Genomic DNA, 57,671 nt, shown 5'->3' on the forward strand with positions numbered 1-57,671 from the left:
GGAACGGCACATCAATGCCCGGCACCATGATGAAGGAGCGACGGCCACCGAACTCTTCGCGACGCTTCTCGACCTCGGCCTCCAACAGCTCCAGGCCACGCACCGTTCCGGCGATGGCGTACTGCGAGCCCCGCAGGTTGAAGTTCACGATCTGAAGAAACTCACCACTGCGTTCTGCGATCCCCGCGACAAACGCCTGAACGTCGGCGTCCTCCAGACCGATCTGCGACGGGCGGATCGCGGCCAGGCGGTAGTTGCTGCGGCCCTGCTCATCGCGCGGCACGATGTCGTGCATCGCCGACCCACGGTGGAACACCACCTCGAGCAGACCATCCTGCGGGATGACGCCACTGACCGTGGCCAGCGCGGTGTACTCGCCAACGGAGTGACCACAGGTGATGGCGTCCTCGACGAACGAACCGGATTCCTTCATCTCGGCGATCTGCGCGGTGGCCAACGTAGCCATGGCCACCTGGGTGAACTGCGTCAGGTACAGCACGCCCTCGGGGTGCTGGTAGTGGACACCACCGGCGATGAGGCTTGTCGGGTTGTCCTTGACCACGTGCAGCACGGAAAAGCCGAGACGCTCACGGGTGAACTTGTCGGCCTTGTCCCAGACCTTGCGAGCGGCCTTGGAGCGTGAACGCACGTCCATGCCCATGCCCTTGTGCTGGATGCCCTGCCCCGGGAAGGCGTACACGGTCTTGGGGGCCGCGAGCCGGGCGGTCGCCGACATCACGAGGTCGGTACCGACCTTGGCCTGAACCTCCACAACCTCTGCGCCGGAATCGATTCCGACACGGTCCACCCGCACGTCGACCTCATCGCCCGGCTGCACCATGCCCAGGAATCGAGAGGTCCAGCCGACCAGTGTGCGCGGCGGAGTGCTGGAAGCGTCGGCGGAGGTCACCACGTGCTGCGCGGCGGCCGAAAGCCACATGCCGTGCACGATGGGCGATCCCAGCCCGGCCAGCAGCGCTGCCGACTTGTCGGTGTGGATCGGGTTGTGATCACCCGAGACCACCGCGAACGCCCGCATGTCGGTCGGCGCGAAGATCTTGGCATCACGGCGGCGACGACGAGTGGTGTCCTCTTCGTGCTCGGAAAGCGCACCACCGGCACGCACCGGGTCGGTGAGTTCGGCTGCCCCGTTTCGGCCCAGAATCGCAAACCGCTCCTGCAGCGTGGCCAGCACCGTGCCGTCGGCCGCCGCCACCGTGACCTCGACCGGAACAACGCGGCCGACCTCGGTATCGGTGGCCGTGGAAGCCGTTGCAGTGACGGTAAGTTCGGCGGCCTCTGCGGGAAGGGCCGAGATCAGGTGCGCAGCGTGATCCAGGTGCACCAGCGAGAGCAGACCCTCAATGACGCCCGTGCCGTCCTCAGTCTTGGCATCACCGATGGCGGCGAACACGGCGGGCCAGCACAGGCCGACCAGCGCGTCCGGCACGATCGACGATCCGGGCGCCAGCGGCGACGGCAGCACGGCGGTGACGCCGGTGTGGTCGGCGACACGTTCCGGATCCCACTGCGCGACAACACGTGCCGCGCCATTCTGGACAGCCGGAAGGCCTGCCTGATCCTCCGCGCCGGCGGCTACCGCGAGCACGGTCCGCATGGCGGCGGCCGCGGCCTCGGTGGTCACCACCGGGGTACCACCGTCGCGAGTCGTGACAGGCAAAGTCAGGTCGATATCGATCCAGATACCCGACAGCGGCACGCTCAGACGCACCGAGTCGTCGCCGGTGACCTCGAGACGTGCACCGGTCGACGGATGCGAGGCGGTGCGGTCCTCGAAGACCTGCCAGGCGCCATCGGGAGCGATCCGGTGTACCGGGTTGACGGCAATGCGTCCGGACCACAGCACATCTGGCGCGTCCAGCACGCTGGCCAACGGACCCTCGACATCCCAGCGGCGGCGCAGACGCGAACGCACCGGCAACGGCTCCGCACCGGTGGCGACAACCTCGTCGATAGCGGTCTGCTCGAACCGGTTGAGCAGGTCGCCCACCGGCTCGTCGACCCGGGTGATCCCGGCGACCGCGGCGGTGCCGGGGATGATGCATACCTGCTCGGCGGTGTAGCGCGCGTCGTGGGCCTGCCACAGCGAGTCGCTGCGCCACCAGCGGCGCACATCTTTGTCGATGACGGGCACGAAATTGACGGGCTTACCCAGCGTCTTGCACAGCGCGACGAAGAAGGGCACGTCGGCCGGGTGCAGCTTGATGGCCTCGGCATCGGGGTAGCGCTGCAGCAGTGCCGCGATGGCATCGGCCGGGCGTTCCACCAGCGTCTCGTCGGCGAACAGCGTCTCGACAGGACCGGACTCCTTGGGATGCAACCGAGCCTCGGCGCGCTTGAGCATCTGCTCGAATCGATCGCGCCAGGTGATATCCAGCCACGGCGAGTGCGCCACTGCGGTATCGGCGGTGCTGTCACCGTCACCGATGGACAGCTCCACGTAGCGATTCAGCCACTGCGCGTATGTCATTTCGGCGACATCACCGAAGTACTGCTTGGCGGTCAGCTCCATCGCGGCGATGATCTCGTCGCGGCGCTTGGACACCGCATCCTCATCACCGGCGACATCATCAAGCAAACGACCGCAGCGGGAGGCCGCGTTGTCGATCTCGTGAATGTCCGCACCCAGCTGGCTACGCCCGGAAGCCATGCCGCCCTGGGCTTTTCCGGCGGGAACCCATTCAGGAGTGCCTTGGGTCTCGACCAGCATCTGCTTGACCGACGGCGAGGTGGTGGCCTCCAGTGTGGCCATGGCCGCAGTGCCGACCAGGATGCCGTCGACCGGCATCAGCGGGAATCCGAACTTCAATGCCCAACGGCCGCTGAGGTATTCGGCAGCCTGCTCGGGCGTGCCAATGCCGCCGCCGACACATACGGTGATGTTGGAGCGCGAACGCAGCTCCGAGTAGGTGGCCAGCAGCAGGTCGTCGAGGTCCTCCCAGGAGTGGTGTCCACCGGCGCGGCCACCCTCGACGTGCATGATGATCGGACGGGTCGGGACCTCGGCGGCGATGCGCACGACGGAGCGGATCTGCTCGACCGTGCCCGGCTTGAACACGATATGGCTGAAGCCGATCTCGGTGAGCTCGTCGATGAGCGCGACGGCCTCTTCCAGCTCGGGAATACCGGCGGTCACGACGACACCGTCAATAGGCGCACCGGCCTGACGGGCCTTCTGTACCAAACGCTTCGAGCCAACCTGCAGCTTCCACAGGTAGGGATCCAGGAACAAAGAGTTGAACTGGATCTGACGCCCCGGCTCCAGGAGACCGGCGAGCTCTTCTATGCGGGCATTGAAGATCTCTTCGGTGACCTGCCCGCCGCCGGCGAGCTCGGACCAGTGGCCCGCGTTGGCCGCGGCCGCAACGATTTTCGAATCGACGGTGGTCGGGGTCATGCCCGCGAGCAGAATCGGTGAACGTCCGGTGAGGCGGGTGAACTTGGTGGACAGCTTCACCGAACCGTCGGGCAGCGACACCACGGTGGGCGCGAAGCTGGTCCAGGCGCGGGCCACCTCGGGAACCGCACCGTGCGTAAACAGGTTTCGCTGTCCCCCGCGGGTGGCGGTGGGCACGATGCCGATCCCCAGGCCACGGATGACCGGGGCGGTCAGGCGAGTCAGGAGATCGCCGGGACCCAGGTCCAGGATCCAGCGCGCGCCGGCGTCAGCGACATGGTTCACCTCGTTCACCCAATCGACCGGGGTGACGAGGATGGACTCGGTCAGGGCCTTGGTCAGTTCGACGTCGAGCCCTGCGGCCGCCGCCCAGCGACCGGCGATCTCCACGCCGTCGGCCAGGCGTGGAGTATGGAAGCCGACCTCCACATTGACCGGGTCGAAGACCGGGCTGAAGACCGCGCCTCCGCGCACCTTGTCCTTGCGCTCGGCGGCCTCGCGGTCGGCGATCTGTTCGCAGTACAACTCGAAACGCGACAGCTGCTCGGGAGTGCCGGTGATGACGACGGAGCGGCGCCCGTTACGAATGGACAGCGCGGGCGGCTGAACGGTACGGACGTCCTGGGCAAACTCGTCAAGAAGCGCCTTGATGCGTTCGGGGTCGACATTGGTCACCGACACCATGGGTGTGCGGTTGCCGCGCACCACGATGCCGCGGCGGCGCGCGACCAGGGTGGCAGCGGCACCTACCAGCTGAGCGATGGCCAGCAGCTCGACATCGCGCGCACCATGGCCCTTGAGCGCCTCGACGGCCAGCACACCCTGCGAGTGCCCGATGACGGCGACCGGTGGCAGCTGCGCCACATCGAGGCCCTGGATCTTCAGCGCACGGACCGCGGCCAGCTGCGCCAGTAGTACACCGGGCATGGACACCGCGGCCGAGGTCAGCTGCGCGGCGGCGGGTACGGGCTCCTCAGCGGTCAGCGCACGCACCCAGGTGAGCGGGGTGAAACCGACCGGACGCACGACCACGAGTTCCTTGGCGACAGGCTCCAGCCGCAGCTCGGCCTCACCGGCGAGGGTGGCCAGCTCCGATTCGATACCGGCCGAAGCCGCCAGTTCTGCGAGTGATTCCAGCCAGTCGCTGCCTTGACCTCCGAAGGCCACTGCGTAGGGCTCACCGGACTCCAGACGGTCGATCAGCGCTGGGCCCGCACTGGGGCCCGGATCGACCGCGCCGTTTGCGTCGGGATCCTCAGCGCTGGTCACCTTGTCGTATTCGTTGATCGTCACGTCGCCGCTACCCGTCTTTCCGTCAGTCGTGAATCCAGCCGCACCCGTGTCGTCGTCCTTGTCGATCGGGGGCGTTGAGGCACGTGCATCCGCACCATCACCGCAGGTCTGGACTTAAGAGTGTCATAAGAGGGGTGACGATTTCTTCTGGCGTAATAGTTACTGCCGAGTTCTACGCGAGAGTAACCACCGCTTACGTAACAGCAGGCCACGCGCTGGCAACTGACCGCCGAATCAAACGTGCTGCATGCAGGTGGTTACGGTCGAGTAGGTATAACATCGCAGATCAGACATCGATTGTTATCGAATCGTTATGTTTGATTTCGATAGCACCGACGATGTTCGCGCGTGTCGCAGCCAGCAGCCGCAACAACGCCATCCAGACCGTGAAATTTCAGAATATGTGCCACATGTTTGCTGATATTGCAGAGCGGTTCCCACTTCTGTGACTTGTGAGGCTGATGAGGTTTGTCCAGCTACGCATCCGAACGTGAGAACCTCGCTGCCATCCGGCCATGCATGAGATCGCCGAACCCGTCGATCTCCGTCTCGCCAACGGACGGCTCAACCCGCTGGCCGTGAGCTGGACCCGCCGTCCGCCGCATCGGGCCAACCTCGGCGGCTGGGGACGATGCAAGCGATGGGAGTACTGGGGCATCCTCGCACCCAGGCACTTCATCGGTCTGGTGGCGTCATCGATCGACTACGTGGGCGTGCACGGCATCTATGTGCTTGGCCGGCGGTCCGGCGCCGAAACATCAAGAAGCGCAGTCATCCCCGGTGCTCGTGGCACAACGTTTCCCGAGTTGAGCGGTCTCGGACGAGCCGACGCACCGGGTCTGGGCGTCTCGATACGTATAGACCAGCAACAGCTGGGTACAACGATCCACGCCCGCGCCCGCGATGCCGAAATCAACGTCGAGATCTCACTACCACCGGAGCACGAATCGCTCGGCATGGTGGTTCCCTGGTCCCCACCCGATTTCAGTACACCGTGACGGACATCGGCCGTCCCGCGGGCGGCACGCTACGGCTGCGCGGTAGCACCTACGAGCTCACCGATGCGTTCGCTGTGCTCGATCGCGGTCGGGGTAAGTGGCCTTATCCGATGACGTGGAATTGGGGCGCGGGTTGCGGCAAGGGCGTTGCCATCCGCATCGGCGGCACATGGACCGCCAGCACCGGCTCGACCGAGAACGCGCTATTTCTGAACGGACGCGCCGAGCAGACGACGTTTCCTGGGTGGATCTGGCGGGTGTTAAACCCACTGCCCGAAGCTTGGCTTGAGAATGTCGTTGAGATCGACGCCGATTCCGCCGACTTGACGCTTGTCGATCTCGAACTGGTGCAGGTGCGCCTCGGGGTGAACGAAGCCCTTGGGACTCCCCCAGTTGTGCTGCCAGAAGTACGAGCACAGCCCGTCCTGTAGCGCCCAGTCGATGGTCTTGGAATTGCCGTACAGCCCGGTGCGAGCATGCCCCACCACTGATTCCCAAGCCCTCAGATAGGGCGCCACCTGATTCTTGTACTGCTCAGGTGTCGGGTTGTCGTCGATCGAGACGTAGATCGGCACGTTGTAGGAGCCGCCGGCCGCGATATGCAGCTGCCAACCACGCTGCGCGTGTTTGATGCCGGCTTCCTGGCCGCCAAGCCAATCGGCGGTGTCCTGCTTGCCGTACTGATAGTTGGAGACGATCTTCAAACCGGCCCGATACAGATCGCGCGCTTCAGCGAGCTTGATGGGTTTACCCGCCGATAACCCCGGGCTGCGCGGATCGGAGACGTACCGAATGGCGCCCAGATGCCCGGCGGCCTTGATCGACTCGGGAGTCGGTACTCCGCCGGCGTAATCGATGAGTGTCCCCAGCGATGCGGCGTTGGCCTGCGGGGGTGCTAGCGCGGAGGAGACGGCACTACCCAGCACCGCCGCGGCGGGCATGGCCACGGCGTATTTAAGGACATCCCGACGGGATACTGACACGACTGCTACCTCACAAGGCCGTTCCGGGCGCTTTGAATAACTCAAGCCTCAGATTACGACAGCTACCTCAATAAGCACGGCAGCCACGCGTGTCACATACGGCACAGCGCTACCTAACTGTCCGCCATCCGAAACACTTCATCGGCGATCAATCGCGGTTCCGTGAGGACGATCTGATGTCCGGATTTGCGAGCAACTACGTGACGCGCACCGAGCCGATGCGCCGTCACCTGGTGGGCAGCGTTCAGCTCTGACCGTGTCTCCTCATTGAGAAACTCTGCACGCGCTCCCGATATGACGGTGATGGGGATTCCGTTGATCACGGGCGGGTTATCGCGCAACCCGGTCACCCCGGCGACAAAGCGGCGGTCCTCCTCGTTGGCGGCACGTCCCGCTCGCCACGTCAGATCTTCGGACGTGATGTCATCGACGACGTCGCGTGGCATCCGGGGCATCATGCGGCGAATGAGATACGGCAGCAGACCGACCCGCCCCATCACGTCGAGCACCGCACGATGGATGACGCCGAGGAGCCGCATGCCGGGCGAAGCCGGACGGTAGTAGGCGTCCAGGTTCTCGTCGGAGTGATCGACGAGAACGATGCCCGCGATACGTGATGGATCGGCCACTGTCGAGGCCAGTGCGATGGTTCCGCCATAGCTGTGGCCCACCAGGATGTAGGGGCCCGAACCGAGCGCCGTCAGTAGGGCATCGAGGTCCTCGGTGATGCGCTCCAGCGTGCGCGGCTGATGATCATCATCGCTGCGCCCCAAGTTCGCACGGTCATAGACCACCGACCGAAAACGCTGGGCGACAAGGGGTTGTACGAGTCCCCACGCTGACCGCGAAAAGCCCATCCCGGACTCGAAGACCACGGTCGGATCACCGGTTCCGGCGACCATGTAATGCAACGCGCGCCCGTCGGAGGTGGTCACATAGTTACTCGACCCCAGGGTGTGGTTCACCCCGCCACCGTACGGAACAACCGCCCGTGAGGTCGGCCTGTTAGGCCCCGGAGTGCAGCAGTGGGCGCAGCCGTTCGGTCTTCTCCGCTGTCCATCCGGGTGGCTGCAGGATGTCTGCCCACGCGTTGGCGACCGCCTGTACATAGACGTGACCATGTCCATCGGGGACGTTGACCGCGACCGCCATGTCGGCAGAGACCTGCAGGAACGTCACGAACGGTATCCACTCCATGCTCGGCAGCACGTCGTAGCCGCGGGGCTCGCGCAGCCAGTCCGGCTTGCTCAGGATGAGGTCGGGATTCCACCAGGCGATCGGATCCGATGCGTGCTGCAGATACACGATGCGCGGGCGCGCCCACGTAGCCGCGGGGCGTTTGAGATCCTCTGGGCGCGAAACGAATCGAACGTTTCCTCCATTGTCATAGATGGGCAGCACCTCCGGCGATCCGTCATCGCGGTTGTGCGTGGCCTCCAGCCACATGGAGTTGTTGAAGGTCGGGCCGGAGAACAGCGCACCGTCCGTGCGCGCCACGATGTTGTTCACCGACAGGAACGGCGCCTCGCCACCGAACGATCCGAGGCTTTCCCCGAACACCACGAGCTTGGGCCGCACACTCTCCGGCATGGCGCGGACCCGTGCCGACACGGCCTCGAACAACGCCTGCCCCGCCTGACGCGCGTTCTCCTTGTCCACCAGGAACGAGAGCCAGCTGGGCAGAAATGAGTACTGCATGGTGACGATGGCGGTGTCGCCGTTGTACATGTATTCGAGGGCGTCCGCCTCGGCTTGGTTGATCCAGCCGGTTCCCGTCGTCGTGGCCACCGCCACCACCTTGCGGTGCAGGCCGCCCTCGCGTTCCAGTTCACGGGCTGCGAGCTCGGCCGTCGCTTTGATTCCCTCGGCGGATTCCAGGCCCGCGTAGGCCCTGATCGGTTCGGTCGCCGGAGCCTTATTGAACGCAGAAAGCTCCTGTGTGGTGGCACCGCCACCGATGAAGGCACGGCCCTGATTGCCCAACGACGCCCAGGAGACCAGTGAACCCGGCCCGCCCGAACGCAACGATGTAGTTGGCGCAGGATTGGCCGGGTTCTCCTCGTTGTTGACCGCCGAGAAGGTGTTGTTCAAGAAATCCATTGCCACCCTGACGACAACGCCGTTGATGAGTGCCATCGCAAGAACCACCACCAGCGTGACGGCGACCACAGCCGAGACCCGTTTGGGGGCCACGCGGTTAAGCCGTTCGATCAGGAACAGAATCAGCCGCCGGATCTGCTGTCCGATCTCGACCAGGATGAATAAAACGATGATCGACAGCACAGCGGTCTGCGGGTGCGCCCAGAAACTCAGCCTCGGCACACCCATGAGGTCACGCACGCGGTCCTGCCAGAAGTGGAACCACACGATCATCGCGGCGGTGCCGGTGATTCCGACCACGATGAGAACCCACCACGCAAAGCGAGGCGCCTTCGGACTCGAATCCTTCGACCGCATGTACCGCACCAGCCATACCGCCAGAACACCAAGTGCGTAACCGATGGCACCCGAGCCCCCGCTCACCAGCGCCTGGAAGAGCGGCCCACGCGGAAGCAACGACGGCGTCATCGACAGCCAGAGAAAGACCAGGCCCACGGCGGCACCCGTGAAGGTGTAGCGCCGTACCCACCAACGCGTCTTCGTTGACGTCAGTACCGCCGCCTCCGGCGCCGGTTCCGTGGCGTCCGGTGCCGGCTCGTTGGCGTCCGGTGCCGGTTCCTTTTCGATATCGCTGTCGATATCCCTGTTGATTGCCATCGCCACACCCTTCTTGATGCCGCCAGCTGCGCGTGTCAATGGTGCCCGCACGTCGCCACACCGCACAGAGGTATTACCAGATCGGCAACGTGGTGCGGTGGGCCACTGCGACGCCACCACCACCTGAGACCGCGCTGCGCAAATCCCCGAGGCGGACCGGATCTCACCGGCTCAGCGAACTGTGCGCGACAGGGAGCCGACCGCTCTCACAGGTCCCTGCGGTATCCTGCGAACTTGCTATCAGGGCTTTTTGTCCGTAGGGCGGGGCAGATCGATGCAACGGGGGCACGACGAGGATTACACATGCGACATGCCGGTGTCGGCCGTGAGGCCAGGACGACCAGCGCACAAAGCCCTAAGCGGGAACGACGGCGCCGCGGGTCCATCACCGCCGAGGACATCATCGCCGGAGCCTTCGAGCTCGCCGAGGAAATAGGGATCTGTGGGCTGAGCATGCCGCTGCTAGCGAAGCGTCTCGATGTCGGTGTGACCAGTATCTACTGGTACTTCCGCAAAAAGGGCGAGCTGCTCGACGCGATGACCGACCGCGCCACCAAGCAGTATCACTTCGCTGCACCCTTCATTGGCGACGAAACCTGGCAGGACGCGCTGCGCAGCCATACCCGCCGGATGCGCGAGGCATTTCGGGAACGCCCGGTGCTGGTTGAGCTCATCCTGATGCGCACCAGCGAGCTCAGCACCGAGGCATTACAGGCGAGCATTCAGAACCTGGAATCGCTTGTCCAAACCCTGATCGGTGTCGGCTTCAGCCCGGACAACGCGCTCGACGTGTATTTCGCCCTGTCCTTGCATATTCGCGGCATCGTGGTGCTTGAGCACATGGACACCGTCATGCCCGCGTCCGGTGAGGCCCGCAGCCTGGTACCGAACGCCACGCTCGCCCCCACCCTGCATGATCTGGCGTCTCGCGGTCATTCGATCGCGTCCATCTCCGACGCCCACTTCGACTTCACCGTCGATGCCATCATCGAACGGGCCGAGCATCTGCTCTCCCGGGACATCGCGGCACGCGAAGCGTCCTGACCTGCGCTTAGACCTTGGAGTTGAGCAGCTCCTCGATTTTCTCGAGTCGATTGTTCGACAGCGCAGTGTTGTCGATCGACCGATCCGCCGAGCAGGTGACCAGCTGCGCGATCACATTCGCCTTGGCGATCACGGTGAACTCGCAAATCCATTGATCACCATTGAGATTCGTCGACCAACGGACCATGTCCGGCGAACCAGGAACCACTGGACCGGGCGTGACCGTATGGCGTTTCTGGTCATCGCCCCAGGCAGCGACCGGAAGCTGACACTTGGATACGGTCGCGCCCAGCGATTCGAGGAACCGAGCCGCCTGAAAATCGCCGGGATAGGTGGCCGATACCTCCAGGAGCTGATGCTGGTTCGGGTACTGGTTATCGGTCTGCGTTCGTGCTTCTCGTCCCGTGTAGTTCGAGGGGAACAGCGGATAACGGCCGTAACCGACGACCCCCTGGCATTCAGCGGGCTCGGCACCGATCCACAGAATCGACTGCATATCGGTTTCGAACAGCGGCTTCCCCGGCGTCACGCTCAACGATTGCGCCGGAGTGAGGAGCTGATCGAGCTGCGCGGGCTGGATCGGGCCGGCAGATACGGATCCCCTATCCGCCGTGGCCTCCCCGTCGACCCCACGTTGGCAGCCCGTCACCGCGAGCAACAACGCGACCAGCACCGGCACCGACCACCTCATGTTGGCAAACATTACCCGCATCCACCGCTCTCCCGGATTTCGGCATTGTCCCGTGGCAGGCATGCGATCTCGGGTAAGAAGGGTCCAGTCGACACGACAAGTCGGTAATGCGATCAGGCACCACGACCCGAAGAGGAGTGCGCGGTATGTCCACCAAGCTGGCAACACCACAGGAGCTACTGTCGCTGGGCAGAGTCGAATTGGGTACCAGCAATTGGGTTCAGATCACCCAGGAACAGGTCAACGAGTTCGCGGACGCGACCGGTGACCGGCAGTGGATCCACACCGATACCGAACGCGCCAAGGCCGGCCCGTTCGGCGGGACCATCGTGCACGGATACCTGACGCTCGCACTTGCCCCGGCATTCCTGGACGAGGTGCTTGAGATCGCGTCATACGATGCGGTGCTCAACTATGGCGTGAACAAGGTGCGGTTCCCGGCGCCGCTGCATGTGGGCGCGCGGGTTCGCGGACACGTCACGCTGCTGTCGGCCAAGTTGCGCGATAAGGGCACCGTCGAGGCTACCTATGGCATCAAGTACGAGATCGAGGGCAAGGACCGGCCGCCATGCGCTGCCGAAAGCGTGTACCTGTACCAGTAGTCATGCCTCGTCAAGCGCCGGGAACAGCGGTTCCTGCCCTATCACGATTCCCCCCCAGCAGCATCTGGACCACACGCTCATCTCCTTGAGCATCAACAGTCTCCGTTGTGCCCGGTTCCGCCTACCGACGTGCCGCCTTCCCGCGAATCTTGCCCACCACAAGCAGCGCGAGCAGTGTCACCAAAGCAATAACGTCGTGGATGCCGCCGCCGAAAGCACATGCATCACCACAACTTCGAGCCCTCGGATAACCCTGCGCCACAATTACATCAGATGGACATCACGTATCGCGACAGATCATTGGCCGTCGACGACCGCCCCCGTCCCGGGACACTACGTGCCGGCGACCAAGCACCCGGTGCGATGCTGAGGAACGGCCATCGGCTATTCGACGTCCTGCGCGGCACACACTTCACCGTGCTCACGATCGGACCATCGACATCGACGACGTGTGCGGCCAGCGGATAACGCCGTCAACCGACTACGACGTCACGGGGCCGACACTCGTCCTAGTGCGCCCAGACGGGTACATCGGAGTCATGACCGAATCCGAGGAGACCCTGCGCGCGTACCTCGCCCGCGTGCGCTAGACGCTGACCGCCAGCGGCTCAATACGCGCAGGAACATGCTTATGCCATGGGGTGCACGCATATTCATCGCGCCAGGCCGACGAGGTCAGCGCGTTCGGCGCCACACCCGGCACGTGCGTTTCGCCGGACTCGTCGGTGTAATCGAGGCCGAACCCGTTCGGGAGCGAGGCGTGGCCGGCCTGCATCATGTCGCTGATCTCGACGGTGGCCTCCGCACTACCCGCCGCGGTAGAGATGCGAACTGGGTCGCCGTCGGCGACGCCGAGCCGATATGCGTCCTCCGGGCTTATCCGCAACGCGCCCTGCTGGTCCCGTTTACGCCAGGACGGATTACGCAGAATGTCGTTGGCGGTGTACGCCCGCCGCTCTCCCGCCGACAGCACGATCGGAAACTCCGGTGTCGTCAGCTGCGCCGGGCGGGATGCCAATCCTTGTATTTCGTCCAGCATTTCGGGGATCGCAAGCGCGATCTTGCGGTCCGCGTGCGTGATGAGTGCGAAATCGTCTTCATACTCATGCACCGTGAAGGTCACTCCGGACGGGCTGTTCAAGATGGCGTCGAAGAGCGCGTTGCCATCCGGGTGACCGGCCCGTGCCACCGCCTGCGGATAAGTCATCATCGCTTTCTGCGCCAGGCCCCACAGGGCGGCGGCACCCTCCAACCCCGTGGGCAAGGTCGGGCCGAGGGTTTCGTACAGGACATACGGCGCCAGCGGACCGAGTGCCGGATTGGCCAACACCGCGAAGAACGCCTGTAGGTAGGCATCCGGCCCCTGTGCGGCGGCTTCGCGCAGCGGCTGCAGCTCCGCGTCGTCGACCACTCCCAGCGCTCGGACCAATCGCGCCCAGATTTCCGGCTCGGGCAAGGTTCCGGGCTCGGGTTCGAACAGTGGGTGCCGAAGCTGAAAAGTGTTGTGCGGAAACTCGAGATTGAAGAAGGTCGCCTCCGCTTTCTCGAACTGGGTGGCGGCCGGCAGCACGTAGTGAGCGAGACGGGCGGTCTCCGTCATCGCGACATCCACGACCACCAGGAGCTCCAAGGCCTGGAACGCCTCCTTGCACCGCGCCGAATCCGCCAGGGAGTGAGCGGGATTACTACTCTCGACAACCATCGCGCGGAACCGGTCGGGATGATCGGTGAGGATCTCGTCGGGGATCACATTGGAGGGCACGAGGCCGCCAATGATCCGGGCTCCGGTCACCGGGGTGTTGCCGAAGAATCCGCCCATGAGCGGCGCCATCCACGAATGCAGATGCTGGCCACCGCGTTTGGCAAAGTTTCCGGTGAGGATCCACAGCATCTTGTTGAGGTACGAACTCAGGGTGCTGTTGGGGGCCTGCTGAATCCCGAGGTCTTCGAAGACCGCCACGCTCTCGGCGGCGGCAATACGGCGGGCTGCCCGGCGGATGAGGTCTTCGGCCACACCGCAGCGCTGCGCGTAGTCGCTGATGGGTACCGCACGCAGCGCATCCCGGACCTCCTCGGTGCCGGTGACATGCTCGGCGAGAAATGCTTCATCACAGAGGCTCTCCTGCACCAGCACCGCGGCGAGCGCCGCAAGACACCAGGCGTCGGCACCGGGGCGCACCCGCAGGTGAAAGTCGGCCATCTTGGCCGTATCGGTGACCACCGGGTCGATGACGATCATCGAACGTTGCGGATCCTTGGCGATCTCGTTGAGCACCACTCTCGCCCGCGGAAAGCTCTGCGACATCCATGGGTTCTTCCCGACGAAGACCGACACCTCGGCGTGCTCGAACTCGCCACGGGTGTGCCCGCCATAGAGATTCTTGTCGATCCAGGCCTCGCCCGTCTTCTCCTGCGCCAGTGCGTTGGAGCGGTACTTGGACCCGATGGCCTTGAGAAAGGCGCCACTGTAGGCACCGCCCAGGTGATTGCCCTGACCACCGCCACCGTAGTAGAAGATCTTGTCGCCGCCATAGCTGTCACGGATGTGCTTGAAGCCCTCGGCGATCTCCACGATCGCCGTATCCCAGTCGACTTCCTCATAGGTGCCGTCGGAGCGGCGCCGCATGGGCGAGGTCAGCCGGTTGGCATTGTTCTGGTAGTGATCCAGGCGCAATGCCTTGTTACACGTGTATCCCTGGGATGCCGGGTGGTCTTTGTCGCCGCGGATCTTGGCGAGTGTTCGCCCCTCGGTCTGGACCACGATGCCGCAGTTGCACTCGCACAGGATGCAGGCGGTGGGCAGCCAGTTGGTGGTGGTCATGACAAAGCCTCCTCGATCAGCGTGCGTAATTGCTTATGCACCACATCGATTGGTGTGATGTCATGGATCGATCGCGCGACGATGATGGCCCCCTCCAAGGAGGTTGTCATCAGCATCGCCAGCTCGTCGGCGCGCACGCGGGCTACGCCGGCACTGGCCAGCTTGTCCGCGATGATGCCGATCCAACGCTGGAAGACGGCCGCCGAGTGCTCGATGAGCTTCTGATTGCTGGCCGGGCTCTCCGGATCCCCTGCCTCGACAGCGACCGCCACCACGGGGCATCCCGCACGGAAGTCGCTGCGCACCAATTGCTTCCGATAAGACGTGACAAGTGTGTCCAGAGCCTCCACCCCCGAGGGTGCGGAGTCGATCATCCCGGCGATGTAGTCCCCGGCCAGATCCACTGCCTCGCCGAGTAACTGCGTGCGCCCACCGGGAAAGTAGTGATATGCCGAGCCGCGCGGCGCACCGCTGTGTTCGAGCACATCAGAGATGGCCGTCGCGTGTGCACCACGCTCGCGAATCAGCAGGGCCGCCGAGGCCACCATTCGTTCACGCGGGGTGCTCAATCGTCGTCCTTCCCGAGGTGCACATGGCTATGTATGCTGCTCTACATAATCCGCGAACGACACGGAGAAGTCAATGTCTGAGTACGAAACCCTGAGCATCCGGCGCGACGGATATGTCCTGGTGATCGGCCTAAACCGACCCGCCAAGCGCAACGCGTTCGACAAGGCGATGCTTCAGGAGCTGTCACGGGCATTCGGCGAATTCGATGCGGATGCCGAGTTGCGGGCCGCCGTCCTGTACGGGGAGGGGACGATGTTCACGGCCGGCCTCGATCTGGCCAGCGTGGCGGCCGAGATTCAGAACGGCGCGTCATTGACCGCCGAGAACGGAATCAACCCGTGGCAGGTCGACGGTACGCATTTGTCCAAGCCACTTGTCGTCGCCGTGCATGGCAAGGTACTCACGCTGGGCATCGAGCTCGCGCTCGCCGCCGATATCGTGATCGCGGACGAGACCGCGACGTTCGCACAACTTGAGATCAACCGTGGCATCTATCCGTTCGGTGGCGCCACCATTCGCTTCCCGCGTACAGCGGGTTGGGGCAACGCGATGCGGTGGATGCTGACGGCGGAGCCCTTCGACGCCGCCGAGGCTCATCGCATAGGGATCGTGCAGGAGGTCGTGCCTGCCGGCGCGCATGTCGACAAGGCGATTGCGACCGCCCACACCATCGCGCGCCAAGCGCCGCTGGGTGTGCAAGCTACCCTGCGAAACGCCCGGTTGGCTCTCGCCGCGGGCGAGGCCGCTGCCGAGGCACAGCTTGTACCCACCGTCCGCGAGCTGTTCACCACCGAGGACGCCGCACTGGGCGTGCAGGCCTTCTTGACCCGCACCGCCGCCGAGTTCGTGGGTCGCTAGCGCGCGGTCACTGCCCTGCGCACGTCGCCGAGCTCGCCGATGGGCACGGTGCGTGTCGAGGCCACTGGCCGCACACCCGGGCCGTCGGGCTTGGACACCATGACCACGCTGTCGATGTAGGGCTGAATGGTCGTGGTGTTCTGCACGGTGGCAACGATCACCAGCTGGAACCCGAACTTGCGGAATGCCGACAGCGCCTGCTGCGCGAACTGCGGGTCGGACTTCGAGAACGCCTCGTCGAGCATCAGCTGCGCGAACACCGGCCGGTTGTCCCCCGTCTCGGGATTGGCCAGGTTGAAGCTCAACGCACCGGCGAGGCAGAACGCCATCAGCTTCTCTTGTTCCCCACCGGAATTCGCGCCCGCATTGCTGTAGGTGCGGATCGCTTCGCCGCTCGTGGCATCGCGCTCCTCGCAGTACAGCACGAAGCGGTTGCGTACATCCAACGCATCGCGCGTCCACTGCCGGGCCTCGGGAGTCTCGGCCGCCAGCAGGTTCCGCAGTTGCAGAATGTCCTGGTACTGGTCGTGGATGGCCTTCTCGTCTCCCATCGAGACTGCCACCGCTCGCCCCGAGATGCGCCGGGCCCGCTCGTTCAGCTCGCCCACCGCCTCGAGCGCCTTGGGCTCGGCACGCAGGGTCAACCGCGTCCCGCGGTTGAACTCCACCGAGCCCAAACCGCTGTTTACCCGGTCGATCTGGTCGGTGATGCGGTGCGCCTCCTCCTCCGCGAGCTGGTGCAGCCGCAGGACCGCGGTGGGTGCCTGCTCGGTGATCAGCCGCAGCATCCGCTCGTAGGCGGCGGGCAGATCACGCTCGTCGATCCGGCGGCACAAGGCCACGTAGTCGTGGATCTTCTCGTCGAAGTTCTCACTGTCATTGGGAATCGAGTCCGGGAAGTCCCGGTCGTAGGCGTTGAGAATTCGGTTGAGCTCGTTGCGTGAGCGGGTGACGCTCTCGCGCAGCACCGACTGGTCCTTCTCGATCTGGCGCCACAACTCCAGCCGGTAGGAGTCCGGCTCCAGCACGTCCAGACTTGACGAGAGCTGTGGAACATACGTTTCGATGCCGGATCTGGTGTGCCCGCCCACCTCACGCGGATTCAGGTTGTCCATCAGATCCAAAAGGCGGGTACGACGCGAATCATGTTCAGATTCTTGTCTTCTCAACGCACCAATGCGCTCCGAGAGCTTCTTGATCTCGTCGAGATATGAATCGGCCTGTTGCTGCAGACCGGTGAGGTCGGGGTTGGCCTCCAGCATCGTCTCGTATTGGTCTTGTAGCCGTGCCACGGCGGCTTCCGCCGAATCCGTGTCGATCTGGCTCCAATACTCGTACTGGCTGTGCAGTTTGGACCACCGCACGACTTCCGAGCGCAGTTCCTCGCGCTTGGTATCCATCTCGCCGATGAACTTCTCGGCGTCACCGACGGCCTGCTGAGCCTCGACGACGTCATCGGAGAGCGCCGCCCGCTTGTCACCGGCATTGCCCTGGTAGATGTACTGCGAGGCGCGCAGTTCGCGCCGGTCATCCTTGACCGCACGCCGGTCGCCGTCCTTGCGCAGGCCCTGATCGGTGACGGCGCGGCGGTGCTTACTGAACTCGTCGGGGGTGTCCACGAGCACGTAATCGCCCACGCCGGCGACCAGATTCATGGCGGCACTGGCGCATTCGTGATTGGGGTTGGTGAGTCGCAGGCAGTCGGCGAGGGTGCCGGGTTCGGCGCGTCGAGGCGACCCCGACGGGATCACCCGTTCCATCTGGAGGTAGCCGCGCATCGGGTGCTCGTTGACGTATCGCAGCACCTGCCGGTGGTGCTGGTCGGGTACCAGCAGGCACAGGCCGGTGGACCGCAGCACCTTCTCCACAGACTTGCGCCACCGCTCCTGGCCCGGACGCAGATCCATCAGTTCACAGACGTAGGGCAGGTCCTTGGCGGTAAGGCCCAGCGCTGTTGCGATTTCGCCACGCATGCGGTCCTCGTCGGGAGGCACCGGAGTGCCCAGATGCTCGACGCGCTTGAGTTCGGTGGAAGCCGCCCGCAATTGATCCCGCGCCGTCGACAGGGCACCGGCGGCCATGACGTAGGCGTCATGGCCGGCTTCGAGCTCCGCGTTGATCCGGGTGACCGCGCGCAGGCTCTCCACCCGCATGGCTTCGAATTCCTCGGCGGATTCGACATCCTCGTCGTGCCCGAGATCCCCCAGAGCGCTGTCGTAGGCAGTCCGCCGGCGCGATACCTCCTCGGCACGAGCACGGGCATGAGCCAACTCGCTCTTGAGCGGTGCCAAGTTACTGTCGGCGGCGGCGATCCGGCCGAGCAGCTTGTCCCGTTCACCGGTGAGAATGTCTTGACGCGACTGGATTTCGTCGCATTCACCGCCGAGCCGGGTGATCTCGGTGTCCAACAGGTCGATCTCGGGTCCCGCCAGGGCAAGCCGCTGTTGGTCTACGTAGTCACGCACGGTGTGGTGGTCCACCACGTCGACGGTCGCCAGCTGTGCGGCATCGCTGGCGTATGTCTGCTGGATCTGTTCGATGTCGCCCAGGGTCTGCCGCTGGCGCTGTGCGACCGCGAGCGCGGCACGCGCGTCGACCAACGGGGTGATCTGCCCCAGCGCCTCGGAGATCGCGGCCATGGACTCCGGCTCATCGAGCATGTATTCGCGCACGAACTGTTCCAGGCCGCCGACGCTCTTGAGTGACTTGGCCTTGCCCAGCAGCTGCTGCGCTGCCGACGAGCCCTGAATACCCACTGCGGCGTAAAGCTGCTCCAGGTACCAGCGTTCACTCTTGTGTCCGCGCCAGCCCGCGCCCTCGAAGACCGCGGCGGAATATCCCCTGCTCGCCCAGGCATTGCACAGGTCTCGGATATCGGCGTCGGCGTCAATCAGGTAGTAACGACTGGAGGAGTCCGAATCTGAACCCGGGGCAAGCCATTTGAGTACCAGGCCGGTGATTACCCGGCCGTCGGTGCCCGCATACGTGACCGCGATCGCCGACCACGCCCCGCCCTTACCGCGCAGGAACATCTGTTTGGGCCGCTCCCCCGGGTTCTTCAGCTCACCCCACAGACCACGCACGTACTTGTCGACGGTGCGCTTGCCCATATTGGAGCCCGCGGCGGTGGTATCACTAGATGCGTTGAAGTTACGGCGGTTTGACGAGAGAAACGCCAGCGAGATCGCGTCCAGCAGCGAGGATTTACCGCTGCCGGAGGAGCCGGTGATCAGCGTGCCGCGGCGGCTGAACTCAATGCTGTGATACCCGTCGAAGACACCCCAGTTGATGACCTGCAGTCGGGACAGCCAGAACTGCTGGGTGGCTGCGCCACTCGGCCTGCCATTCGGGTCGTCATTCATCGTCATCGGTATCGCCATCTTCTTCGTCGGTGGAGTCTTCTGGAGCGGTACCGCCGCGCTGTAGCTGCTCGTACTGGCGTTGCAACGCCTCGATCATCTGCGCGGACATCAGCGCATTGATGACCGGGCTGATGGTGTAGCTGTGCTCGTCATCGCGGGTGCGTTGCAGGATCTCGGCCTTGGACAGTCGTTTAATGGCCTCGTCGACACGGTCGCGCAGCATCGCTTCATCGCGGTCGATGTCGTGACTGACGTTGGCGAAGAGCTCGTGGATATCGTCGCGGCTCACCAGTACGTGTTCGTCGTGTGCGGTCCGTGCGATCTTGGCCAGGTGCAGGGCAACGATCGATGCGTAGGTGCCCAGGGGTTCGCGGCGCAACACCCGGGCGCCGTACGCGCTGGGATTCTCCAGCGGAGCCGGCTCGGCGTACGCGACCTCGAGATCGTCGAAAACCCTTAACCGCAGGTCCAATTCGGACAGGCGGGAGGCCAGCACCTTGCGGTGCTCAATCATCGACGCCCACAGCTCGGGCTGGCCATCTTTGCTCAGATAACGCCGGGCCACCAGGTTCTGCAGCGCCCAGCACGCCTTGTCCGGCAGCTCGCTGGTGTCGCCGTCGAACCGCGGCCCCTTGACGATTCTTGGCGCCGAAGCATCGGGTTCGACACCAGGAAGATCATCGAAGTTGATGTTTCCCAAGGGGGAACCTGTGGTCACAGCGCTCATATTTCTTCCTCGACACTCGCCAGCACTGGTTCACGGAACATCAACTGCGGCACCTCCATCACCCGGTCCTGCCCGTCGAGGGACCGGAATTTCACTCTTACCGACTCGTGGTCGACAGTGCTGTCCTGCTTGAGGGCAAGCGACCACAACACGATGACATCACCCAGGTACGGCGCTTCGACGTGAGAAATCATGTCGGGCAACGACACTGGCCCCTTGGCGACGGCGCTGTTCACGGTTGCGGCCAGTGAGGCCATATCCACCTGGGTGGCCAGCGCCGAGAACCCACTCAAATCGAGCGGCCCCGACGGCGCATCCTGCGCCAGCACCGGCAGCGCGGTGTCCTTGATCGTGAACGAGAGAGCACCAATGGCGGCCGCGGCCGAGCGGCCGATCGGTAGCTCGGCGTCAATCAGCGAGTCCGCGGTGGACACCTTGAGCAGAGCGTGCCCAGCGGCCAGTGCGTCGTTGAGCTGTCGGGCGCGCCCACGCGCCTGCTCCGTGGTGCCGGCGGCGAAGAATCGCCGGATGCGCTGCGCGCAGCGCTGTTCGATGCGGGAGACCTCCGCGACCTGTTGCGACACCAGCTTGAAGAAATTCTTCATGACATCACGCAGCCCCGGATCGAGCTCGGGCAATCCCTCAGCCACACAAGCGATATCACCGCGCAGGGCGGCGCGCTGATCGGGGTCTTGGATGGTTCGCGTGAAGGCGGCGTAGGAGGCCCGTTCCCGGGAGTCGAAAAGGGTGTCATAGTCGGCGAACATCCGTCGCGCACGGTCCCGGAACCCGGTGTCGGAGTCCTCCGCGGCATCGATGAGTCCGGCGGTGATCTCGTTCTGCATGCTGCCGTAACGCACGATGTCGGTGATCACCTGTTCCATCTGATAGGCGATGGCTCGGGTCTCGTCCTCAAGATCGACGATGTCCGGTTCGGGCCGATATCCGTCGTCGATGGCGTGCAACTGGGTCTGCAGCTCGGCGATCTGGGCTTCGATATCGGCACGCAGGCGGGCCGGGTCGCCATCCAGTTGGGTCGCGACCCGCTTGAGGCCCGCGGCGATACCCGCGATGGATCCGCCGGTGGCCACACTGTCGGCGCGGCGCAAGCGGCGGACGAAGGCCAGCGCGCTGCGGGCATCCTCGGTCAGCGAGCAGACGTTCTCGGCGTCGGGACCAGTGCCGTCCGACGCGCGGTGCAACCAGCCGTCACTGGCCCAGCTCTTGATGAGGGCAAGCCCTGACTGCTCCCCCAGTCCGACCGCGCCCACGTCCCGGTCCAGCTTGGCCACCAGCTGCGGCTCGGAAACCTTGGCGCTGCGGTCCAGGTGACGCTCCATGAGCGTGATGTACGGCGCCAGATTCTTGGCGGCCAGCAGCCTGACCGCACGGGATTTCTGCACGTCGTCGTTGTGCGCGAATAGCTCGTCGATCGTCAGGTCATTCATCGCACACCTCCATCACATCGCTAGCGTTTGTTCCCCGGCCGGCGCGGCCGTCATAGCCGCTGGCCCGGAAAACCTACCGGGCCGACGGGGGCGTGGCGAATGGGCTCGCTGACGTGGGACAAATGAGGCAAATGAGTTAGCTGGGATCTCCGTGGACACCCAGGGTGCCGTCAATGTACTGGCGGCGACAGGCCCATCGCGCCAGCTTTCCGCTGGTGGTCCGCGGGATGGCACCCGCAGGGAGCAATCGCACGTCGGAGAGCTCCAGGCCGTGTTGGGCGCGGGCCGCCGCACGGATCGCGTCGATGGCCTCCTGCGGGTCGGCCTTGGCGGTACGCGAGGCCCGCTCGGCGACGATGACCAGCCCGTCATCGACGGTGAACGCGGTGACGTATCCGCGGCGGACGATCGGCGAGGCATCAGCGACGGTGGCCTCGATGTCCTGCGGGTAGTGGCCGCGCCCATCCACGGTCAGGTAGTCGGCGATGCGGCCGGTGACGTACAGCTCACCGTCGAGGTAGAAGCCCAAATCGCCGGTGCGCAGCCAGTCGCCGCCCGCATTGGCCTTATCGGCATGGCTTGTCGCGAGCGTCTCGCCGAGCCGGGCGTGAAATATCCTCGCCGTATCTTCGGGGCGGCCCCAATACCCACGCCCAACATTGTTGCCCCGCAACCAGATTTCGCCAATGCGACCGTCTGCGAGCTCATTGCTCGTCTCTGGGTCCACGATGACACCCGCGAGACTGCGGGCAAGTTGGCCACAGGACACGTGGATGGTGGCAGTGGGCGCATCGGGGGTGGTGGGCACCGCCCGGCCTTCGGCGAGCTGGTCGCGGTCGAGGTAGATGACGGAGGGTTCGGCATCCGGGGCGATATTCGAGATGAACAGGACCGCCTCGGCGATACCGTAGGACGGTTTGAATGCAGTCGCCGGTAACCCAAAGGGCGCGAAGGCTTTTTCGAACGTACGGATGGCGTCAATGCGCACCGGCTCGGACCCGATGATCATCACGACGTTCCCCAGGTCGATGTCCGCTCCGGCCTTCGGTACACCACGTTGCGCGGTGTACTCATAGGCAAAGTTCGGCGCGGCGGTAATCACGCGGCCTTCCTTACAGCCATCGGAAAGCGCCTTGATCCAGCGCTGCGGGCGGCGGATGAAGGCTGTCGGAGACATCAGGGTGGAGTGGCCGCCATAGACCGCCGGAAAGCCGATCATGGACAGACCCATGTCGTGGTACAGCGGTAACCAGCTGCAGCCGTGTGCGTTTCGGTCCAGCAGATCGATCGACAGGATCATCTGGGTCAGGTTGACGCCGACGGCGCGATGAGTGATCTCCACTCCGACCGGCGGACGCGTGGCGCCTGAGGTGTACTGCAGATGTGAGATGTCGTCATCGACGAGATGCACATACTCAAAGGTCTCCCCCGCGTCGTCAGGGACCTCGTCGATGACCAGGATTGTCGGCGCGGGGATCTCGGCGAGGCCGTCGAGAAACTCCCGAACGGCTCCGCATACCGCGGCCGTGGTCAGGACAACCGTGGGCGTGCAGTCCCGCAACGCGGTATCCAGACGCTCGGCGTGGCCGGGCAGCTCGGGGGCGAAGAGCGGCACCGCGATGGCGCCAGCCTTGATCGCCGAGAAGAATCCGACGACATAGTCCAGACCCTGCGGAGCCAGGATGGCGACCCGATCGCCGCGTTCGATGTGGCGTTGCAGCGTGGCGGCCACCGCGTTCAGACGCACCCCGAGCTGGGACCAGGTGAGCTCGATGCGAGCGCCCTCTTCGGAGGTGGTGAAGTCCAGATAGCGGTAGGCGACGGTGTCCCCGACGTTCCTGATGTTGCGCTCGATGAGGGATATCAGTGTGGTGCCGGGCGGTAATGCCACGTTTCCGTCGGCATCCAGGCAATCGTCGATATCAAGCAAACCGTCAGCGCGAACCACGATTTCAAGTCTACGGACGTGTGGAGAGCGCACCGGGCAGCCCACAAGGCCCTTGGTGCGGGCGGAGGGACTCGAACCCACACGCTCTTTCGAGCACTGGCACCTAAAGCCAGCATGTCTGCCAATTTCATCACGCCCGCATGGCAGCGCAATCCTACAGGTCAGATCGTTCCCGACGTTGTCGGTGGTGGCCCATAAGTTGGAACGCAGTTGGGGAGGCGCAGTGACGCGATCGCATCAGCAGTATGAATCAGTCCGGCACCTGATTGACGCCGGCCTCAACGACTGTGCGATATCGCGGCAGACCGGAGTTCCGCGCCGCACTGTGTGTCAGTGGCGCCACACGCCGCAGCAGGTGCCGCGCTCAGACGAATGCACCAGTCATGACTTCAGCGCACTTTTCGCCCGCCCGTACGCGTACCTCTTGGGCATGTATCTCGGCGATGGATACATCTCACGTTCCCCCCGAACATGGCGCCTCAGAGTCACGTGCGACACAAAATACCCCGACATCATCACTAAGTGCCGGAAAGCAATCGACGCGCTCATGCCAGGCCAACGCGCATCGATCGTTGACCGCATCGGCAATTGCGTCGACGTTTCGCTCTCTTCCAAACATTGGCCCTGCCTGTTCCCTCAACACGGCCCTGGCCGCAAGCACAGTCGAAAAATCGCCCTCGAACCGTGGCAGCAAGATCTCGTCGATCAGGCCACCGAAGACTTTCTTCGCGGCCTGATACACAGCGACGGCTGCCGAGTGGTCGCCAGCATCCGATACCACTTCACCAACCGGTCCGAAGACATCCTCGGGCTCTTCACGGCCGCACTCGACAGTCTCGACATCCCGTGGACCCGATCGACCAAGTACATCGTCTCCATCTACCGCAAGGCGGCCACCGCACGTCTCGACGAGTTCATCGGACCGAAGCGCTGACCAGGGGCATTGGCATCTGCATCCACCTCACGCGGTACCGTCAGAAGGTGTCCACTACACGGCGTCGGAGACCGGCACTGATCGTGCTGGTCGGCGTCAGTGCGCTCGCGTTCCTGGGCCTGGCCTACTGGCAGTTCCAGCGCTTCGAGTCGGTGACCGGTGACGGCCAGAACCTTGGCTACGCGCTGCAGTGGCCACTGTTCGCGGCGTTTGTGATCTGGGCCTACCGGCGCTTCGTCCAGTACGAGGACGAGGGTCCGCCCCCGCCGCCCATCGATCGCGTGACCGAGATTCCTGAGGGGCTGCTGCCCGAACGCCCCGCCGCCGCGAAGCCGGACCCCGCCGACCGCACACTCACCGAATACAACGCTTACCTCGCCGCCCTGGCCGAAGAAGATAGGAAGCCCGCCCCGTGACCGAGCATGAAGCCACGCCCGACGCGCCCGTAGTCACCACTCCGGTCGCGAAGATCCGCGGCGCGCTGTGGCGCTATCGCATCCTGGCGTGGACCACCGGTGTCTGGCTGATCGCCCTGTGCTGGGAGATGTGGCTCAAATACATTGAGCACGTTCCGCATCCGCCGAGCTGGATCGGGATCGTGCACGGCTGGATCTACTTCGTGTACCTGATCTTCACCACCGATCTGGCCATCAAGGTGCGCTGGCCGTGGCCGCGCACTGCTGGCACGCTGCTCGCGGGCACGATCCCGCTGCTCGGCTTCATCGTCGAGCATTACCGCACCAAGCAGGTCAAGGAACAGTTCGGCGTTTAGCCGAAAAAATCTCCAATGTCAGGAATACTGACATGACGATGCGGCTTGGATAGCGGTATGACCACCACACACGCAGTTGTCGCCACCGCATATGGCGCATCCGATGTCCTCGAACTCCGCGAAGTGCCGATCGACGGTCCCGGCGAGGGCCAAGTTCTTGTCGACGTCAAGGCCGCCGGCGTTAATCCGATCGACTGGAAGTTGTACTCGGGAGCCTTCGGTACCGACCCCGCGAATCTCCCGATGCGCCTCGGTCTCGAGGTGTCCGGAACAGTGGCAGCTGTCGGTTCAGGTGTCGACGGGCTTCAACCCGGCGACGACGTCATCGCCGCCGGGCAGATCGGCGGCTATGCCGGTCAGATCATCGCCTCGGCGGATGAGGTGTTCAAGAAGCCGGCGAATCTGTCCTTTCCCGAAGCCGCCGGGTTCCTCCTCACCGGGCAGACCGCGGTCCACCTCCTGGAGGCCACCAACGTGACCGAGGGCGACACCGTCCTGATTCACGGTGCCGCGGGCGGTGTGGGGCTGCTTGCCACTCAGCTCGCAAAGGCCCGCGGCGCGACAGTAATCGCCACCGCAAGCGCTGCCCGCCACGACCAGCTGCGCGGTTATGGCGCGATTCCCGTTGAGTACGGCCCCGGTTTACAAGACCGTGTCAGCGCCATCGGATCCGTCGACGCTGCACTCGACCTCGTAGGCACCGACGAGGCCGCCGACGTCTCACTGGCACTCGTTGCCGACAAAGACCGCATCGCCACGATTGCCGGATTTGGCCGTGCCGCAAGCGATGGCTTCAAGGCGCTGGGCGGCGCCCCCGGTGCCGACGCGGGCACCGAGATACGGCTCGCCTCCCGTCCCGAGCTGATCCGACTGGCAGGCAACGGCGAACTGAAAGTCACCGTCGACCGCACCTATCCGTTGGCCGAAGCGCGCCAGGCCCACGAGTACGTGCAGACCGGCCACGCCCGCGGAAAGATCATCCTGCAGCCATAACCCTGCGCGAGCAGTCCCCCGCGTGCGGGGACTGCTCGCGGGGGACTGCTCTCCAGGAGGCTAGGGCGCGGTGCGGCCGAGGTTCACCAGGTTGCGCAGCATCGGGAGCAGCGCCGCCAGCGCCCGCCCGCGATGCGATACCGCATCCTTCTCTTCGGGTGTCATTTCCGCCGCGGTCCGCAGACCCCCGCGCGGTACGAAGATGGGGTCGTAGCCGAAGCCGTTCTGTCCCGCAGGTTCCCGTGCGACGGAGCCCTTCCAGCGTCCTTCCACGACGACCTCTTCGCCCTCCGGTGTCACCAGCGCGCACGCTGAAACGAACGCCGCACCGCGGCGCTCATCGGGCACCTCGGAAAGCTGGGCGAGCAGCAGCGCGGTGTTGGCGGCGTCATCTCCATGACGTCCGCTCCAACGCGCGGACAGCACGCCCGGCATCCAGTTCAGCGCGTCCACCGCGATACCGGAATCATCGGCGACGCAGGCCAATCCGGTGTGTCGCGCGCCCTCACGCGCCTTGATCAGCGCGTTGTCCTCGAAGCCGGCACCCGTTTCGGGCACTTCCTCGTATTCAGGGACGTCGGCAAGCGAAACCAGTTCGACACCGGTAACCCCCGAAGACTCGAGAACCCGATGTAGTTCCGCCAGCTTTTTTGGGTTACGGCTTGCGACAAGTATTTTCATGCCCCCGCCTACTTCGAACCGAACGCCTTCTTCTGTGGCGCGTCAGGCAGTACACCCGGGTAGGGCAACGCGAGAGCTTCCTTCTGCAGAACGAACAGCTGCTCGGCAGCTCCCACCGCAGCGTCAAGCAGCTTGTCCAGCGTTGTGCGCGGGAAGGTGGCACCCTCGCCGGTGCCCTGCACCTCCACCAACGTACCGGTGTCGGTGGCCACCACATTCATGTCAACCTCGGCGCGCGAATCCTCTTCGTACGGAAGGTCTACACGCACCCGGCCGTCCACGACGCCGACGCTCACGGCGGCGATCGCGCAGGACAAGGGCTCTTCATCGGCCAGCTTGCCATGCGCAGCCAGGTAGGTCACCGCGTCGGCCAGTGCCACGTAGGCGCCGGTGATGGCCGCGGTACGGGTTCCGCCGTCGGCCTGCAATACATCGCAGTCGATGGCAATGGTGTTCTCCCCCAATGCCGACAAATCGATACACGCGCGCAGCGACCGCCCGATCAGGCGGCTGATCTCCTGGGTACGACCACCCACGCGCCCTTTGACCGATTCGCGATCGCTGCGGGTATGGGTAGAGGCCGGCAGCATCGCGTATTCGGCTGTGAGCCAACCAAGTCCAGAACCCTTGCGCCAGCGCGGCACACCCTCGGTGGCACTGGCGGTGCACATCACCCGCGTCTGGCCGAACTCGATGAGTACCGAACCCGCCGGGTGGGAAGTGAATCCCCGCGTGATGGTTACCGGACGCAACTCGTCGTCTTGTCTGCCGTCTTCTCGTCTGGACACGCCCTCGACCTTATCGTCTCCGCCGGAGTGCCGAGTGTGAGTGGCAGAGCTACAGGTCGATACTCTCCCCGGCAACCACTGCCCGCACCGGCCCGTCGAACGCCGACTTGGCCTCCGCGATGACATCCTCGCGCGAGGTCCACGGCGGGATGTGGGTCAGCAGCAGTTCCTTCACACCCGCTCGAGTCGCGATCTGACCGGCTTCGGTCCCCGACAGGTGAAGGTCCGGCGGACGGTGCCCCGGCATGTGCGTCCACGATGCCTCGCACAGAAACACGTCGGCATCGCGAGCCAGCTCGACCACGGCATCGCAGATGCCGGTGTCTCCGCTGTAGGCCAGAACGGCACCCGACCTGTCCTCGATCCGCAGCCCATAGGACTCTGGCGGGTGCGCCACCCGGGTTGGTGTCACGGTGAGCGCCCCGAATTCGACGGGCACACCCTCGCTCCATGCATACAAGTCGAAGATGTCGGTGAAATCGTCGACCTCGCCCCCGATCTCAGCGGAGGCCGCGCCCACACGCACCAGGGTGTCGGCGGGGCCGTACATAATCGCCTTGCCCTTCGGCGGATTCGGGTGATAGCGGCGCCACACGAACAGACCCGGCAGGTCGAGGCAGTGGTCGGCATGCAGGTGCGACAGCAGAACGGACACTGATCCGGGATCGGCGAAACGTTGCAGAGAGCCCAAGACACCGCCACCGAAGTCGATGACCAACGGTGGCGCATCCGGTGCCGTCAGGAGATAACCAGACGCCGGTGAATCCGGTCCGGTGACACTGCCTGAGCAGCCGAGCACGGTGACTCGCACAGCCCCTAGTTTGCCACGCCTGGCAAGCGTCTCGGCAGAGGGTTAGAGAGGTGTTGCAATTTCGGTGTAACCCGGAACACCGCTAGCTCGAGTTTGCACTGCCGTCACAGCCGGGCCGAGGAATCGGGCCGCCAGAGCGCGGAACGCGTCGGGATCACCGGTTGCCTCGAAAATACGGTTCGGACTCGAGGCACTCGGGTTATCCGGATGCGGCCGCAGCAGATCCCTCTCCGACAGCACCCGCAGCAGGTCCTTGGCAGTTTCCTCGGCGCTGGACACCAACGTGACGTCCTCGCCCATGGCGAGCTGGATCAGCCCGGACAACAACGGATAGTGAGTGCAGCCCAGCACCACGGTGTCGACCTGAGCCCGCTGCAGCGGCTCCAGATAGCCCTCCGCCAGCTGCAGCACCTGCCGCCCACTGGTGATGCCGCGCTCCACGAAATCGACGAACCGTGGACACGCCACGGCCGTGATTTCGGTGTCGCGCGCGGCCGCGAACGCGTCCTGGTACGCACCCGACGCGATGGTCGCCGCGGTGCCGATGACGCCGATCTTGTTGTTGTGCGTGGTGTGCACGGCTCGCCGCACGGCGGGCAGTACCACCTCGATGACCGGCACCGGAGCGTAGCGCTCGCGGGCGTCGCGCAGGCATGCCGCCGAGGCCGTATTACAGGCGATCACCAGGGCTTTCACCCCGCGCCCGACAAGATCGTCCCCGATGGCCAGCGCATGTCCGCGGATCTCCGGAATCGTCAGCGGACCGTACGGCCCATTACCGGTGTCGCCGACGTAGACGATGTCCTCGTCGGGCAGCTGATCGATGATGGCCCGCGCGACGGTCAATCCTCCGACGCCGGAATCGAATATCCCGATGGGTGCGCTCGGGCTCGTCACGTCGTCAGCCTCGGTGACGACGTGGCCTTCGCCTTGCGTTCCCTACCGGAGAGCCAATAGGCCGCGAGCACGCCGGCGATGGCCCCACTCAGGTGCCCTTGCCAGGACACGCCGAACTGTCCGGGCAGCGCACCCCACAGCACACCGCCGTAGAGAACCATGACGACGACACCAATGAGGATCTGACCCACACTCCGGTTGAAGAACCCTCTGACGATCACGTAGGTGAGCCAGCCGAAGATCAGGCCCGACGCCCCGATGTGGTTGGTCTCGTACTGCGAGCCGAGGTTGCCGATGAGCCACGTGCCGACTCCGCCGAGAACCCAGATGATCGCGGTTGCCAGGAGGAAGCGTCCGAGCCCGGCGGCCGCCGCCAGGAAACCCAGGACGAGCGCGGGCACCGTGTTGGCAACCAGATGCCCCCAGTTGGCGTGCAGCAGTGGGGCGAACAGGATGCCGTCGAGTCCGTCCGCCGCCAGGGGGCGAATGCCGTTCTCATCGAGACGGTGTCCGCTGACCGAATCGATACCCTCGACGACATAGAGCAGCGCGACGAACGCGACCACCAGGATTCCGCCGGTGACCCACTGCGGACGTCCGGACCGCTCGGGACGGGCTGGATAGAACCCCTCCGGGCCACCCTGATATCCCGTCATGCCCACAACTGCCCTTCCAGCGCGTCCTCTGCGTCATCCACGGTACCGGCGTACGCACCGGTCGACAGATACTTCCAACCCGCATCGGCCACCACGAAGGCGATATCCGCCCGCTCACCGGCCTTGACCGCCTTCGTGGCCATGCCGAGTGCCGCGTGCAGAATCGCACCGGTCGAGATGCCCGCGAAGATGCCTTCGACTTGCACCAACTCTCGAGTTCGGCGCACCGCGTCGAACGACCCGACCGAAAAGCGAGTGGTGAGCACCTCGGGGTCGTACAACTCGGGCACGAACCCCTCGTCGATGTTGCGCAACGCATAAACACCCTCGCCATACCGCGGCTCGGCCGCGACGATCTGCACCCCCGGCACCTTTTCGCGCAAGAACCGTCCCGTACCCATCAGGGTGCCGGTGGTACCCAGCCCGGCGACGAAGTGCGTGATCTCGGGCAGATCGGCCAGAATCTCCGGGCCGGTGCCGTGATAGTGCGCGGCAGCATTTGCCGGGTTGCCGTACTGGTACAGCATCACCCACGAAGGGTTCTGCGCGGCAAGTTCTTTGGCGGTGGCGACGGCGGTATTGGAGCCGCCTTCGGCCGGGGAAAAGATGATGCGAGCGCCATAGAGCTCAAGCAGCTGACGCCGCTCGATGGAGGTGTTCTCCGGCATCACGCAAATCATCTTGTAGCCCTTGAGCTGCGCGGCCATCGCCATCGAGATACCGGTGTTACCGCTGGTGGGCTCGAGAATCGTGGCTCCCGGTTCCAGCAGCCCGTCCTGCTCGGCTTGTTCGATCATGCGCAACGCGGGCCGATCCTTGATGGATCCGGTCGGATTGCGGTCTTCCAGCTTGGCCCACAACCGCACGTGCGGATCGCCGTTCCAGGCCGGGGACAGCCTCTGCAACCCGACCAACGGCGTATTCCCGAGGGCCTGCAGCAGCGAGTCGTAGCGGGTCATGCGCCGCTAGCCACCGGCCACGGCGGGCAGGATGGTGACCGAATCGCCATCGGCGATCACGGTGTCCAGCCCACCCGAGAACCGCACGTCCTCGTCGTTGACATAGATGTTGACGAAACGGTGCAACTTACCCGGGGAGGCTGGGTCTACGAGTCGGTCGGAGATCCCGGAATAGTTGGACTCCAGATCCGTGATCACCGCCTGCAAGGTAGAACCCGTTGCGGTGACGCGCTTCTCGCCACCGGTGTGAGTACGCAGGATCGTGGGAATCGATACTTCAATCGACACTGTGGACATTCCCTTTCTCTAGTACTGCTCGACGATGGTGATGTCCTCTTCGGTGACCACCCCGTCGATAATCCGGTAACTGCGCAGCTCATGCTGCTCCGGATCGCGAGTGGACACCAAGACATAGTGGGCATCGGGCTCCGCGGCCAAGTTGATATCGGTACGGCTGGGGTAGGCCTCGGTCGCGGTGTGGGAGTGATAGACAACCACCGGTACCTCGTCGGCGCCATCCATCTCGCGCCAAACGCGAAGCTGCTCACCGGAATCAAAGCGATAGAAAGTCGGAGACCGCTCGGCGTTGATCATGGCCACGTGCCGCTCGGGACGATCGGACCCCTCCGGACCCGCCAGCACGCCGCAGGCCTCATCGGGGTGGTCGGCACGGGCATGCTTGACCATGGCGTCGACCAGGTCAGCACGAATACGAAGCACCAACAGCCCTTCCCTTCCCTCTGGTGCCGTGGCGGAGCACTACGAAAACGCTCCTGGCAACACGTCACGATATGCGGGTATTCCGGCGACGCTCCCGGCGCCCACCACCGCGCGCACGACGGCCCGCTCGACACAGTCGGCAGCGGCGATCCCCACCGAGACGGTCAGAGCTACGGCATCGCCCCCGCCAGTCCCGGTCGCAAGCACGTACAACGTGTCCCCGTCCATCGGGGTGTGCGCGGGCCTGATCGCCCGCGCCAACCCGTCATGGGCAGCGATCGCTACTCGGCGACATTGCGCCTTGGTCAGCGGGGCGTTGGTCGCCACCACGCCGATCGTCGTGTTCAACGCCACCGACTTGTCGGGCAACGCGGCCAGCGCTGCGATCTGGCTGGCCGGGGGCGCGCCCAGTTCCGGTGCACACGCAGGGTCCCAGGGCAGCCCTGTCGACGGATTAATCACCAGCCCAACAGGGTTGGCGACAATCACGGCTCCCACCACAATCCCGTTGCCCAGATCCGCACTCGCCGACCCGACGCCCCCCTTGAGGGTTCCGGCCCGGGCTCCGACACCGGCACCCACCGCACCCCAACCCGGCGCATCATGGGCATCTTCCGCGGCGCGATATCCGAATTCAGCGTCGGGCCGATTTTTCCAGGCGCCCACAGGCAGGTCGAAGATGACCGCACCGGGGACAATGGGAACGGTGCCGCCCGGCAGCGCCACTCCCCTGCCTCGTTCCTCCAGCCAGCGCATCACTCCGTCGGCGGCGGCTAACCCGTAGGCGCTTCCCCCGGTGAGCACAATGGCGTCGACCGTTGAGACCGTATTGGCCGGATCGAGCAGATCGGACTCACGCGTTCCCGGAGCCCCGCCACGTACATCGACCGCGCCGGTGGTCCCCGGTGGCGCCAGCACCACGGTGGTGCCGGTGGCCCAGCCCGATCCAAGGCCGGCATCGGCGTCCAATCGCTGGTGATGCCCCACGAGTATTCCCGGGACGTCGGTGATCGCCCCAGAGAACTGACTCATACCGCCGATTTCCCCATCAACGCGAGCACCAGCAACTCCTGCATCACCGTCAGCCAGTGATAGATGTCCATATGCCCGGCCATGGGATCGTCGGCGGGCAGCTCCTGCGGGCCGTCGCTGTCGATCCCAAGCATCGCCCCCAGAGCCAATCGCACGTCATTCAGCGCGGTAAGCCATGCGCGCGCGTCGTCCTCGGACAGCTCAAACCGTCCGCCCTCAGGAGGAAGGGTGCGCAACAACCGTTGTCCCGCCTCGCGTTTAGCATCGATGATCTCCGGCTCATACAGGCTGCGTAGCGCACTGTTCAGTCCACTGACCGCCTCGATGCTGCTGGTACCGTCCTGGTCCGGACGGTGAAAGTCCGGGAGCAGCCGCCCCAAGGTGACATCGGTGGGGGCCCCGGAGTTTCCCGTCCGAATACCGGTCAGCTGCGCCAATTCGTCACTGGGCGCCGACGATTCGCGCTCGTCCAGCATCGCCAACATCGACGTGACCATCGACTGCACGAGCGCTGCCTCGTGCGGCTCCATTTCCGAACGCAGCCGAGTCCCATCGGACGCGTTGACGCGCTTCCACTTTCGCACGGATCAGCGGCTCAGCGATCCTGCTGCAGAGTGGCCCACAGACCGGCTGCATGCAGCTTGCTGACATCGATCTCCATCGACTCGCGAGCGCCGCACGACACCACAGCCTTACCCTCATGGTGAACCTGAAGCATCAGGTTGGTGGCCTCGCTCTCGCTGTAGCCGAACAGCTGCTGGAACACATAGGCGACATAGTTCATCAGGTTCACCGGGTCATCCCAGACGATGGTGACCCACGGCGACTGGGTCTGGTCGACATGTTCGACAGACCTCTCCGCAGTAGTCCCTGGCAAGGCTCGCGCCGGCGCACCCATGACCCCAGAATACCGGGACCGCCAACTCTGTCAGCATGAAGTTCGGAGTTCCGCCGTCGGCTCGAAGCCTGTCGGAGCCGGTTATGCACCCCGGTATCCCGCTAACGTGGCGCACATGACGCACCCGCGCACGTCATTGCTCACCGACAAGTACGAGCTCACCATGCTCGCCGCGGCACTGCGCGACGGCACCGCGGGACGTCAAGCCACGTTCGAAGTGTTCGCCAGACGGTTGCCGGACGGCCGCCGGTACGGCGTGGTCGCCGGTACCGCTCGATTGCTCGAAGCGCTTGCCGAGTTCCGGTTCGGATCCGAAGAACTGAAATCACTATCCGATTTTTTGGACAATGACGCACTCCAGTACCTCGCCGGGTATCGATTTGGTGGCGACATCGACGGCTATCCGGAGGGTGAGCTCTACTTCCCGGGATCCCCGGTGCTGACCGTGCGGGGAACCTTCGCTGAATGCGTCATCCTCGAAACCCTGGCGCTGTCGATCCTGAACCACGACAGTGCCGTCGCCTCTGCCGCCGCCCGAATGGTGTCGGCGGCCGGAGGCCGTCCGCTCATCGAGATGGGATCGCGGCGCACTCATGAGCTGGCGGCGGTGGCCTGCGCCCGGGCGGCCTATCTCGCCGGGTTCGAATCCACGTCCAATCTGGAGGCGCAACGCCGTTACGGCGTGCCCGCTCGCGGCACCGCCGCGCATGCATTCACCTTGCTTCATGCCAAGGACGGCATGAGCCCCGGCGAGGCCGAACGGGAGGCATTTCGCGCACAGGTGGAGGCGCTGGGTGTATCCACCACCTTGCTGGTGGATACCTACGACATCACCCGCGGGGTCGAGAACGCGATCGCCGTCGCGGGCCCCGAGCTCGGAGCGGTGCGCATCGACTCCGGCGATCTGGGCATGCTGGCCCGGCAGGTTCGAGCACAACTCGACGCCCTCGGTGCGCACCGAACCCGCATTGTGGTCTCCGGAGACCTCGACGAGTACTCCATCGCGGCACTGCGCGCCGAGCCCGTCGACATCTACGGGGTGGGTACCTCGGTGGTGACCGGCTCGGGATTCCCCACGGCCGGCATGGTCTACAAACTCGTCGAGATCGACGGCATCCCTGTGGCAAAACGCAGCAGTCATAAGGAATCCCATGGCGGTCACAAATGCGCCCTGCGCACCGCCAAGCCGACCGGCACCATTACCGAGGAAGTGGTGTACCGCGCGGCCAGCGGCCAGCCGACGCTGACGGAGCCGCACCGGACGCTGACCACCCCACTGGCGCGTGGCGGCACGCCCATCACCACCGACTCACTGGACGACGCCAGGGGCCGCGTACACGCGGGATTGCTGAGCCTGCCGTGGGAAGGACTGGGCCTTTCCCACGGGGATCCTGCGATTACCACCCGACTGGTGGGATAATTCTCGCCCGGAGGACACATGGCAGCCAGAAGGCAATGGGCGGGAACCACTCCCGAGGAGCGTCGGGCGACACGTCGACGCGCGCTACTCGACGCGGGCATCGCGGCGCTCGGCGCCATCGACGGCCCGGCGCTGACCATCCGCACCGTATGCAGGTCTTCCGGTGTCTCGGAACGCAACTTCTACGAGGAGTTCGGCGATCGAGACGACTTCGTGCGTGCCGTGTACCAAGACGTCCTCGAATCCGTGATGCGTGTCGTCACCGAATTCGCTACCGATGGCGACGATTTGGAAACCCGCGCGGTGGAGACCTTCATCGGCGCGACCGTCGACAACCCGGAATATGGCCGCATCATGATGCTGGCTCCTTTCACCGAGCCGACACTGGGCAGCGTCGGATTCGCGGGGTCGATGGCGTTCGCCTCGCTCGCGGAGAAAGCGCTGGTGGACGTCGGCGATCCCGGACGCCGCCGATTTCTGTCGGTATCGCTCGTCGGTGCGGCCTCGGGCGCCATCATCGACTATCTGCGCGGAGATCTAGGCATCAGCCGTGACGAGCTCATCGACTACATCTCACGTATGGGCCGCCAGGTGTCGGCGATCTTCGACTGAGCACAGGCCGGGTACCGTCGATCCATGGGCAGGGCACTTATTGTCGTCGACGTGCAGAATGACTTCTGCGAAGGAGGCTCGTTGCCCGTGCCCGGTGGCGCCGCGCTCGCCCGGACGATCAACAACCTCACCGCGTCCGGCGCCTACGACGCGGTGGTCGCGACGCGCGACTTTCACATCGACCCCGGTGATCACTTCTCCGCGATACCGGACTTCGCGACAAGCTGGCCGCCACACTGCAGGGTCGGCACCCCCGGCGCCGACTTCCATCCGGACCTGGATCTTGGCCCTGTCGACGCGGTGTTCTCCAAAGGCGGTTACTCCGCCGCATATTCAGGCTTCGATGGCATCTGCACCGAGGGCACCGCACTGGCGTCCTGGCTGCGGGCCCGGGATCTCGACAGCATCGACGTGGTGGGTATCGCTACCGAGTACTGCGTGGCCGCCACCGCCCGCGACGCCGCTCGCCAGGGGCTACACGTTCGTGTGCTCTCCGAGTATTCCGTTGGCATTGAGGAAGAATCGGTGAATCGCGCCCTGGATGAGCTCCGGGACGCCGGCGTCGAGGTGATCCGCTGAACGAGAAATCGGGCGGCGCATCCACATCCACAGGTCTGCTCGCCACCGCCGTCACAGCGCTTGGCGGAACCGAGCGCGCCGGACAGCTCACGATGGCCACCGCCGTCGAACACTCCCTACACAGCGGTGAGCACCTCGTGGTCCAGGCCGGCACCGGCACCGGGAAGTCCTTGGCGTACCTGGTGCCTGCCCTTGCCCACGCCATCGAGGAGTCATCCCCGGTCGTGGTCTCGACGGCCACCATCGCGTTGCAACGTCAGCTCGTGGATCGCGACCTGCCCCGGTTAGCGGAAGCGTTGACCCCCTCGCTGTCCCGAAAACCAACGTTCGCGATTCTCAAAGGCCGGGGAAATTACCTGTGCCTCAACAAATTGCATAACGGTGCGGCTTCCGACCAGGAAGCGCCCGACACACTGTTCGAACCCTTCGCGGCCAGCGCGCTTGGACGCGACGTACAGCGCCTCAATGACTGGGCGGATACCACCAAGACCGGGGATCGCGATGAGCTCAAGCCCGGCGTGCCCGATCGTTCGTGGTCACAGGTCAGCGTGTCGGCACGCGAATGCCTCGGCGCTACGCGGTGCCCGTTCGGCACAGAGTGCTTTGCCGAGCTGGCCCGGCTCGACGCGGGACAATCGGATGTCGTGGTCACCAATCATGCGCTGCTGGCCATCGATGCCATCGCCGACATCAACATCCTGCCCGAGCATGACGCGGTGATCGTCGACGAGGCGCACGACCTCGTTGACCGGGTAACAAGCGTTGCCACCCAAGAACTCTCGGCAGTCGGCCTCACCGTCACCATCCGGCGTATCGGCCGACTGGTATCCCCCGAGACGGCGAGCCGGTTCGAAGCTAGCTCGGCAACGTTCTCCTCATTGATCCACGACAGCAAGCCCGGCACCATCGACCGCGCGGACGAGGAAACCGTCACCTATCTGACCGCGCTGCGCGACGCCGCGGCCGCGGCCCGCACCGAGATCCCCACAGGCCAGTCCACCGACCCCGCCACCGCCGCGGCACGTACGGAAGCAGTTGCTGCACTGGACGATATCGTCGATGCCGCTTCCTTAGCGCTGACCTGCTGGGGCGAACCGGATATCACGGCCCGCCCCAACGTGGTCTGGCTCGATCATGAGGACAACCGGGGCTCGGTGCGCCCAGTTCTGCGGGTTGCCCCGCTGTCGGTGGCGGGGCTGCTGCGCACCCGACTGTTCGGACAGCGCACAGTCATCCTCACCTCAGCCACCCTGGCTCTCGGGGGGAAGTTCGACACCATGGCCGCATCCTGGGGCCTGCCCAGCCGCGAACCCAGCACAGACTCTGGCACCGAGACCAAGACCGTCTGGCATGGCATCGATGTCGGGTCTCCTTTTCAGCATGAGAAGTCCGCCATTCTTTACCTGGCGCGGCACCTTCCCGCCCCGGGACGCGACGGACTTGGCGCGGCGACGCTTGATGAGATCGAGACTCTGGTTCGCGCGGCAGGGGGACGCACGCTGGGACTGTTTTCCTCGATGCGCGCCGCTAAGGAGGCGTCCGAAGAGATGCGCTCCAGGCTCGACACCCCCGTGCTGTGCCAGGGTGACGACGCGACATCGGTTCTGGTCGAACAATTCAGTGCGGCGCCCGAAACCTCACTGTTCGGCACCCTGTCGCTGTGGCAGGGCGTCGACGTACCCGGCCCCTCCTTGTCGCTCGTTCTCATCGACCGAATCCCCTTCCCCCGCCCTGACGATCCACTCCGGGCGGCCCGGCAGCGAGCGATCAGCGCACGCGGCGGCAACGGGTTCATGGCGGTGGCGGGCACCCAGGCAGCGCTGCTGCTGGCGCAGGGAACCGGCCGCCTGTTACGTAGCGCGCAGGACAGAGGCGTTGTCGCGGTGCTCGATTCACGGATGGCGACGGCGGGGTACGGCGGATTTCTCCGGGCATCGCTGCCACCGTTCTGGTCGACGCACGATTTGTCGGTGGTCACCGCGGCGCTACAACGGCTCACGACCAAGCACAGCGCGACTTATGCTGGAGAGGGCTCCCGCACACGGGGATAGCCCCGACAGAGAGATGGCCATGACAATTCCGGTCAGGTGGTTTCGCACCCCGGAGAGAATCCTGGCCTGCTGCGCCCTTGCCGCCCTGGTCTTATCAGCCTGTGCCAATATCGTTGAGGGCGCGCCGGTTTCGCAGCTAGGCAATGCGTATCAAGTCGCCGGACTCCCTGCTGTCGACGGTCCGTCCGGGTTACGCCCCAATCCCAAACCGGCCGACAAGGCCGTACTCGGCACCGACGACGGCGAGATGGACCGGCTTGCGATAAGCGCCGTCGCCGATATCGAAGACTTCTGGCAAGAGGCCTATCCCAAGACCTTCTGGGCCACGTTTCATCCGGTCGAGTCATTGATGTCCTGGAACAGCCAGGGCCCCGGTGGCGCGGACTTCTGTGGCAACCCGACGACCGGCTTCGACAATGCCGGGTACTGCATCAGCCAGAACAGCCTTGGGTGGGATCGCGGCGTGCTGTTGCCCAGGCTGGTGCGAATGTTCGGCGCCATGGCGGTACCCATGACGCTGGCCCACGAATACGGGCATGCCGTCGCGCACCAGTCGGAGATGGTTGACTCTCGGACCCGAACGCTGGTCGGTGAGCAGATGGCCGATTGCCTCGCCGGAACATACCTGCGGTGGGTGGCACAGGGCAGCTCACCGCGCTTCACGCTGAGCACCGGCGATGGTCTCAACAAGGTCATCGCGGCGCTCATCGCTTTCCGGGACGATCCCGTCGAGGCGGGCGGCCGCCTCGACGCGCACGGATCCGCATTCGAGCGGGTGTCGGCGTTCCAGCGCGGATTCGTGGACGGCGCGGCCGAATGCACCCGGATCGACATGGCGGAAATCGCCAAGCGTCGCGGCGGGCTCCCCGAGAATCTGCCGTCCGGCGAATCGGGAGACACGCCCGTCACCGTCGACACCCTGCGCACGCTGATGACCGTGCTCCGGGAAGTGTTCGCGCCTGCGGGAAACACAGCACCGCCGCGACTGTCGGTATCGGGGGCCGCGTGCGACGAGCCCGGCCATCGCCGACAATCCGCGGCTGCGGTGTACTGCCCGGACTCCAACACGGTGGCTCTCGATCTGCCGCGACTGACCGACCTGGCGCTGCCCACCCACGATCAGGGACGGATAACCGGCGACTTCACCGCCTATTCGATGGTTATTTCCCGTTATGCGCTGGCGATCGAGAAACAACGGGGCCTGCCGCTCGACAACGGGCAGAGCGCGCTACGCAGCGCCTGCCTGACGGGTGTCGCTTCAGCAGCAATGGCCAAACCCATCACGCCAACCCAGAAACCGAACCCGATGGTGCTCACCGCCGGGGATCTTGACGAGGCCGTGTCGGGGCTGCTGACCAACGGCGTCGTGGCCAGTGACGTCAACGGAACCACCATCCCGGCCGGCTTCTCCCGGATCGATGCCTTCCGCGACGGGGTGGCCGGATCGGCGGATCGCTGCCTCAAGCGCTACGTCTGACCGCTCCTAGTGCTCCAGATCGCTGGCCGCCAGCACCGAGAGGCCCAGCTCGCTGTCGCCGGCCAATAGCGGATGGTGCGGAAGCACCCGCACCGTGTAGCCCACAGATCCGGAGACCGGCAACGTGGTCGTGACGGAGAACGTCTCCACGCCTCCATCGCGGCTGCCCGTGTGCGTCATCGGGATGATCTCCGAGTCAGAGAGCTTGTCGTCCAGGTCAACTCGACCGATCACGGCCTGCACCGCAACCTCCGACGGGGCCAGCCCGGACAGCTGAACCGACGCGGTGAGCGTCAACGGCGATCCCAACAGCGGAGTGTCGGGCAGTCCCGAACTGTCGACGTCGGTGATGACCAGCGACGGCCACACCTGCTGCACCCGCTCCCGATAACGCGCCAGCTCCTTGGCCGGGGCAAACGAAGAATCGGGACCGACGGTGGCGCGCAGCGATTTTGCCGCGGGAGCGTAGTAGCCCACGGTGTAGTCACGAACCATTCTGGATGCCAACACCTTGGGACCCAACTTCTCCAGGGTGTGACGAACCATCTCTACCCAGCGCTGCGGTGTGCCGTGTTCATCACGTTCGTAGAACTTGGGCGCAACCTTCTGCGCCAGCAGCTCGTACAGCGCCGCGGCCTCCAGGTCGTCGCGTCGGGCGTCATCGGTGACCCCGTCGGCCGTCGGTATCTCCCAACCGTTTTCGCCGTCGTACCACTCATCCCACCACCCATCGCGGATGGACAGGTTGAGCCCGCCGTTGAGCGCGCTCTTCATCCCGGAGGTCCCGCACGCCTCCAGCGGACGCAGCGGGTTGTTCAGCCACACATCGCAGCCGAAGTACAGGTAGCGGGCCATCGACATGTCGTAATCGGGCAGGAAGGTGATCCGGTGTCGCACATCGGCCTGATCGGCGAATTTGACGATCTGCTGGATGAGCCCCTTGCCACCATCGTCGGCGGGATGCGACTTGCCGGCCACGATCAGCTGCACCGGCTGCTTCTCGTCGAGGAGCAACTCACGCAATCGCTCCGGATCGCGCAGCATCAGGGTGAGCCGCTTGTACGTCGGGACGCGACGCGCGAAGCCGATGGTCAACACAGCCGGGTCGAAGGCACTGTCCACCCAGCCCAATTCGGCCTCGGCAGCACCTCGCTGCAGCCACGACGCGCGTATCCGCCGCCGCACATCCTGGATCAGCTGCTCTCGCAGCTGCGACCGGATCCACCAGATGTGCCCGGGATCCACCTCGTGAATGCGCTCCCATCCGCTGGCATCGTTGAACGCCTCGGCGCCGACGAGCTGCTGCCCCAACTCCAACCACTGCGGCGACGCCCACGTGGGCGCGTGCACGCCGTTGGTGATCGACCCGATGGGGACCTCCGCGGCATCGAAGGACGGCCACAATCCATTGAACATCGACCGGCTCACTTGGCCGTGCAACAGCGATACGCCGTTGGCGCGCTGTGCCAGGCGCAGCCCCATATGGGCCATGTTGAACGTGGACGGATCGTCCTCCGCGCCCAGGGCAAGGATGCGATCCACCGGCACCCCGGGCAGCAGCGTGGAATCACCGGATTCCCCGAAGTACCGGCGCACCAAGTCCACGGGGAATCGGTCGATGCCCGCGGGAACCGGTGTGTGCGTGGTAAACACGGTGCTGGACCGGACCACCGTCAAGGCTGTTTCGACATCCAGTCCGTGCTGCCCGATGTACTCACGGATGCGCTCCAGCCCCAGGAACCCGGCATGGCCCTCGTTGGTGTGGAACACCTCCGGAGCCGGCACCCCGGCGGAGGCGACGTACGCACGAATGGCGCGCACACCGCCGATACCGGCCAGAATCTCCTGCTTGATGCGGTGGTCCTGATCACCGCCGTACAGCCGGTCGGTGACATAACGCAGTTCCCGATCGTTCTCGGCGATATCTGAGTCCAAGAGCAACAACGGAATCCGGCCCACCTGAGCAACCCAGATCCGCGCCGAGAGCACTCTGTCCTGCGGCATCGGCACCGTGATCAGGATGGGGGTGCCATCCTCATGCGCCAGCAGCCGCAGCGGCAAACCGGCCGGGTCGATCAACGGATACTGCTCGGTCTGCCAGCCATCGGCGGTCAACGACTGCCGGAAGTATCCGGACCGGTAGTGCAATCCGACCGCGATGAGCGGCAGACCCAGGTCGGAGGCGGCCTTGAGGTGATCGCCGGCCAGAATGCCCAGACCGCCGGAGTAGTTCGGCAGCACCTCAGAGACGCCGAACTCCATCGAGAAGTAGGCGATTGCGGTGGGCAGGCCGGACGTCTCGGCGGGGTCGTCGCCGGTTCGCTCCAGCTGGCGCTGGTACCACATCGGCCGGTTCAGGTAGTCATGCAAATCACCCGCCAGGGCGGCCACCCTGTCGACAAAGCCGTCGGCGGCTGCCAGTTCGTCGAGCCGCTGCGCCGGGACCGACCCCATCACCGCGACCGGATCATGGTTGGTCTGGTCCCACAGTTGGTGGTCGATATCGGCGAAGAGATCGCGGGTCGGCTGGTGCCACGACCAGCGCAGGTTGTTCGATAACTCACCCAGCGCCGCCAACCGCTCCGGAAGATGGGCGCGAACCGTGAATCGACGTAGGGCTTTCACCCTTCAGAACCTTACTGAGATTTCGGTTGAGCGCATGTCCGGCGGCAAGATAGGCCGTCTACTACGGTGGACGTGGTGACCGGACGCATAGGCATCGACGATGTCGCCCCCGCGATCTCCGGTGGACGCTATCCGGCCAAGGCCGTCGTGGGTGAGGTCGTGCCAGTGGCGGCAACCGTATGGCGGGAAGGTCACGAGGCGGTCGCCGCGACCCTGGTGGTGCGCTGCCTGGGCCCCAGCTATCCGCAGCTCGCGGAGGGCCCGCTGCGCCGCATCTCGGCCCCTCGCGACAAGGACACGAGCGCGACGCGCATCAAACCGCTGCATGTTCAGATGCAGCCGGGCGGCGCACTCGATCGTTTCCACGCCAGCTTCGTCCCGGACCGGCAGGGGCTCTGGACCTTCCGGGTCGACGGATGGGGTGACCCGATCGCGACCTGGCGCCACAACGTAGAGGCCAAACTGGAGGCCGGGCAGGGTGCCGCCGAATTGGCCAACGATCTGGAGATCGGTGCGCGACTGTTCGAGCGTGCAGCGGCCGGAGTGCCACGCAAGCGCCGCAAGCCCCTCCTGGACTCGGCGGAAGCGCTGCGCACCCAGGACGATCCAGGAGCACGGTTCCAACACGCGCTCTCCGACGAGGTGCAGGCGCTACTCGCCGAGTTCCCGCTGCGCGACCTGCTCACGCGCGGGACCCAGTACGGCGTCTGGGTCGATCGCACCCGCGCGTTGTATGGCTCCTGGTACGAGCTGTTCCCGCGTTCCACCGGTGGAGTAGGGCCGGACGGACGCGCCATGCATGGCACTCTGGCGACGGCGGCCGCGGATCTGGCACGGGTCGCCGCCATGGGATTCGATGTGGTCTACCTACCGCCGATTCATCCGATCGGTGAGATAAACCGTAAGGGCCGCAACAATAATCCGGTCGCCGAGCCCGGTGAGGTGGGTTCACCGTGGGCCATCGGAAGCGCCGCGGGCGGCCACGACGCTATCCACCCCGAGCTCGGAACCGTCAAAGACTTCGACCGATTCGTCTCCACGGCACGCAAGCTGGGCCTGGAAGTAGCACTGGACTTGGCGCTGCAATGCGCGCCAGATCATCCCTGGGTGGACGCGCATCCCGAGTGGTTCACAGAGCTCCCCGACGGCACCATCGCCTACGCGGAAAATCCTCCGAAGAAGTATCAGGACATCTATCCCCTGAACTTTGACACCGATCCAGCGGGCCTATACACCGAGGTACTGCGCGTGGTGCAGCACTGGATTGCCCACGGCGTCAAGATATTCCGGGTGGATAACCCGCACACCAAGCCCCCCGACTTCTGGCAGTGGCTGATCGGTGAGGTCAAGGCGGCCGATCCCGACGTCCTGTTTCTTTCCGAAGCATTCACCCGCCCAGCCCGGCTCTACGGCCTGGCCCGGCTCGGCTTCACCCAGTCGTACACCTACTTCACCTGGCGCACCGCAAAATCCGAGATCGCCGACTTCGGCAGAGAGATCGCCGCGCAGGCGGATGTGGCGCGCCCGAATCTCTTCGTCAACACCCCCGACATCTTGCATGCCAGCCTCCAACACGGCGGGCCGGGCATGTTCGCCATCCGCGCCGTCCTCGCCGGCACCTTGAGCGCCACCTGGGGCGTGTACTCCGGATACGAACTCTACGAACATGTTCCGCTGCGCGAGGACAGCGAGGAATATCTGGACTCGGAGAAGTATCAGCTGCGCCCCCGCGACTACAAGGGCGCCGTCACGCGCGGCGAATCATTGGAGCCGTTCATTACTCGACTCAACGAAATCCGGCGACTGCATCCCGCCCTGCATCAGCTGCGCAACATCACCTTCCACCACGTGGAAAACGACGCTCTGCTGGCGTATTCCAAGTTCGACCCGGTAACCGGCGACGCCGTCCTGGTCATCGTGAATCTCAACCCCTTCGGCCCCGAGGATGGCACCATCTGGCTCGACCTGCCCGCGCTCGGCCTGGACTGGCACGAAACCTTCTGGGTGCGTGACGAACTCACTGGTGAGCAGTATCGATGGGGACAGGCAAACTACGTACGACTCGACCCGCCCAAAGCCGTCGCCCACATTCTCAACCTGCCGCAAGTTCGTGAACAGGCCCGAGCGCACCTGGTGTTCCGCCCGTGACCATGCCCGCGACCTTCGCGAAGCCCGACGCCGCCGATATCGCCAGATTAGTGGCGGGAACCCATCACAACCCGCATTCGGTCCTCGGGGCGCACGAGTATTCGCACCCGGGCGGTAAGGGGCACACCGTCATTCGAGCGTTCAAGCCCAGCGCAACCGCGGTCGCCGCGGTAGTGGGCGAGGAACTCCACCCGATGACCCACCTCGGATCGGGATTGTTCGTGGTGGCGTTGCCCTTCCTAAACCTCCTCGACTACCGCCTCGACGTCGACTACGGTGACACCTCGCTTATCACCGCCGACGCGTATCGATTCCTGCCCACGCTCGGCGAAGTAGACTTACACCTGTTCAACGAGGGCCGCCACGAGCGGCTCTGGGAAATCCTTGGTGCGCATCCGCGCTCATTCGTCACCGCGGACGGCGAGGTGAGCGGCATCTCCTTTGCGGTGTGGGCACCCAACGCGCACGGAGTCTCGGTGATCGGCGATTTCAACGGGTGGAACGGCAACGACGCCCCCATGCGAACCCTGGGATCGTCCGGAGTCTGGGAACTGTTCTGGCCGGGCATGACGCTCGGCGCCCTGTACAAGTTCCGCGTGCATGGCGCCGACGGGTCGGTGACCGATCGCGCCGACCCCTTCGCGTTCGCCACCGAACTGCCACCGGCCACTGCCTCGCGGGCCACCGCCTCGTCGTACTCTTGGGAGGACGGCGAATGGATGTCCCGGCGCAGCACCCGCAATCCCGTGTTCGAACCGATGAGCACCTACGAGGTGCATCTGGCATCGTGGCGCCCCGGACTCTCCTACCGCCAACTGGCCCACGAGCTCACCGAATACATACTGGCTCAAGGGTTCACTCACGTCGAGCTGCTACCAGTGGCCGAACATCCCTTCGGTGGATCCTGGGGCTACCAGGTGACCTCGTACTACGCTCCCACCTCGCGATTCGGCACGCCCGACGACTTTCGGTACCTGGTCGATGCCCTGCACCGGGCCGGAATCGGCGTCATCGTCGACTGGGTACCCGCGCACTTTCCCAAGGACGCGTGGGCGCTGGCGCGTTTCGACGGGACACCCTTGTATGAGCATGCCGACCCGCACCGCGGCGAGCAGTTGGACTGGGGTACATATGTTTTCGACTTCGGGCGCCCGGAGGTACGCAACTTCCTGGTCGCCAATGCCCTGTTCTGGCTCGATCAGTTCCATATCGACGGGCTGCGGGTGGACGCCGTCGCATCGATGCTCTACCTCGACTATTCACGCCCCGTGGGCGGCTGGACGCCCAACATTCACGGCGGCCGCGAAAATCTCGAAGCGGTGCAATTCCTTCAGGAGATGAACGCCACCGTCCACAAGCTGCATCCCGGAATTGTCACGGTGGCCGAGGAATCCACGTCGTGGCCGGGCGTCACCCGGGCTACCAGCCTTGGCGGCCTTGGCTTTTCCATGAAATGGAACATGGGGTGGATGCACGACACCCTGGGCTACCTCGGGCGCGATCCCATTCACCGCAGCTTCCATCACCACGAGATGACCTTCTCGATGCTGTACGCCTTCAGCGAGAACTTCGTGCTGCCCATCAGCCATGACGAGGTGGTGCACGGCAAGGGCACGCTGTGGACCCGCATCCCCGGTGACGACCACGCCAAGGCCGCCGGGCTGCGCTGTCTGCTGGCCTACATGTGGGCACATCCCGGAAAGCAGTTGCTGTTCATGGGGCAGGAGTTCGGTCAGCGGGCCGAATGGTCCGATGAACGCGGTGTCGACTGGTTCCAGCTGGGCGAAGACGGGTATTCGTCGGGAATCGCGGCGCTGACTGCAGATCTGAATTCCGCATACCGACAGCGTCGCGCGCTGTGGTCCCAAGACACCGCACCCCAAGGGTATTCGTGGATCGATGCCAACGATTCGGCGAACAACGTGCTGAGCTTCCTGCGCTTCGGTGATGACGGTTCGGTGCTGGCATGCATCTTCAATTTCGCGGGTGTAGAGCACAGCAGCTACCGGGTGGGGTTGCCGCTGACCGGTCGCTGGCGTGAGCTCATCAACACCGACGCACTGCAGTACCACGGCAGCGGGGTCGGGAATCTGGGCGAGGTGATCGCCGCGGCGAACCCGTGGCACGGCCGCCCGGCCTCGGCCACGCTGGCACTGCCACCCGCCGCTGCGATCTGGCTGGAACCCGTCTCAGAGGACCTGTAGACAACATTAGGATGCGCTAAACGCAAACTCGCGTAACGAGGGGGTGGCTCGATGTCCAAACGCTGGATGGCACTGCTGGTGGGGCTGGTGCTGGTGATCACATCGTGTGGCCGTCCGCTCGGTGGGCAACCTCAATCCATCTACGCGGATCCGCTGCGTGTGGCGGGCATGCCCGCGGTCGATGGCCCCTCCGGCATGAAACCCGGAGTGCAGGTCCCCAAGCGCAAGATCGAGAACACCGACAACGGCGAGATCGATGATTACGTCAAGGTCTCCCTGGCGGACATCGAGGATTTCTGGACGCAGTTTTACGGCGATTCGTTCGCGAACTTCCGGCCCGTGTCCCGCCTCATCTCTGCCGACTCGCGCAAGAACAACCGCGACCTCGAGTTCTGCGGGGGCAACCTGACCGACTTCATCAACGCCGCGTTCTGCCCACTGGACAACTCATTCGCCTGGGATCGCGGTCAGCTGTTCCCCTACCTGCGCAAGCAAATGGGCGATATGGCCATGAACACCGTCATGGCCCACGAGTACGGACACTCGATCCAGTTCCATGCCCAGCTCATCAATCCGATCGACGATCCGAAGATGAGCAAGGACCAGGTCGAGTACCTCATGGACCTGAACCAGGAGCAGCAGGCCGACTGCTTCGCCGGGGCATACCTGCGCTGGGTCACTCAGGGCGATTCGCCGCGGTTCACCCTGAACACCGCCGACGGGCTCAACAAGGTGATGGCCGCGATGATCGCGATCCGCGACAACGACACCAGCAAGAAGTGGGCCATCCACGGCTCGGCATTCGAACGGGTGTCGGCCTTCCAGTTCGGTTTCACCGACGGCCCGATGGCATGCAAGCGCATCGATTCCCAAGAGATTCTCAAGCGCCGCGGTGAACTGCCGAAGGGGCTGGGCGTGGGTCCAAACGGCGACAACTGGCCGATCAACCCGGACACCATCGACGCGGTGCTCGCCGCGGCTTCGCAGGTGTTCCCCATGGACAACCCGCCCAAGACGGTTTATGGCGACGGGAAATGCGCGGACGGTTCGGGGACGGCGCCGACTTCGTTCTGCCCCAAGGACAACACGATTGCCCTGGACCCGAAGGCCCTGCAGAAGATGGCCACCCCGTCGTCGGACCGGGCGTTGTTCTCCGCGCAAGTGAACGGCGACTATTCGGCGTTCAGTGTGATTGTCTCGCGCTACGCGCTGGCGGCACAGAAGGCCGCGGGGTTGGAAACTGAAGGCATCATGACGGGGCTGCGCACCGCATGCCTGACGGGATACTTCACCTCGCGCGCCGCGGGCAGGGGCATCGTGACTCCCCGCGCGCCTGTCATCCTCTCCGGCGGCGACCTCGACGAGGCCGTCTCCGAATTGCTTTCCAGCGGTAGGGCTTCCAGTGACGTGAAGGGCCAGACGGCGCCGGCTGGGTTCTCCCGTATCGACGCCTATCGGATAGGCGTACTGGGCAATGACCAGACCTGCGCCAAGCGCTTCCCGTAGTTACGGGGGCCCGTCAACACCGAGCTAGAACAGGGCGTTGGCGAGCTTGCGCCGCCCGGCGACCACCGCAGGATCGGCAGGGTCAAACAACTCGAACAGCTCGATCAGGCGGGCGCGCACCGTGGCCCGATCATCATCGGATGTCGCACGAACAAGCGCGACCAGCCGGTCGAAGGCCGAATCTGGCTGCTGCGAAAGCACTTCCACGTCGGCGGCGGCTAACCCCGCCGCGATATCGCCGGGTGTGGCATCGGCGACGGCCACCGCATCTTGAGGCTGGGTCGTCGCACGGATCAGGAACTCGATCTGGCGCACCGACGCGGCCGCCTCGGCCGCCACCGCACCGGTGGCGCCGCCGTCCAGCAGGGCCTGATAGGCGGCGCTGGCCGCCGCGAAATCTCCGGAGTCCAAAGCATCACGGGCAGCCGCGAGCGCCGGGTCCGTGTTGTCTTCGGGCTCGTCGACGTCCCCACCCTCCGGCCCAGCGGCATCGGGCAACTTGCCGGCGACGGCGTCAACAATCGAGTCGAGCCAACGCCGCAGCTGATCAGCCGGTTGCGGTCCCGCGAAGCTGGTGAGGGGCCGCCCCGCCGCCACTGCCACCACGGTGGGCACAGCCTGCACGCCAAAAGCCTGTGCGATCTGCGGGCTGGTGTCGACATTAACCCTGGCGAGGGTCCACGTGCCGTTGTCCTCTGCGACCAGGTCGCCCAGTGTGGCGGCGAGCGCTGCGGAGGCCTCGCTGCGCGGCGATCCCAGAAGCACGATGACCGGTACGCGATTGGACCGCGCCAGCACCTCGGCTTCGAGATTCGCCTCGGTTACCTCGACGGTCCATTCACCTCCGGCCGAGGGCTCGCGGGGTGCTGCGGACTCCTGCGCGCGCTGCTTGAGAGCGGAGAGGTCGACAGCTCCGGACATGGCCGCAGCCATCGCGGGACGTGGTCGGGTCACGCTCTCCAGTCTGTCACGGCTCGCGGCTTCCGCACTACGGCGCTGCGTCACCTGTCGGCGCCGCGCCCGCGACGGGCAACTTACCCGCCTTATCAGCCCATATGACAAAGATCACACTGCATAATGGGGCAACCCCAGCTAACAGTGCGAGCAACCAGGCGAGCGGGTTCCAGCGGTACTCACGCCCGGCCAGGAACCCCACCACCAAGTACGCGATGAAGACGACGCCGTGGATCCAACCGAAGACCTTCACGCCGATTTCATTGCCCGGATCCGGCACGTACTTGAAGAACATCCCCGTGAGCAGACCCGCCCAGCTGACGGCCTCAAGCAACGCGATGGCGCGGAACCTGCTGGCGGTGCTACGCAGGTCGAAAAGCTGTGTCATGCCCTCAGTCTGCCCGATGGGGTGCCCGACACCTCAGCGGACCTACTACAGCGCGTCGTAAATCACACCCGCACGATCAAGGCGTCACCTTGACCGCCACCGCCGCACAGTGCGGCCACACCGATTCCACCGCCGCGGCGCTTGAGCTCCTGCGCCAGATGCAGGGTGATCCGGGCACCGGACATCCCGATGGGGTGCCCGATAGCGATCGCGCCGCCGTTGACATTGACCTTGGCCGGATCGATTCCCAGGTCCTTGATCGAGGCCAAGCCCACCAGCGCGAAGGCCTCATTGATCTCGACTAGGTCGAGCTGATCGGGGGAAATCCCTTCCCGCTCGCAGGCCTTCCGAATGGCGTTGGCCGGCTGCAGCTGCAAGCTGGAATCGGGGCCGGCGACAACACCGTGTGCACCGATCTCGGCGATCCACTCCAGCCCCTCGCGCTCCGCGCGCTCCTTACTCATCACCACCACCGCGCAGGCGCCATCGGAGATCGGCGAGGACGACCCCGCAGTGATGGTGCCGTCCTTGCTGAACGCCGGACGCAGTCCGGCCAGTGACGCGGCAGTGGTGTCGGCACGGATGCCTTCGTCCTCGGCGAACTCGATCGGATCACCCTTGCGCTGCGGGATCTGAACCGAGACCACCTCGTCGACGAAGACGCCGTCCTTCCAGGCGCGGGCAGCATTCTGATGGGAACGCGCCGCGAACTCGTCCTGCTCCTCGCGGGTGAACTTGTCGGAGACGTTGCGCTGTTCGGTGAGGATTCCCATCGCCTGGTCGGTGAAGGCGTCGTGCAGACCGTCGAAGGCCATGTGATCAACAAGCGTCACGTCGCCGTACTTGAACCCGAACCGGCTCTTGGGCAGCAGATGCGGGGCGTTGGTCATGGACTCCTGTCCACCGGCGACGACGACCTCGAACTCACCGGCCCGAATCAGCTGGTCAGCCAGGGCGATGGCATCGACACCGGAAAGGCACACCTTGTTGATGGTGAGCGCCGGGACGTCCATACCAATTCCGCCGGCAACCGCCGCCTGGCGCGCCGGAATCTGGCCGGCACCAGCGGTGAGAACCTGGCCCATGATCACGTAGTCGACCGCAGACGGCGCCACCTTGGCCTTCTCGAGGGCGCCCTTGATGGCGATGCCACCCAGCTGAGCGCCCGAGAAGTCCTTCAGAGATCCCTGGAAGCGGCCAACGGGTGTACGCGCTCCAGCAACAATCACGGACGTGGTCATTGAGTCTCCTTAATGCTGCTGGAGTGGACGCCGTTTTCTGGAACGCGTTACCGTTGCGTTATGACGACATCGTCTCCTCTTGATGTTCCCTCGATCCTATCGACCGGTCTTGTGACCGCGATCGACCACGTGGGTATCGCGGTGCCTGACCTGGACGTCGCGATCGAGTGGTACCACGAGCACCTGGGCATGATCCTGGTGCACGAGGAGATCAACAAGAGCCAGGGAGTCCGCGAGGCGATGCTGTCTTTCCCCGGAGCAGAACCCGGCAGCGCCCAGATTCAGCTGATGGCCCCGCTCGATGAGTCCTCGCCTATCGCCAAGTTTCTGGACAAGAAGGGCCCCGGCCTGCAGCAGCTGGCCTACCGTGTCACCGATATCGACGCGCTGACCGATCAGCTGCGTGCCGCGGGAGTACGTGCGCTCTACGAGGAGCCGCGCGTCGGCACCGCGAACTCACGCATCAACTTCCTGCATCCCAAGGACACCGGCGGCGTACTCATCGAGCTCGTCCAGCCGACGCAGACGCACTAGCTCCAACGCCGCGTCGGGCTTCGATTCGCGCGGTTGCTCCAGCAGGGCGTATGCCAGTGGCGGCGGTCTTCTGCGCCCCTGTCTTGTCCCTCGGAGGCAGGCCACGCCACCACATGCGCTATCCCCACCCCGATCTCGTGATCACACCCGGGGCAGCGATAAATCTTGATCGCGCGCGCCGCGGCGATGCGCCGCACCTGGTAATCCAGACCGTCGGTCCCCTGTTCCACCTGATGCCCGCCGAGCGGCAGCGCAACCGCACGATCGGCGGCGGCGCGGCGCGGCGGATGTCGGCGGCCCATGCGGTGATTCTATGGACCGCGGTGCGATTTCAGAACAAACGGAATTCGTCTGAGTCCATTCCCCGCATGGCATCGTAATCCAGTGTGAGACAACGGATTCCTCGATCCTCGGCAAGAGTGCGAGCCTGCGGCTTGATCTGTTGCGCCGCGAAGACGCCGGCGACCGGCGCCAGCGTGGTGTCACGGTTGAGCAGTTCGAGGTAGCGGGTCAGCTGCTCGACACCATCGATCTCGCCGCGGCGCTTGATCTCCACCGCGACCGTCGCACCGTCGGCATCCCGGCACAGGAGGTCCACCGGCCCGATCGGAGTCATGTATTCGCGACGCACCAGTGTGTATCCCTCGCCGAGTAGCGCAACATGCTCTGCGAGCAACTCCTGCAAGTGCGCCTCCACACCATCCTTGACCAGCCCTGGGTCGACGCCGAGCTCATGTGCCGAGTCATGCTCGATGTTCTCGATGGTGATCCGTAGCTGCTCAGCGGCCTTGTTCTCCACTACCCATACGGTCGACGCTCCGCTCTCCTCCGAGCCCTCGCCCTGGGTTTCGGTGAGCCAGCATGGCGGGCTCATCCAGTTGAGCGGCTTATAGGCCCGGTCATCAGCGTGCACGCTCACCGAGCCGTCGGCCTTGATCAGCAAGAGCCTCTTGGCGGATGGCAGGTGGGCGGTCAACCGGCCGACATAATCAACCGTGCATTGAGCTACGACGAGACGCACCGGCTCACTGTATAGGGCGTTAGGCTGACCACAACTATGGCAAACGAGTCGATTCGCGCAGTGTCGCTGCGAGTGGGCCATGCCCTGGCCGCGATCACCGGGCAGACCGGCCGACTCGAGGCCGGCGACGGGTACGGGTCGTGGCTGCTGGGCCGCTATGACGAGAGCACACTCGTCCAGCGCATCCGCATCCAGCTGATGCTGACCGTATTCGTGGTGGCCGCCAACCTGATTGGTGTCGCCGTCGTCATCCTGCTGGTGCTCGTCGCGGTGCCCGATCCCAACGTCTTCGATGCACCCTGGTGGATCCAATTCGTGGTCGTTCCGGTGTACGTGACGCTCGCGGTGCTCATCGGCGCCGTGTGGGGTACCCGCCGGATCTTCAAGGTGGTGCGGTGGGCCATCGACGAACGCGAGCCGACCAAGGAGGACCAGCGCAACGCGTTTGCGGTCCCCCGGCGGCTGACGGTCGTCCAGGCGATTCTGTGGGCGGGCGGTACCGCCCTGTTCACCACGCTCTACGGGCTGCAGGATCCGCTCTACATCCCCAAGATCTTCTTCGCGGTGGGGTTCAGCGGTGTGGTGGTCTGTGCGGCGAACTACCTGTTCACCGAGTTCGCGATGCGTCCCGTCGCCGCCCGAGCACTCGAAGCGGGGTACCGCCGACGGCGGCTCGCCTCGGGAATCATGGTGCGCACCATGCTCGCCTGGCTCTTGGGATCCGGGGTGCCCGCCGTCGGCATCATGCTCGCTGGGGTCGGAGCGCTGATCTTCGGCAACTTCACGGTCAACCAGCTCGCGGTGGCGGTCATCATCCTCGCGTCATTCCCGGTGGTATTTGGTCTGATCCTCATCTGGATTGCATCCTGGATGACAGCCGCGCCCGTCAAAGAGGTGCAGGCCGCGCTCAAGCGCGTCGAACAGAATGATCTGGACGTCAATCTCGTCGTCTATGACGGTACCGAGCTGGGCGAGCTGCAAGCGGGCTTCAACACCATGGCAGAGGGCCTGCGTGAACGCGAGCGGGTCCGGGACCTCTTCGGCAAGCATGTCGGCCGCGAGGTCGCCGCCGCCGCCGAACTGCAACAGCCCGCGCTCGGCGGCGAGGAACGCCACGTCGCAGTGCTTTTCGCCGATATTGTCGGGTCTACCCAGCTGGCAGCCACTCGGCCGGCCATCGAAGTGGTCGCACTACTGAACCGATTCTTCACCGTCGTCGTCGAAGAAATCGACCGATACGAGGGCATGGTCAACAAGTTCGAAGGCGACGCCACCCTCGCGGTCTTCGGAGCTCCCGTCCGGCAGGACCGTCCCGAAAGCCAGGCACTCGCCGCGGCGCGAGCCATTGCCCGCCGGCTACGGACCGAGGTACCCGAATGCCAGGCAGGCATCGGCGTCGCCTCGGGGCAGGCGGTGGCCGGAAACGTCGGGGCCCACGATCGCTTCGAGTACACCGTGATCGGCGATCCCGTCAACGAAGCGGCTCGGCTCTGCGAGCTCTCCAAAGCGGTGCCGGGACGCTTGGTGGCCTCGGTCGATACCGTCTTGCGCGCACACCATCGGGAGGCGCTGCACTGGCGCTCGGGCGATACCGTGACGCTGCGCGGCCGGACGGAGCCCACCGAGCTTGCGGTACCTGTGGCCTAACGCGGCCGCGGCCCGACCTAGTCGGACTGCTTCCACCAGGCTTCGACATACAGCACCATCGCCACAACAAGTGCGATGAGCACCCACAGCACCAATGCCTGATCTATCCACGCTCCCGGCGGTGGCGCCCCGGGCAGGATGTTCCGCAACGGCACGATCGCGAACAGCATCGTTCCGAACCAGGTCATCAGCGGCGGGTGGAACTTCTTCCTCCCCTTCACCGTCTCAATCGCCACAATCAGGGCCATTGTCGGAAGGGTGATCAACACCAGACAGATGCCGACATCGAATGCCAGCGTGCCGCGAGCACGCACTAACGTAACCGTGGTCTGGTCGCCCTTGCCCGCAGGAGCCGGCGACGTCTCGGTCGACACGCGCCATCCGCCCAAGCTGCCGATCACTTCGATGCGCGCCGGTATCGGATGCCGACCTTCGCCGTTACCCACCATGACTTCCGCGCGCAAAGTCCCGGTGGAGTATTCGTCGAACGGCCATGACTGAGCGTCGCCCGTCGCCACCAGAGTGTCGTCCATGGCGGCAGGAACAGTGCCCCGCGGAAAATGCCGCTCCCCGTAATCCATGGAGGACACCAACCGCACGGACATGTCCGCGTTCAACAGCCCGAAGGCATCAAGTGTTGTTTTCGCCGGTAGCACCACAACTTCGGCGTCCAGCCGGTTGTTCACCGTGCGCAGGTCCTGGAGATCGATGACCACCACAGTCTCGTTGTCTCGGGATAGGTCCAGATCGGCCGACGGCGCGCCCGAATGATGATCCAGCATGCGATAGATGAGGAGAAAACCCACGTAGATGACCAGCACCAGTATCACTGCACCCACTGTGGTGGCGGCCGGCTTCAGCTTGAAGCGCCCCTTAAATGCCTGCACAGGATTCCTATCTCTACCGTCTCGCTATTTCAGAAATCTAGCAGTCAGAATATGAAAATACCCCCCAGTTTCCTGGGGGGTATTTCCAATTTATGTACGGCGGTGTCCTACTCTTCCGTTCCGTGTTAAGAACAGTACCATCGGCGCTGAGAGGCTTAGCTTCCGGGTTCGGGATGGGACCGGGCGTTTCCCTCTCGCTGTGGCCGCCGTAACTCTTTCGTGTGATTAACACACAAGTTATCTGGTGGTGGAGTGTGGTCGTCAAATGACGACGAATAGTGGTTGCGATTTATTAGTAAGTTTTCGGTCGATTAGTGCCAGTTCCCTGAACGTATTACTACGCTTACAGGTCTGGCCTATTGAACCCATAGTCTGTGGGTGACCTTATCCCTCTAAAAGGGTAAGAAACCTGGTCTTGGAATAGGTTTCCCGCTTAGATGCTTTCAGCGGTTATCCTGTCCGAACGTAGCTATCCAGCCGTGCTCCTGGTGGAACAACTGGTACACCAGAGGTTCGTCCGTCCCGGTCCTCTCGTACTAGGGACAGGTTTCCTCAAGTTTCTGACGCGCGCGGCGGATAGAGACCGAACTGTCTCACGACGTTCTAAACCCAGCTCGCGTGCCGCTTTAATGGGCGAACAGCCCAACCCTTGGGACCTGCTCCAGCCCCAGGATGCGACGAGCCGACATCGAGGTGCCAAACCATCCCGTCGATATGGACTCTTGGGGAAGATCAGCCTGTTATCCCCGGGGTACCTTTTATCCGTTGAGCGACACCCCTTCCACTCAGAGGTGCCGGATCACTAGTCCCGACTTTCGTCCCTGCTTGACTTGTAGGTCTCGCAGTCAAGCTCCCTTGTGCACTTGCACTCAACACCTGATTGCCGTCCAGGTTGAGGGAACCTTTGGGCGCCTCCGTTACATTTTGGGAGGCAACCGCCCCAGTTAAACTACCCACCAGGCACTGTCCCTGGACCGGATATACGGTCCGAGGTTAGAGGTTCAATACGATCAGAGTGGTATTTCAACGATGACTCCACAAACACTGGCGTGCCTGCTTCACAGTCTCCCACCTATCCTACACAAACCGAACCAAACGCCAATACCAAGCTATAGTGAAGGTCCCGGGGTCTTTTCGTCCTGCCGCGCGTAACGAGCATCTTTACTCGTAGTGCAATTTCGCCGAGTCTATGGTTGAGACAGTTGAGAAGTCGTTACGCCATTCGTGCAGGTCGGAACTTACCCGACAAGGAATTTCGCTACCTTAGGATGGTTATAGTTACCACCGCCGTTTACTGGGGCTTAAATTCTCCGCTTCACCCAAGGGTTAACGGGTCCTCTTAACCTTCCAGCACCGGGCAGGCGTCAGTCCGTATACATCGTCTTGCGACTTCGCACGGACCTGTGTTTTTAGTAAACAGTCGCTTCTCACTGGTCTCTGCGACCTCGTTCAGCTCACGGAGCAAGTCCGGTCACCAAGCGAGGTCCCCCTTCTCCCGAAGTTACGGGGGTATTTTGCCGAGTTCCTTAACCATAGTTATCTCGTACGCCTTAGTATTCTCTACCTGACCACCTGTGTTGGTTTGGGGTACGGGCCGTGTGTGAACTCACTAGAGGCTTTTTCTTGGCAGCATAGGATCACTGAATTCGCCTCAATCGGCTATGCGTCACCTCTCAGGCTTATGACATCCGGATTTACCTAGATGTCGCCCTACGGGCTTGCTCCGGTATAACCACTAACCGGTACAGCTACCTTCCTGCGTCACCCCATCGCTTGACTACTACCACCGAAGGTCCCACGCAGCGGGTTCACGTCGCACTCCGAAGAGATTGATCTAGAACCTTTTGGGTGGTTAGTACCGATGATTCATCATGGGCGCGCACACACGGGTACGGGAATATCAACCCGTTGTCCATCGACTACGCCTGTCGGCCTCGCCTTAGGTCCCGACTTACCCTGGGAGGACTAGCCTGGCCCAGGAACCCTTGGTCATTCGGCGGGCAAGTTTCTCACTTGCCTGTCGCTACTCATGCCTGCATTCTCACTCCCGCACCCTCCACTGCTGAATTACTTCGCAGCTTCGCTGGGTGCAGGACGCTCCCCTACCCATCCATGCCACTGCCCCGAAGGGAATGTATTGCATGAATGCCGCGGCTTCGGCGGTGTACTTGAGCCCCGCTACATTGTCGGCGCATAATCACTTGACCAGTGAGCTATTACGCACTCTTTCAAGGGTGGCTGCTTCTAAGCCAACCTCCTGGTTGTCTTCGCGACTACACATCCTTTTCCACTTAGTACACGCTTAGGGGCCTTAGCCGGCGATCTGGGCTGTTTCCCTCTCGACGTACGGAGCTTCTCCCCCGCCGTCTCACTGCCGCGCTCTAACTTATTGGCATTCGGAGTTTGGCTGACGTCAGTAACCTAGTAGGGCCCATCGGCCATCCAGTAGCTCTACCTCCAACAAGAAACACGCGACGCTGCACCTAAATGCATTTCGGGGAGAACCAGCTATCACGGAGTTTGATTGGCCTTTCACCCCTACCCACAGCTCATCCCCTCAGTCTTCAACCTAAGTGGGTTCGGGCCTCCACGGCGTCTTACCGCCGCTTCACCCTGGCCATGGGTAGATCACTCCGCTTCGGGTCCAGAACACGCCACTATGGGCGCCCTATTCAGACTCGCTTTCGCTACGGCTACCCCTCACGGGTTAACCTCG

General features: G+C 64.3%; 46 protein-coding genes, 1 tRNA gene, 2 rRNA genes and 2 pseudogenes (2 of these 51 running past the window's edge). 19 read left to right on the forward strand and 32 right to left on the reverse strand.

Annotated elements, in window-relative coordinates:
* On the reverse strand, positions 1-4,711 hold the 5' portion of the coding sequence (locus B4383_RS04300; protein WP_078288952.1) for a type I polyketide synthase. Its footprint begins 4,544 nt before the window's first position; 4,711 of the gene's 9,255 nt are visible here — the first part of the coding sequence; the start codon lies at positions 4,709-4,711; its stop codon lies off the left edge, out of view.
* 515 nt (positions 4,712-5,226) lie between these two features.
* Between B4383_RS04300 and B4383_RS04305 the strand changes: the two are divergent.
* Positions 5,227-5,873: pseudogene (locus tag B4383_RS04305) on the forward strand (DUF2804 domain-containing protein); the annotation flags it as partial.
* Positions 5,874-5,969: 96 nt separating this feature from the next.
* Here B4383_RS04305 and B4383_RS04310 read toward each other — a convergent pair.
* The 3 genes from B4383_RS04310 to B4383_RS04320 all read right to left on the reverse strand — a co-directional run bounded on the left by B4383_RS04310 (position 5,970) and on the right by B4383_RS04320 (position 9,488).
* Complete coding sequence (locus B4383_RS04310) at positions 5,970-6,692, reverse strand: glycoside hydrolase domain-containing protein (protein WP_139360528.1); 723 nt, start codon at positions 6,690-6,692, stop codon at positions 5,970-5,972.
* 113 nt (positions 6,693-6,805) lie between these two features.
* Positions 6,806-7,627, reverse strand: coding sequence for an alpha/beta hydrolase (locus B4383_RS04315; RefSeq protein WP_078289082.1), 822 nt, complete (start codon positions 7,625-7,627; stop codon positions 6,806-6,808).
* Positions 7,628-7,697: 70 nt separating this feature from the next.
* Positions 7,698-9,488 carry an alpha/beta-hydrolase family protein gene (locus B4383_RS04320; RefSeq protein WP_139360532.1) on the reverse strand — a complete coding sequence of 597 codons (1,791 nt, stop codon included), beginning with the start codon at positions 9,486-9,488 and terminating at the stop codon, positions 7,698-7,700.
* A 264-nt stretch (positions 9,489-9,752) separates the two neighbouring features.
* Here B4383_RS04320 and B4383_RS04325 point away from each other — a divergent pair, with 264 nt between their 5' ends.
* A complete protein-coding gene (locus tag B4383_RS04325; protein ID WP_078288958.1) occupies positions 9,753-10,493 on the forward strand; it encodes a TetR family transcriptional regulator in 741 nt (246 codons plus the stop codon).
* Positions 10,494-10,500: 7 nt separating this feature from the next.
* Here B4383_RS04325 and B4383_RS04330 read toward each other — a convergent pair whose 3' ends face one another.
* Entirely contained in the window at positions 10,501-11,196 is a 696-nt protein-coding gene (locus B4383_RS04330; protein WP_078288960.1) for a sensor domain-containing protein, read from the reverse strand.
* Positions 11,197-11,330: 134 nt separating this feature from the next.
* Here B4383_RS04330 and B4383_RS04335 point away from each other — a divergent pair, with 134 nt between their 5' ends.
* Positions 11,331-11,786 carry a MaoC family dehydratase gene (locus B4383_RS04335; protein ID WP_078288963.1) on the forward strand — a complete coding sequence of 152 codons (456 nt, stop codon included), beginning with the start codon at positions 11,331-11,333 and terminating at the stop codon, positions 11,784-11,786.
* 219 nt (positions 11,787-12,005) lie between these two features.
* A pseudogene (locus tag B4383_RS04340) lies at positions 12,006-12,376 on the forward strand (3-(3-hydroxyphenyl)propionate hydroxylase); the annotation flags it as partial.
* On the opposite strand, the gene B4383_RS04345 reads toward B4383_RS04340, so the two are convergent.
* Positions 12,373-14,607, reverse strand: coding sequence for a molybdopterin oxidoreductase family protein (locus B4383_RS04345; protein WP_078288966.1), 2,235 nt, complete (start codon positions 14,605-14,607; stop codon positions 12,373-12,375). The pseudogene B4383_RS04340 and the gene B4383_RS04345 sit on opposite strands and share 4 nt — an antisense overlap.
* Positions 14,604-15,176, reverse strand: a complete 573-nt coding sequence (locus tag B4383_RS04350; protein ID WP_139360530.1) for a TetR/AcrR family transcriptional regulator — start codon at positions 15,174-15,176, stop codon at positions 14,604-14,606. Before B4383_RS04350 ends, B4383_RS04345 begins: the two co-directional genes overlap by 4 nt.
* Before the next feature lie 73 nt (positions 15,177-15,249).
* Here B4383_RS04350 and B4383_RS04355 point away from each other — a divergent pair, with 73 nt between their 5' ends.
* Entirely contained in the window at positions 15,250-16,035 is a 786-nt protein-coding gene (locus tag B4383_RS04355; protein WP_078288971.1) for a crotonase/enoyl-CoA hydratase family protein, read from the forward strand.
* Here B4383_RS04355 and B4383_RS04360 read toward each other — a convergent pair.
* The 5 genes from B4383_RS04360 to B4383_RS04380 all read right to left on the reverse strand — a co-directional run bounded on the left by B4383_RS04360 (position 16,032) and on the right by B4383_RS04380 (position 23,660).
* Positions 16,032-19,397 (reverse strand): ATP-binding protein, encoded by a 3,366-nt coding sequence (locus B4383_RS04360; RefSeq protein WP_078288973.1) that lies wholly within the window; start codon positions 19,395-19,397, stop codon positions 16,032-16,034. The two genes, B4383_RS04355 and B4383_RS04360, sit on opposite strands and share 4 nt — an antisense overlap.
* Positions 19,390-20,124 carry a DUF4194 domain-containing protein gene (locus B4383_RS04365; protein WP_078288976.1) on the reverse strand — a complete coding sequence of 245 codons (735 nt, stop codon included), beginning with the start codon at positions 20,122-20,124 and terminating at the stop codon, positions 19,390-19,392. Before B4383_RS04365 ends, B4383_RS04360 begins: the two co-directional genes overlap by 8 nt.
* A complete protein-coding gene (locus B4383_RS04370; protein ID WP_078288980.1) occupies positions 20,121-21,572 on the reverse strand; it encodes a DUF3375 domain-containing protein in 1,452 nt (483 codons plus the stop codon). The genes B4383_RS04365 and B4383_RS04370 overlap by 4 nt, the downstream gene beginning before the upstream one ends.
* A gap of 136 nt (positions 21,573-21,708) precedes the next feature.
* Positions 21,709-23,520, reverse strand: coding sequence for a fatty acyl-AMP ligase (locus B4383_RS04375; RefSeq protein WP_078288984.1), 1,812 nt, complete (start codon positions 23,518-23,520; stop codon positions 21,709-21,711).
* A gap of 53 nt (positions 23,521-23,573) precedes the next feature.
* A tRNA-Leu gene (locus tag B4383_RS04380) sits at positions 23,574-23,660 on the reverse strand.
* Between the two features lie 83 nt (positions 23,661-23,743).
* Between B4383_RS04380 and B4383_RS04385 the strand changes: the two genes are divergently transcribed.
* From B4383_RS04385 to B4383_RS04400, 4 genes are read left to right on the forward strand one after another with little or no spacing between them, the layout of a single operon-like run.
* Complete coding sequence (locus B4383_RS04385; RefSeq protein ID WP_078288985.1) at positions 23,744-24,454, forward strand: hypothetical protein; 711 nt, start codon at positions 23,744-23,746, stop codon at positions 24,452-24,454.
* A 47-nt stretch (positions 24,455-24,501) separates the two neighbouring features.
* Entirely contained in the window at positions 24,502-24,870 is a 369-nt protein-coding gene (locus B4383_RS04390; RefSeq protein WP_176112812.1) for a hypothetical protein, read from the forward strand.
* Positions 24,867-25,226, forward strand: a complete 360-nt coding sequence (locus B4383_RS04395; protein ID WP_078288989.1) for a DUF3817 domain-containing protein — start codon at positions 24,867-24,869, stop codon at positions 25,224-25,226. The genes B4383_RS04390 and B4383_RS04395 overlap by 4 nt, the downstream gene beginning before the upstream one ends.
* Positions 25,227-25,283: 57 nt before the next feature.
* Complete coding sequence (locus B4383_RS04400) at positions 25,284-26,219, forward strand: NADP-dependent oxidoreductase (protein ID WP_078288991.1); 936 nt, start codon at positions 25,284-25,286, stop codon at positions 26,217-26,219.
* 60 nt (positions 26,220-26,279) lie between these two features.
* Here the strand turns inward: B4383_RS04400 and rdgB are convergent, their stop codons facing one another.
* Genes rdgB through clpS form a run of 11 tightly spaced genes read right to left on the reverse strand, consistent with a single transcriptional unit; the run spans position 26,280 to position 33,661 of the window.
* Positions 26,280-26,900 carry an RdgB/HAM1 family non-canonical purine NTP pyrophosphatase gene (gene rdgB / locus B4383_RS04405; protein ID WP_078288994.1) on the reverse strand — a complete coding sequence of 207 codons (621 nt, stop codon included), beginning with the start codon at positions 26,898-26,900 and terminating at the stop codon, positions 26,280-26,282.
* A gap of 8 nt (positions 26,901-26,908) precedes the next feature.
* Positions 26,909-27,688: a ribonuclease PH gene (gene rph / locus B4383_RS04410; protein ID WP_078288997.1), complete on the reverse strand. Its 780-nt coding sequence runs from the start codon at positions 27,686-27,688 to the stop codon at positions 26,909-26,911.
* 49 nt (positions 27,689-27,737) lie between these two features.
* Positions 27,738-28,499 carry a cyclic nucleotide-degrading phosphodiesterase gene (locus B4383_RS04415; protein ID WP_078289000.1) on the reverse strand — a complete coding sequence of 254 codons (762 nt, stop codon included), beginning with the start codon at positions 28,497-28,499 and terminating at the stop codon, positions 27,738-27,740.
* 42 nt (positions 28,500-28,541) lie between these two features.
* Entirely contained in the window at positions 28,542-29,396 is an 855-nt protein-coding gene (gene murI, locus B4383_RS04420; protein WP_078289002.1) for a glutamate racemase, read from the reverse strand.
* Complete coding sequence (locus tag B4383_RS04425) at positions 29,393-30,052, reverse strand: rhomboid family intramembrane serine protease (RefSeq protein WP_078289005.1); 660 nt, start codon at positions 30,050-30,052, stop codon at positions 29,393-29,395. Before B4383_RS04425 ends, murI begins: the two co-directional genes overlap by 4 nt.
* The gene (locus B4383_RS04430; RefSeq protein ID WP_078289008.1) at positions 30,049-31,011 is read right to left on the reverse strand and encodes a cysteine synthase; all 963 of its coding nucleotides are present in this window, start codon (positions 31,009-31,011) and stop codon (positions 30,049-30,051) included. The genes B4383_RS04425 and B4383_RS04430 overlap by 4 nt, the downstream gene beginning before the upstream one ends.
* A 6-nt stretch (positions 31,012-31,017) precedes the next feature.
* Positions 31,018-31,299, reverse strand: a complete 282-nt coding sequence (locus tag B4383_RS04435; protein ID WP_078289084.1) for a MoaD/ThiS family protein — start codon at positions 31,297-31,299, stop codon at positions 31,018-31,020.
* An 18-nt stretch (positions 31,300-31,317) separates the two neighbouring features.
* Positions 31,318-31,731 carry a M67 family metallopeptidase gene (locus B4383_RS04440; protein WP_078289011.1) on the reverse strand — a complete coding sequence of 138 codons (414 nt, stop codon included), beginning with the start codon at positions 31,729-31,731 and terminating at the stop codon, positions 31,318-31,320.
* A 39-nt stretch (positions 31,732-31,770) separates the two neighbouring features.
* Entirely contained in the window at positions 31,771-32,763 is a 993-nt protein-coding gene (locus B4383_RS04445) for a P1 family peptidase (RefSeq protein WP_078289014.1), read from the reverse strand.
* The gene (locus tag B4383_RS04450; RefSeq protein WP_078289017.1) at positions 32,760-33,347 is read right to left on the reverse strand and encodes a DUF2017 domain-containing protein; all 588 of its coding nucleotides are present in this window, start codon (positions 33,345-33,347) and stop codon (positions 32,760-32,762) included. The genes B4383_RS04445 and B4383_RS04450 overlap by 4 nt, the downstream gene beginning before the upstream one ends.
* Positions 33,348-33,358: 11 nt before the next feature.
* Positions 33,359-33,661 (reverse strand): ATP-dependent Clp protease adapter ClpS, encoded by a 303-nt coding sequence (gene clpS / locus B4383_RS04455; RefSeq protein ID WP_078289020.1) that lies wholly within the window; start codon positions 33,659-33,661, stop codon positions 33,359-33,361.
* 115 nt (positions 33,662-33,776) lie between these two features.
* On the opposite strand from clpS, the gene B4383_RS04460 reads away from it, so the two are divergent.
* The 5 genes from B4383_RS04460 to B4383_RS04480 are packed head-to-tail and all read left to right on the forward strand — an operon-like array spanning position 33,777 to position 39,800.
* Complete coding sequence (locus B4383_RS04460; RefSeq protein WP_078289023.1) at positions 33,777-35,081, forward strand: nicotinate phosphoribosyltransferase; 1,305 nt, start codon at positions 33,777-33,779, stop codon at positions 35,079-35,081.
* Between the two features lie 18 nt (positions 35,082-35,099).
* Positions 35,100-35,693: a TetR/AcrR family transcriptional regulator gene (locus tag B4383_RS04465; RefSeq protein ID WP_078289026.1), complete on the forward strand. Its 594-nt coding sequence runs from the start codon at positions 35,100-35,102 to the stop codon at positions 35,691-35,693.
* Between the two features lie 24 nt (positions 35,694-35,717).
* On the forward strand, positions 35,718-36,272 hold the full coding sequence (locus B4383_RS04470) for an isochorismatase family protein (RefSeq protein WP_078289029.1): 555 nt from the start codon (positions 35,718-35,720) through the stop codon (positions 36,270-36,272).
* Positions 36,269-38,323, forward strand: coding sequence for an ATP-dependent DNA helicase (locus B4383_RS04475; RefSeq protein WP_078289033.1), 2,055 nt, complete (start codon positions 36,269-36,271; stop codon positions 38,321-38,323). The genes B4383_RS04470 and B4383_RS04475 overlap by 4 nt, the downstream gene beginning before the upstream one ends.
* 19 nt (positions 38,324-38,342) lie before the next feature.
* The gene (locus tag B4383_RS04480; protein WP_078289086.1) at positions 38,343-39,800 is read left to right on the forward strand and encodes a peptidase; all 1,458 of its coding nucleotides are present in this window, start codon (positions 38,343-38,345) and stop codon (positions 39,798-39,800) included.
* 6 nt (positions 39,801-39,806) lie between these two features.
* Here B4383_RS04480 and glgP read toward each other — a convergent pair whose 3' ends face one another.
* Positions 39,807-42,425: an alpha-glucan family phosphorylase gene (gene glgP, locus B4383_RS04485; RefSeq protein WP_078289036.1), complete on the reverse strand. Its 2,619-nt coding sequence runs from the start codon at positions 42,423-42,425 to the stop codon at positions 39,807-39,809.
* 75 nt (positions 42,426-42,500) lie between these two features.
* On the opposite strand from glgP, the gene B4383_RS04490 reads away from it, so the two are divergent.
* The 3 genes from B4383_RS04490 to B4383_RS04500 are packed head-to-tail and all read left to right on the forward strand — an operon-like array spanning position 42,501 to position 48,283.
* Complete coding sequence (locus tag B4383_RS04490; protein WP_078289089.1) at positions 42,501-44,573, forward strand: maltotransferase domain-containing protein; 2,073 nt, start codon at positions 42,501-42,503, stop codon at positions 44,571-44,573.
* Between the two features lie 2 nt (positions 44,574-44,575).
* Positions 44,576-46,777 (forward strand): 1,4-alpha-glucan branching protein GlgB, encoded by a 2,202-nt coding sequence (gene glgB / locus B4383_RS04495; RefSeq protein WP_078289039.1) that lies wholly within the window; start codon positions 44,576-44,578, stop codon positions 46,775-46,777.
* Between the two features lie 51 nt (positions 46,778-46,828).
* Positions 46,829-48,283, forward strand: a complete 1,455-nt coding sequence (locus tag B4383_RS04500) for a neutral zinc metallopeptidase (RefSeq protein WP_078289042.1) — start codon at positions 46,829-46,831, stop codon at positions 48,281-48,283.
* Positions 48,284-48,307: 24 nt separating this feature from the next.
* Here the strand turns inward: B4383_RS04500 and B4383_RS04505 are convergent, their stop codons facing one another.
* From B4383_RS04505 to B4383_RS04515, 3 genes are all read right to left on the reverse strand, one after another.
* Positions 48,308-49,237 (reverse strand): tetratricopeptide repeat protein, encoded by a 930-nt coding sequence (locus B4383_RS04505; RefSeq protein ID WP_078289092.1) that lies wholly within the window; start codon positions 49,235-49,237, stop codon positions 48,308-48,310.
* Between the two features lie 34 nt (positions 49,238-49,271).
* Entirely contained in the window at positions 49,272-49,625 is a 354-nt protein-coding gene (locus tag B4383_RS04510) for a DUF3817 domain-containing protein (RefSeq protein WP_078289045.1), read from the reverse strand.
* Between the two features lie 62 nt (positions 49,626-49,687).
* Positions 49,688-50,866, reverse strand: a complete 1,179-nt coding sequence (locus tag B4383_RS04515) for an acetyl-CoA C-acetyltransferase (protein ID WP_078289047.1) — start codon at positions 50,864-50,866, stop codon at positions 49,688-49,690.
* 60 nt (positions 50,867-50,926) lie between these two features.
* On the opposite strand from B4383_RS04515, the gene mce reads away from it, so the two are divergent.
* A complete protein-coding gene (gene mce / locus B4383_RS04520; protein ID WP_078289050.1) occupies positions 50,927-51,400 on the forward strand; it encodes a methylmalonyl-CoA epimerase in 474 nt (157 codons plus the stop codon).
* Here the strand turns inward: mce and B4383_RS04525 are convergent.
* Complete coding sequence (locus tag B4383_RS04525) at positions 51,397-51,702, reverse strand: hypothetical protein (protein ID WP_078289053.1); 306 nt, start codon at positions 51,700-51,702, stop codon at positions 51,397-51,399. The two genes, mce and B4383_RS04525, sit on opposite strands and share 4 nt — an antisense overlap.
* Before the next feature lie 29 nt (positions 51,703-51,731).
* Entirely contained in the window at positions 51,732-52,421 is a 690-nt protein-coding gene (gene nucS, locus B4383_RS04530) for an endonuclease NucS (protein WP_078289056.1), read from the reverse strand.
* 36 nt (positions 52,422-52,457) lie between these two features.
* Here nucS and B4383_RS04535 point away from each other — a divergent pair, with 36 nt between their 5' ends.
* Positions 52,458-54,068: an adenylate/guanylate cyclase domain-containing protein gene (locus B4383_RS04535; protein ID WP_078289058.1), complete on the forward strand. Its 1,611-nt coding sequence runs from the start codon at positions 52,458-52,460 to the stop codon at positions 54,066-54,068.
* A 17-nt stretch (positions 54,069-54,085) separates the two neighbouring features.
* Here B4383_RS04535 and B4383_RS04540 read toward each other — a convergent pair whose 3' ends face one another.
* The 3 genes from B4383_RS04540 to B4383_RS04550 form a co-directional block, all read right to left on the reverse strand.
* Positions 54,086-54,955: a DUF4436 domain-containing protein gene (locus B4383_RS04540; RefSeq protein ID WP_078289061.1), complete on the reverse strand. Its 870-nt coding sequence runs from the start codon at positions 54,953-54,955 to the stop codon at positions 54,086-54,088.
* 94 nt (positions 54,956-55,049) lie between these two features.
* Positions 55,050-55,166 (reverse strand): 5S ribosomal RNA (gene rrf / locus B4383_RS04545).
* Positions 55,167-55,246: 80 nt separating this feature from the next.
* Positions 55,247-57,671 (reverse strand): 23S ribosomal RNA (locus tag B4383_RS04550); it runs 691 nt beyond the window's last position.

It is taken from the genome of Mycobacterium sp. D16R24 (assembly GCF_002013385.1).
Taxonomy (GTDB): domain Bacteria; phylum Actinomycetota; class Actinomycetes; order Mycobacteriales; family Mycobacteriaceae; genus Mycobacterium.

Coding starts and splice junctions, on each gene's coding strand:
- B4383_RS04425 (WP_078289005.1), bottom strand. CDS start 30,052: ATGACGGGATATCAGGGTGGCCCGGAGGGGTTCTATCCAGCCCGTCCC.
- clpS (WP_078289020.1), bottom strand. CDS start 33,661: ATGGGTGCGCCGGCGCGAGCCTTGCCAGGGACTACTGCGGAGAGGTCT.
- B4383_RS04480 (WP_078289086.1), top strand. CDS start 38,343: ATGACAATTCCGGTCAGGTGGTTTCGCACCCCGGAGAGAATCCTGGCC.
- B4383_RS04335 (WP_078288963.1), top strand. CDS start 11,331: ATGTCCACCAAGCTGGCAACACCACAGGAGCTACTGTCGCTGGGCAGA.
- B4383_RS04460 (WP_078289023.1), top strand. CDS start 33,777: ATGACGCACCCGCGCACGTCATTGCTCACCGACAAGTACGAGCTCACC.
- B4383_RS04445 (WP_078289014.1), bottom strand. CDS start 32,763: ATGAGTCAGTTCTCTGGGGCGATCACCGACGTCCCGGGAATACTCGTG.
- B4383_RS04525 (WP_078289053.1), bottom strand. CDS start 51,702: ATGGGCCGCCGACATCCGCCGCGCCGCGCCGCCGCCGATCGTGCGGTT.
- glgB (WP_078289039.1), top strand. CDS start 44,576: ATGCCCGCGACCTTCGCGAAGCCCGACGCCGCCGATATCGCCAGATTA.
- B4383_RS04400 (WP_078288991.1), top strand. CDS start 25,284: ATGACCACCACACACGCAGTTGTCGCCACCGCATATGGCGCATCCGAT.
- B4383_RS04465 (WP_078289026.1), top strand. CDS start 35,100: ATGGCAGCCAGAAGGCAATGGGCGGGAACCACTCCCGAGGAGCGTCGG.
- B4383_RS04325 (WP_078288958.1), top strand. CDS start 9,753: ATGCGACATGCCGGTGTCGGCCGTGAGGCCAGGACGACCAGCGCACAA.
- B4383_RS04470 (WP_078289029.1), top strand. CDS start 35,718: ATGGGCAGGGCACTTATTGTCGTCGACGTGCAGAATGACTTCTGCGAA.
- B4383_RS04355 (WP_078288971.1), top strand. CDS start 15,250: ATGTCTGAGTACGAAACCCTGAGCATCCGGCGCGACGGATATGTCCTG.
- B4383_RS04330 (WP_078288960.1), bottom strand. CDS start 11,196: ATGTTTGCCAACATGAGGTGGTCGGTGCCGGTGCTGGTCGCGTTGTTG.
- B4383_RS04345 (WP_078288966.1), bottom strand. CDS start 14,607: ATGACCACCACCAACTGGCTGCCCACCGCCTGCATCCTGTGCGAGTGC.
- B4383_RS04430 (WP_078289008.1), bottom strand. CDS start 31,011: ATGACCCGCTACGACTCGCTGCTGCAGGCCCTCGGGAATACGCCGTTG.
- B4383_RS04365 (WP_078288976.1), bottom strand. CDS start 20,124: ATGAGCGCTGTGACCACAGGTTCCCCCTTGGGAAACATCAACTTCGAT.
- B4383_RS04535 (WP_078289058.1), top strand. CDS start 52,458: ATGGCAAACGAGTCGATTCGCGCAGTGTCGCTGCGAGTGGGCCATGCC.
- B4383_RS04500 (WP_078289042.1), top strand. CDS start 46,829: ATGTCCAAACGCTGGATGGCACTGCTGGTGGGGCTGGTGCTGGTGATC.
- B4383_RS04515 (WP_078289047.1), bottom strand. CDS start 50,866: ATGACCACGTCCGTGATTGTTGCTGGAGCGCGTACACCCGTTGGCCGC.
- B4383_RS04510 (WP_078289045.1), bottom strand. CDS start 49,625: ATGACACAGCTTTTCGACCTGCGTAGCACCGCCAGCAGGTTCCGCGCC.
- B4383_RS04370 (WP_078288980.1), bottom strand. CDS start 21,572: ATGAATGACCTGACGATCGACGAGCTATTCGCGCACAACGACGACGTG.
- mce (WP_078289050.1), top strand. CDS start 50,927: ATGACGACATCGTCTCCTCTTGATGTTCCCTCGATCCTATCGACCGGT.
- rdgB (WP_078288994.1), bottom strand. CDS start 26,900: ATGAAAATACTTGTCGCAAGCCGTAACCCAAAAAAGCTGGCGGAACTA.
- B4383_RS04360 (WP_078288973.1), bottom strand. CDS start 19,397: ATGAATGACGACCCGAATGGCAGGCCGAGTGGCGCAGCCACCCAGCAG.